Consider the following 56430-nt stretch of genomic DNA (forward strand, 5'->3'; position numbering starts at 1 on the left):
CGGCCCAGCACGGTGCTCGAGGCGGCGACGGCGACGACGGCGAGGCCCGGGAACACCGTCATCCACCAGGCGATCCCGAGGTACGTCCGGCCGGCCGAGAGCATGGAGCCCCACTCCGGCGCGGGTGGCGGCGCGCCGAGGCCCAGGAAGCTCAGGGCCGAGGCCCACACGACGGCCTGTCCGAGGCCGAGCGTGGCGAGGACCAGGACGGGCGCGAGCGCGTTCGGCAGCAGGTGGCGCCACAGGATGGTCCCGCGGGGCCGGCCGAGGACGACCGCCGCCTCGATCATGGGGGAGGAGCGCAGGACGGCGACCTGCGTGCGGATGAGCCGCGCGTAGCCGGGTGCGGTGCCGAGTCCGACGGCGACGACGGACGTCGCGACCCCGGGGCCCGCGAGGGCGATGAACACGAGCGCGAGGAGGAGCCCGGGGAGGGCGAAGAGCACTTCCAGGACGCGGCCGATCCCGAAGTCCAGCCAGCGGCCGGCCCGGCCCCCGCCGGCGCCGAGCCCGGCCGGGACGCCGAGGAGCAGGGCGAGCGCGAGGCCGACACCGGTCGCGGCCGCCCCGATGAGCAGGGAATCCCGGGCGCCGTGGATGACGCGGGAGAGGAGGTCCCGTCCGGACTCGTCGGTGCCGAGCCAGTGCGCCGGGGAGGGGGCCTGGAAGGCCGCGGACGGGTCGATCGCGAGCGGGTCGAACGGCGCGAGCCATCCCGGGGCGAGCGCGGCGGCGACGACGACGGCGGCGACGGCCCCCGCGATGAGCGCCGGGAGCCGCCCGGCGCCCCCGGCGACGAGCCCCGGCGGGCCGGCGGCCGCGGCGCCCAGGCGCGCGGAACGCCGGGGTCCTGTCGGGAGCCCCGCGCCGCGGGGCACGGATCCGGGGCCGCTCATGCCGCCCTCAGGCGCGGATCGGCGATCCGCTCGGCGAGGTCGGCGGCCGCCATGACGACGACGTAGGCGGCGGCGGAGGCGAGGGCCACGCCCGTGACCAGGGGGACGTCGCGCAGCGTCACGGCGCCGAGCAGCGTGCGGCCCAGGCCGGGGCGGGCGAAGATCGTCTCGACCACCACGGCTCCGCTGACGAGGGAGCCGAGCGCCCAGCCGGAGAGCCCGATCCCCGGCAGGGCGGCGTGGCGCAGGCCGTGCCGGAGCAGGACGCCGGCCTCGCGCTCGCCACGCGCCCGCGCGGAGAGGGCGAACGGGGAGGATATCGCCGTGAGCATCGACTCGCGCATGACCTGGCCCAGGAATCCCGCGAGCGGCAGGGCCAGCGTCGTCACGGGCAGGACGAGGCCGGCCGGCGTGTTGGTGCTCACGGGAGGAAGCCAGGCCAGCGCGTTGGAGAACAACAACACGAGCAGGCTCGCGAGCCAGAAGTGGGGGACGGCCGCCGCCGCGATCTCCAGCCCCGAGGCGACGAGGGCGGCGCCGCGGCCGCCGAGCGTGGACCACAGGGCCAGGCCGAGCGCGAGGAGCCAGGCGAGGGCCCACGCGAGCGCGGCGAGCAGCAGCGTGCCGGGAAGCTGCTCCGCGAGCAGCTCGGCGACGGGCACGCGCAGCGAGTAGGACTGGCCGAGGTCGCCCTGGGCGAGCCGTTCCAGCTGCATCGCGTACTGCGCCGTCAGGGGGAGGTCCAGCCCGTGCTCGGCGCGCGCCGCCGCAAGCGCCTCGGCGGAGGCCTGCGAGCCCGGGCCGCCGAGGATCGCCTCGGCCGGGTCGCCCGGGATCAGCCGGATGCCGACGAAGATCAGCGTCGCCACGGCCCAGAGCACGAACGCCGCTCCGGCGAGCTTGAGCGCGAGCCAGCGCAGCGCCGCGGAGACGACGCGGCGCCGGGACCCGGGCCCGGCGCCCGGCCGGCCGCGCACCGGCGTCGTCCGCTTGCTCGTCATCGCGGAAGGGCGCCTACTCGGCGATCCAGACGTCGTGGAACACGGGGCTCGCCACGGCGGTCGTCGCCCCGACGCCCTGCAGCGACGTCGAGTGGAGGAAGTGGTTCTGCTGGTCGTACAGCGGCAGGATGTAGTGCCCGGCGAGGATGAACGCCTGCGCCTGGTCGTAGAGCGCGGCCCGCGCGGTCGGGTCCGCTTCCTCGCCGGCCTCGGTCAGCAGGCGGTCGAGCTCGGCGTCCTTGACCTGGCTCAGGTTCGCGAAGTAGCCGGACGGCGCGGGGATGGTGCTGTCCGAGTGGAAGAGGATCCGCAGCACGTCCGGGCCGACCTTGGTGTACGGGGCGCTGACCAGGTCGTAGTCGTTGGCGAAGAGGGCGCCGTACCAGCTGGAGAGGTCCAGCAGGTTCAGCTTGACCTCGAAGCCGGCCTCCTTCGCCGCGGCCTGGAGCTGCTGGAAGAGCGACTGCTCGGCGGGCACGGACTGGTTGGTGCTGACCGGGAACTCGAGGCTCAACCGCTGCCCGTCCTTGCTCCGGTAGCCCTCGGCATCGCGCTCGTCCCAGCCGGCGGCGTCGAGGAGCTCGGCCGCGCGCGCCGTGTCCACGCCGAACGGCGCCGGGTCGCCGTGGCCCATCGGCTCGACGCTGGAGAGCGGCGAGTAGGAGCGCCGGGCCGTGCCGAAGAAGAGCGACTCGACGCCCGCGTCGACGTCGACGGACTTCACGAACGCCTCGCGGACCGCGGGATCGTCGAACGGCGCCTTGGACGTGTTCAGCTCGATCCGGTTCGAGGCGCCGGGGCGGGGCGCGTCGAGGTGGCCGAGCGCGCCGGAGGCCTCCGCGGCTGCGATCGCGTCCGGCTGCGGGTTGTCAATCACGTGCACGGTCCCGGACTGCAGGGCCGATTGCCGCGTGGCCGCCTCGGGGATGAAGCGCCAGGAGATGCCGTCCAGGTAGGCGGGTCCCTCGTGGCCGGCGCCCTCCGCGGGCGGGGTGTAGTCCTCGTTGCGGATCAGCTCCACGCGGTCCTGCCGGGTCCACGAGGCGACCTGGAACGGGCCGGTGCCGATCGGGGCGGCGCAGTTCTCCTCCTGGCCGCGCCCGATGCCCGCGGGGGACTGGATGGCGACCCACGGCTGGGAGAAGGACTCGAGCAGCGCGGCGTCCGGGGCGCTCAGGCGCAGCCGGAGCGTCCGGGCGTCCTCGACCGTGCCCTCGGCGATCTTCCCGACCGCGAGGTAGCCCGTCGAGGAGCCCGTGTCCGGGTCCTTCAGGTGATCGATGTTGGCCCAGACCGCTGCGGCGTCCAGCGGCGTGCCGTCGGTGAACTCGATGCCCTCGCGGAGCGTGAGCACCACCTCCAGGCCGTCGTCGGAGACATCGGCGCCCTCGGCGAGCCACGGGACGATCTCCCCGTCGGCGTCCTTCGTGAACAGGGTCTCCAGGAACTGGCCGGCGAGCAGGGCCTGCGGGTAGTTGCCGCGGACGTGCGGGTCCAGGCAGTCCGGCTCGGCGTCGCCGCTCGCGTAGACCAGGGTCCCGCCGGAGACCGGATCGCCGGCGTCGGGGGCGGCGGAGCCACCGCCCGTGGAGCCCGTCGTGCCACCGGAGGCGCATCCGGCGAGCAGGAGGGCGGCGGCGGCCGCGGAGGCAAGGGTCGCGCTCGCGCGCGAGGGGCGGGAGGAGAACAACATCGGTGGTGCGTCCTGACGTAGCGGTGCGGTCCCGGCGCCGACGGGGCTCGGCCGTGCGCGGCGGGGAAAAGTGATGGACCAAGACTAGTCCAGCCGTGCCCGGCGGCGCCGTTGCGCAGCTCACCCTCCCGCCGGCCCTCGCGGCGGGCGTCATCCTCGTGGGCTGCGCGCCGGGCGGGACGGCGTCCAACGTCGTGACCTACCTCGCCAAGGGCGACGTCGCGCTGTCCGTCACGATGACAAGCGTCTCCACGCTGCTGGCACCGATCTTCACCCCGCTCCTGACGCTGTGGCTCGCGGGCCAGTACCTCCCGGTCGACGCCGGATCGATGGCCCTGAGCATCGTGCAGATCGTGCTGATCCCCGTGGTCCTGGGGCTCGTGGCCCGCCTCGCGATCCCGCGCCTCGTGGACCGCGCCCTCCCGGTGCTGCCTTGGGTCTCCGTCCTCGCGATCACCTTCGTGGTCATCGCGGTGGTCTCCGGAAGCGCGGAGGCGATCTTCAGCGCCGGCGCCCTGATCCTCCTCGCCGTGATCCTGCACAACGGGCTCGGCTACGCGCTCGGCTACGGCGCGGCGAGGGCCTTCCGACTGCCAGTCCCGTCCCGGCGCACGGTCGCGATCGAGGTCGGTATGCAGAACTCCGGCCTCGCCGCGGGCCTGGCGAAGACCTACTTCTCCCCGGAGGCCGCCCTTCCCGGCGCAGTGTTCTCCGTCTGGCACAACGTCTCCGGCGCCCTCGTCGCGGCCTACTGGCGCCGCAGCTCGGCCAGGCACGCCGGGGCGGAGCAGCCGACGCCGGACGCCGCCTGACGCCTCCGTCCCGCCCCGCGCACGGGGAGGGGGTACGACGCCGGTGCGCACCGGCGTCGTACCCCCTCCCTTTCATTGCGTGGCCGCCGAGCGGCGTCGCCTACTTGGTGATGTCGCCCAGCACCGGATCGTCGACGTACGCCTCCTTGACGTTGGCCAGGGTGACGATCTGCGGCGGCAGCAGGTAGGCCGGGACGACCTTGACGCCGTTGTCGTAGGACTCGGTGTCGTTGGCCTCCGGCGCGTTGCCGGCCTGCAGGTCCTTGACCATGGTGATCGCGTGCTCGACGAGCTTGCGGGTGTCCTTGTTGATCGTGGAGTACTGCTCGCCCGCCATGATCGACTTCACGGACTCGACCTCGGAGTCCTGGCCCGTGACGACCGGGACGTCCTTGCCGGCGGCCTTCGCCGAGGTCAGGATGGCGCGGGCCAGGGTGTCGTTCGGGGAGAGCACGCCGTGGACGTCCTCGGAGGTGTAGTTGCCCGCGAGCAGCGTGTCCATGCGCTTCTGGGCGTTCTCCGCCTTCCAGCCCTGCGTCACGGCCTGCTCGAAGCTCGCCTGCCCCGAGACGACCTTCAGCGTCCCGTCGTCGATCTTCGGCTGCAGCACGCTCATGGCGCCGTCGAAGAAGACCTTCGCGTTGGCGTCGTCCGGGGAGCCCGCGAAGAGCTCGACGTTGTACGGGCCGGAGCCCTTCTGCTCGGCCAGGCCGTCCAGGAGCGCCTGGCCCTGGAGCTCGCCGACCTCGAAGTTGTCGTAGGCGACGTAGTAGTCGACGGCGTCGCTGTTGAGCAGCAGGCGGTCGTAGGCGATGACCGTGGCGCCGGCGTCCCGGGCCGCGGCCAGCTGGTTGCCGAGCTGCGAGCCGTCGATGGCGCCCACGATGATGACCTTGGCGCCGTTGGTGATCATGGCGTTGATCTGGTTCTGCTGCTCGGCGACGCCGCCGTTGGCGAACTGCACGTCGGCGTCGAAGCCCGCCTCGTCGAGGCCCTCGTTGAAGAGGTTCTCGGCGAGGACCCAGTTCTCGCTGGTCTTCTGCGGCAGCGCGACGCCGATGACGGAGCCGGCCTCGAAGCCGGCGGCCTCACCCTCGCCGGACCCCGTGCCTGCGTCCTGGCGGCCGCAGCCCGTGAGGGCCAGTGCCCCCACGGCGGCGACGGCCGCGAGCTTGATGGCGGTTCCCTTGATGTTCATGTCTGCTCTTTCTGGTGGAAGGGGTGTTGCGTGGGTTGATGGATGGTCGGAGGGCCCGCTCCGGCCGGCTCCGCGGGGCGGAGCCGGCGGATCAGGCGTTGGTGGAGATGACGTCCTTGGTGGAGGTGGTCTCGTCCGGCTTGGCGGAGTTCCTGCCGAAACCGCGCGTCAACAGGCCCGTGATCGACGGCTTGCCCTGCGACTTGTTGTAGACGTCGAAGGCGACGGCGACGAGGAGGACGAGGCCCTTGATGATGGAGGTCAGGTCTGCGCCGATGCTCAGCAGCTGCAGGCCGTTGTTCAGGACGGCCATGACGAGGCCGCCGATGATGGAGCCGACGACCGTCCCGACGCCGCCGCTGACCGCCGCGCCGCCGATGAAGACGGCCGCGATGGCGTCCAGCTCCCACATGTTGCCGTCGGACGGGCCGGAGGCGGTGGAGCGGGCCACGAAGATCATTCCGGCGAGGCCGGCGAGGATCGACATGTTCATCATGACCAGGAAGTTGACCTTCTTGGAGCGGACGCCCGAGAGCTCGGCGGCGTGGCGGTTGCCGCCGACGGCGTAGACGTGCCGGCCGATCACGGTGCGGGAGGAGACGAAGCCGTAGACGATCACGAGGGCGACGAGGATGATGCCGGAGACCGGGAAGGACGTGCCGGGGCGGCCCGTGGCGAAGAGGTACGTCGCGTAGAGGATCGCGGCGCTGATGAGTCCGAGCTTGGTCGCCGTGACCCACATCGCGGGGACCTCGGCGCCGAGCTTGAGGGACTTGGCCCGGGCGCGCAGGCCGCCGAGGACGACGAACGCGACGGCGCCGAGGCCGAGCAGCACGGTGAGGTTGTTGTAGCCGGTGTCCGGCCCGATCTCCGGCAGGTAGCCGGCGCCGATGAACTGGAACTCCTGCGGGACCGGGATCGAGTTGGACTTGCCGACGAACTGGTTCAGTCCGCGGAAGAGCAGCATGCCGGCGAGGGTGACGATGAATGCCGGGATGCCGACGTAGGCGACCCAGAACCCCTGCCACATGCCGATCAGGGCCCCGAGGACCAAGCCGAGCACGATCCCCATCCACCAGGGCAGGCCCCAGTCGCGCATCGCGATCGCCACCGCGACGCCGACGAAGGCCGCGACCGAGCCCACCGAGAGGTCGATGTGCCCGGCGATGATGACGAGCACCATGCCGATCGCGAGGATCAGGATGTAGGAGTTGCCGTTGAGCAGGTTCATGACGTTGCCGGAGGTCAGGGTCCGCCCGCCGGTGCGCCATTGGAAGAAGAGGATCAGCGCCACCAGGGCGAAGATCATGCCGAATTGGCGGGTGTTGCCGCCAAAGAGCTGTTTGATCGCGTTCATGCGTGGTTCCTTGTTGTCGGGTGCGTCGATGCGGATGTCAGGCGGTCTTGCGGGGTGCGGTCATGAGGCGCATCAGGTTCTCCTGCGTGGCCTCGTGCTTGTCGAGGACGCCCGTGACGGCGCCTTCGAAGATCGTGTAGATGCGGTCGGAGAGGCCCAGGAGCTCGGGGAGTTCGGAGGAGATGACGATCACGCCCTTGCCCTGGCGGGCGAGCTCCTGGATGATCCCGTAGATCTCGAACTTGGCGCCGACGTCGATGCCGCGCGTGGGCTCGTCGAGGATCAGCAGCTCGGGGCCGGTGAACATCCACTTCGCGAGGACCACCTTCTGCTGGTTGCCGCCGGAGAGCTTGGCGACGCCCTCCTCGACCGTGGGGGTCTTGGTGCGCAGCTGGCGGCGGTAGCGCTCGGCGACCTCGAACTCCTGGTGCCGGTCGACGACGTCGTAGCGGCTGATGGCGCGCAGGTTGGCGGCGACGGTGGTCGTCTTGATGTCGTCGAGCAGGTTCAGGCCGAGGGTCTTGCGGTCCTCGGTGACGTAGCCCAGCCCGGCGTCGATGGCCTGCCGGACGTTCTTCAGGACGAGCGGGCGCCCGTTCATCGTGAGGGTCCCGGAGAGGTGGCGGCCGTAGGAGCGGCCGAAGACCGAGCGGGCGAGCTCGGTGCGCCCGGCCCCCATGAGCCCGGCGAAGCCGACGATCTCGCCGCGGCGGACGAAGAACTCCGAGTCCTTGCAGACGAGCCGGTCCTGGATCACGGGGTGGCCGACGTTCCAGCCGGAGACGCGGAAGAACTCCTCGCCGATCTGCGGCTCGTGGTCCGGGAAGCGGGACTCGAGGGCGCGTCCGACCATGGCCTTGATGATGCGGTCCTCGTCCACACCGTCGGCCTTGATGTCGAGGGTCTCGATCGAGCGGCCGTCGCGGATGATGGTGATCGAGTCGGCGACCTGCTCGATCTCGTTGAGCTTGTGGGAGATGATGATCGAGGTGATCCCGCGCCCCTTGAGCCCCCGGATGAGGTCGAGCAGGTGTTGCGAGTCGGACTCGTTCAGGGCGGCCGTGGGCTCGTCGAGGATGAGCAGCTTGACGGACTTGTTCAGCGCCTTGGCGATCTCCACGAGCTGCTGCTTGCCGACGCCGATCTCCTTGACCGGGGTATCCGGATCGTCCCGCAGGCCGACGCGGGCCAGGAGCTCGGTGGCCCGGATCCGTGCGGTGTCCCAGTCGATGAAGCCGAACTTGCGGGGCTCGTTGCCGAGGAAGATGTTCTCCATGATGGACAGCTCGGGGATGAGCGCGAGCTCCTGGTGGATGATCACGATCCCGGCGGCCTCGCTGGCCCGGATGTCGCGGAACTGCTGGACGGCGCCCTGGAAGTGGATGTCGCCGGTGTAGGAGCCGTGGGGGTAGACCCCGGAGAGCACCTTCATGAGGGTGGACTTGCCGGCGCCGTTCTCGCCGCAGATCGCGTGGATCTCTCCGGCGCGGACCCGCAGGTTGACGTCGGCCAGCGCCTTGACGCCGGGGAACTCCTTGGTGATGTCCCGCATCTCGAGGATGACGGGGCCCTGCTGGCGTGGGGTGGGTTCCATGTCGCCGTGTGCCTCCCTTGGCGGTTCTGCCTCCGCGGGTTCTCCCGGCGGAGCGGTGGGTGGATGGTGGTTCGGGGGACGACGCCGGGGCGGCCGGCGGTGCCCGGGCCCGCCCGCGGTGCGGGTCGGGGGCCGGGCCGGATCAGTGTGGGGGGCGGTCGATCCGGGGCGCGGATAGCCCGAGGCCGGCGTGCTGGAAGGCGAGAGCCGCCGCGCCGAGCGCCTCGGCCCGGTCGCCGAGGGCGGACATCGCGAGCTCGGTGCTTTCCCCGACGACGGGAACGGCATGGCGGAGCAGGCCGCGCCGGATCGGGCCGAGCAGTTCCTCGCCGAGGCCCGCGAGCGGGCCGCCGACGACGATGACGGAGGGGTTGATCAGGTTCGCGACGTTGCCCAGGGTGCGTCCGACGGCGACGCCCGCGTCGTCGACGACGCGCAGGGTCGCGGAGTCCCCGGCAGCCCCGAGCACGACGATGTCCCCGGCGGTGGACGGGGGATCGGCGGACTGGGCGAGGAGCGCGATCATGACGGTCGTGGACGCGACGGTCTCGAGGCATCCGCGGTTGCCGCAACGGCAGACCGGCCCGTGCTCGAGGGCCGGCGCGTGGCCGATCTCCCCGGTGATGCCGATGTTGCCGTAGTAGGTGCTGCCGTTGATGACGAGCCCCGCGCCGATGCCCGTGCCGATCTTGACGAACATCAGGTGCTCGGCGCCGGTGTGGGGGCCCCACGTGACCTCGGCGAGGGCGCCGAGGTTGGCGTCGTTGTCGACGTAGACGGGCAGTTGGAAGGCCTCTTCGAGGCGCGCGAGGATGTCGATGCCGACCCACTCGGGCAGGATGGCGCCCTGGGCGACCGTCCCGTTGCGGCGGTCGATGGGTCCGGGGATGCCGACGCCCGCCCCGACGACGGCGCTGCGGCGGATGCTCGATCCCGCGAGCAGTCGGTCGACGACCTCGACCGCTGCGGCGATGCCGTCCTCGGCCTGGTGGCCGGCCGGCAGGATGACGGCCTCCTCGGCGAGGACCTGGAAGTCGAGGGAGGCCAGGACGACGCGCAGGTGGCGGCGGCCGAAGTCGACGCCGATCGCGACGGCGCCCCGGGAGTCGAGGTGGACGTTGAGGGCGCGGCGGCCGGAGCTCGTCGTGGGCTCGGTCGTGACGAGGCCCGCGTCCTGCATGCTCTTGACGATGTTGGAGACGGTCGCGGTGGACAGCCCGGTCTGGCGGGCGAGCTCGGCCTGCGTGGAGGGTCCCGCGAGGAGCGCCTCCACAAGGCGCTGCTGGTTCTGCCGCCTCAAGGCGGACTGCGAGCCGGGGTTGGACCGGGGGCTCGTTGCGGCGGGCGTCGTTGCGACCATGGAATGTAGCCTGCATCACAACTGGTACTGAAGTCAAGAAGTAAACGCAAGAACCCCGAATCCGGTGGTTAGTGTTCGGAAGGTTTATCCAAGGACCGGGTCCGGGTCTAGTGGTCGTCCGGTAGCGGCCACTCGTGGACGGGGCCCGAGTGGTGCATGTGCTCCCAGTAGAGCCGCGTCAGCTCCTGCAGGGCGCGCCGGCGGTCCAGCCCGTGGCCCTCGAGCTGGGCGAGCGCCTTGATCTGCCAGGCCGCGCCGTTCTGCTCGCTGCGGGCCCGCTCGCGCAGCACGTCGAGGTAGCGCTGCGCCACGGGGCGGTCCACGCCGAGGTCGTCGAGCCCCTCGGCGGCCATCGGGAGCAGGTGCCGCACGATCAGTTCGGACACCGGGATGTCGCCGATGCCGGGCCAGTAGACGTGGGCGTCGAGGCCGCGGCGCGCGCATTCGTGGAAGTTGTCCGAGGCCGTCGTGAACGCCATGCGGGACCACAGGGGCCGGTCGGCGGTCCGGAGCTTGCGGACGAGGCCGAAGAAGAAGGCCGCGTTGGCGACGGTGTCCACGACGGTCGGCCCGCCCGGCAGGAGCCGGTTCTCCAGGCGCAGGTTGGGCAGGTCCTCGCCCGGGTCGTAGATGGGGCGGTTCCAGCGGTAGACCGTGCCGTTGTGCAGGCGCAGTTCGTGCAGTTGCGGCGCGCCGCCTGTCGTCTCCTGGGAGACGCGGCGGGAGAGCTGGGGCAGCAGGGCGGGGAAGTAGCGGACGTTCTCCTCGAAGAGGTCGAAGATCGAGGTGATCCAGCGCTCGCCGAACCACACGCGGGGCCGCACCCCCTGGTTCTTCATCTCCGGCGGCCGCGTGTCGATCGACTGCTTGAACACCTCGATCCGGGACTCGTGCCACAGCACCTTCTCCATGAACACGGGCGAGTTCGCGGCGAGGGCCACTTGCGGAGCGGCGATCACCTGGGCCGCGTTCCAGACGGGGGCGAATTCGGAGGGGGAGACCTGCAGGTGCAGCTGCACGGAGGTGCACGCGGCCTCCGGGGCGATGTTCGCGGCGTAGAAGCGCAGGCGCTCCTGTCCGGCGATGTCGATCAGCACGTCCTCGCCGCGCGCCTGCAGCACCGAGGTGTTCAGCGCGGCGTAGCGCTTGCCGGCGCTGATCCACTGCGTGTCCTTGACGAGTTCCTGGCGCAGCGTCGGCAGGATGCCCACCATGAGCAGGTCGGCCCCGACGTTCTCGGCGCGCTCGTCGGCACGGTTCAGCTGCTGGCGCAGGCTCTCCTCGAGGTCGCGCAGCCCCCGCCCCGCGATGGCGAGCGCGGGGTGGTTGAGCTCGATGTTGAACGCGCCGATCTCGGTCTGGAACGCCTCGTCGGCGATCTGCTCGAGGACCTCGGCGTTGCGCATCGCCGGCGTGAAGTCGTCGTTGGCGAGGTTGAGTTCGAGCTCCAGACCGATCGTGCCGGTCCCGGCGAACGTCCCCGTCGCGAGGAACGCCTCGAAGGTCTCGAGGTTGTCCATGAGGCGTTCCCGGTAGCGCGTGCGCTGCTCGCGGGTATAGGTCTTGGCGTTGACTTCTGCTCCCATGGCATGAGCGTACTGGCGCCGCGCGGGGCTGTATACGCCCGGTTGCGGGGCGCCGGGACGCGGCCCCGCGCGGGGGAAGGAGACGACGCCGGTGCGCGCCGGCGTCGTCCGTTGTCACTTGCGGCGGCGCAGGGCGAAGGGGAGGAGCGCGCTCAGGGCGAGGGTGGCGCCCGCGAGCACGAGGAGGCGGTAGTCGATGACGCCGAGGAGGGCCGCCGCGGCGCCCGCCGTCATCGCCTGCGGGGCGTTGTTCAGCAGCTGCATGGCGGCCGCGCCGCGTCCCTGGACCGCCGACGGGAGCTCGTGTTGGCGCAGCGTCACCGCGGCGACGATCATGAGGGTCACGCCGGCTGCGAACGGGACGATCCCGGCCAGCACGACCCAGAGCACGCCGGCCGCCTGGCTGGCCATGCCCACGGTGAAGAGGACGCTGCCGGCCATGATCGTGGCCTCGAAGCCGAAGCGGCGGATCACCGAGGACGCGGCGAGGCCCACCGAGACCGAGACGATCCCCTGCAGGGCGACGACGACGCTGAGGAACTCTGGCGGCATCCCCAGGCCCGTGTCGACCGTGGCGAAGATGGTCGAATTGGTGATGCCGGAGGCCGCGACCACGAGCATGAACGCGATGACGGCCGTGCGCAGCCGCGGCCGCCCGAGGAGCTCGGTGAAGCCCGCGGCCGCCTGGCGCCACCACGAGCCGGGATCGGCCTCGGGGTGCACGACGTCCCGCAGGGGCACGAAGCGCAGGAGCACTGCGCCCAGCAGGAAGCACGCGGCGGTGGCGACGATGATCGGCGCCATGCCCCAGACGCCGAAGACCGCGGCGGCGGCCAGCGGCGAGACGATCCTCAGGGCCTGGTCGATGCTCGAGAACATCCCATTGGCCGGGGCCAGCAGGCGCCCCGGCAGCAGGTCTTTGAGCAGGCCTGACTGGGCCGCGGCGTTGACGTAGGAGGAGCACGCGTAGAGGAACGTGGCGGCGTAGACGAGCCACAGGCCCGCCGGGGTCGAGACCGCCAGGAGCGTCAGCACGACGGCGGCCGTGGCGATATTGGTGCCGATCAGCAGGCGGCGGCGCGGCAGCCGGTCGGCCAGGAGGCCGAACGCGGGGGAGAGGAAGGCGGGCAGTCCGAGGACGAGGAACACGAGCGCGGCCAGCTGGTCGCTGCCCGTCATGGCCTTCACCCAGATGGCCGTGGTGATGTAGAGCGCCGAATCGCCGAGGTTGGAGACGGTCCACGCGGTCAGCAGGCGGCGGAAGCCGGGGTGGGCGAGGACCTCCCGGTTCGTGCCCGGAGGCGGGGGATCCTGCGCCCCCGCGGTGCGCTCCGGGTCCGCCGTGGCGGCGCCGACGCCGCCCGCCGGCCCGAGGCCCGCGGTGTCCTGTCCGTCCGCCGCGCCCGGCGGGACGCTGCTCACAACAGCCCCGTTTCGAAGCCGGCCGGCTCGGCCTGCGGCGCGAGGTTGAGCGCCGCGAAGAGGTGGGCCTTCCGCGCCCCGGCCGGGCGCGCCTCGGGATTCCGGACCCGGCCCTGGAAGCGGTCGATGGCCTGCTGGATCTCGTCGCGCAGCTGCCGCATCTCCTCCGGCGTCGCATAGAAGGTGCTGCTGAGGAAGCCGGCGAGGTCGACGTCGGAGGTCGGCAGGGAGGGGGCCTGTCGGAGGTAGTCCCGCAGTCGCTCCGCTTGGCGCTGGACGGAGAGGGCCGCCAGCGCCGAGACCGCGTGGACCGAACCCGGGGCGTCCGGGTCGATCGACTGCGTCCGGCTCGTCGTCGGCGTCTTCCAGGGCTTCTCGCGGCCGCGGCGCTCGCCCGGCACGATGTAGCCGTGCTGGGCGAGGGAGCGGAGGTGGAAGGAGCAGCTCGCCACGGACTCGCCGATGGCCTCGGCGCATTCGGTGGCGGTGGCCTGCTCCACCGAGTCGAGGTGGTCCAGGAGCGCCAGGCGCGTGGGGTGTGCCAGGGCGCGGATGCTCTGCGGGTCGGTCGTGACGAGCTCGCTCGCCTGCGTCGTGGGGGTGCTCACGCATCGAAGCTACCCTTCTAAAGGGTTCTTTAGCAAGAGTTCTTTAGAATGAGGACCCGGCGGGGTCGGCAAGGATGGGGGCGGGGTCTCGGGGCTGCCGGGCCCTACCGACGCTGGTCGTTGGCGTAGCGCAGGCCGAGCTGGTTGCGCAGCCCGTCGAAGAGGCGCATGGTCTGGACCGTGTGCTCCCAGGACACCGTGGGGCTCTGCGTCAGGCCCTCCTGGATGCAGCGCGTCGTCTCCCGCAGCTCGTAGGGGTAGTCGCGGCCGATGGACTCGAAGTGCTCGGTCCGCGACTCGCCGCCGACCGGGTGGATCTGCAGGGTCGTGGGGTTGTGCAGGGGCTGGCCCGTGCGCAGCCAGCCGGCCGTGCAGGAGACGGTCGCCTCGCGGGGACCGGCGCCGAGGAGGCTGCACATCAGCTGGGCCTGCCGCCCGCCGGCGTACGTGAGGGTGATGGCCTCCTGCGGGTCGACGCCGTCGTCGTTGAGGAACCCCGCGGCCTGGGCGCTCTGGGGGAAGCCGAGTGTTCCGAGGGCCCACGTGAACGGGTAGACGCCGAGGTCCAGAAGGGCCCCGCCGCCCGCGGCCGGGTCCCACAAGCGCCAGGTCGGATCGTAGTCGGCGGGGAAGCCGAGATCCGCGTGGACCCAGGCGACCTCGCCGAGCTCGCCGGAGCGGATGATGGACAGCGCCCGGTGCACGGAGGGCAGGAAGCGGGACCAGATGGCCTCCATGAGGAACAGCGAGCGCTCGCCGGCGAGCCTCACGAGCTCCTCCGCCTCGGCGGCATTGATGGTCAGGGACTTCTCGCACAGGACGTGCTTGCCCGCCTCCAATGCCGCCTTGGCCACCTCGAAGTGCTGCCCGTGCGGCGTGGCGATGTAGACGACCTCCACGTCCGGGTCGGCGAACATCGCCTCGTAGGCGGGGGCGCCGGCGTCGTCCGCGTAGTTGCGGTCGATCCCGTGCCGGGCGGCGAACTCCGCGCCGCGGGCGTGGTCCCGGGAGCTCACCGCCGTGATCCGCGCGTCCTCGAGCAGGGCGAGGTCGCGGACCACCGTGTCGGCGATCCGGCCCGTGGAGACGATGCCCCAGTTCAGGGTCCGCCCCGTGGCCTTGACGGGGGAGGGGGCGCCGGGCGCGGCGCACGGGGGCATCGGGATGTAGGAAGTCATGCCGTCAGCTTTCCACGCCGGGCCGGCCCCGGCAACGGTGCCGTGCGCGGCCCCCGCGCGGCGCGTCCTCGCCCGGGTGGCGTCTTCCGGAGCAACATTCGCGGCAGGGTGGTTGACGAACCCCGTAAAAAGGGGTCTATGATGGTCATGTGGGTTGATCGCACGTAGCCGCCACTCCGGTAGAACGGGCCGGGGCGCGCGGCACGACGGCGGCCCCCGCCGATGGACTTCCCCCAAGGGTCCATCGTCGGGGGCCGCCGTTGCGTGTTCCGGACCCGCCGCGGGCGCCGGCCGAGTGGGCCGGGAGTGGTCAAGCTGATTCAGCCGCGCGGCGCGGAGTACCAGCGCCAGCGCGCTCCGCGCGTCTCAGGAGTCCGTCCCGTGGCCACCAGAAGGTCCCGCCACGGCTCGCCGGTGCGCTGCGCGTGCGGGAAGACGCGGTCCAGCGTCCACGCGCACGCCCCGTCGGAGGGGACGAACTCCAGGCCCTGCGCGGTGAGGACCTCATGGGAGTGCAGCATCGTCTCCGTCAGCGCCATCGCCTCGAAGCCCGAGGCGTCCGCGTTGCCGAAGGGGTGGTAACCGATCCGCGCTCCGGCCGTCGCGAGCACCGCGCGCAGGAGTCCCGCCGTCGCGTCGAGGCACTCGACGATGCCGGCCGTGCCGCGGTCGGGCCGCGGCCAGAAGAGGATCTCGTGCCCGCCGGGCGTCCACGGGGCCGGATCCTGGAGCGCGACGTAGCCCGCCTGCGGCGGCCGTTCGCCGGCCAGCTGCAGCGCGTAGAAGCCGAGGGTGTCGGCGAGGTGGGCCATGGTTTCCCGGCAGCTCCAGTCAAGCCCGTCGGCCGGGACGTCCCAGGCGTCGTCCGGCACCCCGGCGAGGATCCCGAGCACGTCGTCGACGACGCCGCGGACGCGGACTCCGGGCTCAGCCATGGGCCGCGTGGTGCCGGGCCGCGAGCTCGAGGTAGGTCTCGGCGTTGCGGCGCAGCGAGGCGACCTCCTCCTCCGTCAGCTCCCGGCGGACCTTGGCGGGCACTCCGGCCACGAGGGAGCGCGGCGGGATCTGCGAGCCCTCGAGCACGAGGGCGCCGGCGGCGACGAGCGACTGCTCGCCGACGACGGCGCCGTTCATGACGGTGGCGCTCATGCCGATGAGGCAGCCGTCGCCGATCGTGCAGCCGTGGACGACGGCGCCGTGGCCCACCGAGACCCCCTCCCCGATCGTGCAGGGCACGCCGCGGTCGGCGTGGACCACGACGTTGTCCTGGAGGTTGGTCCCGGCCCCGATGCGGATGGCGTCCGAGTCCCCGCGCACGGAGACGCCGTAGAAGGCGCTCGCGCGGGGACCGAGGACGACGTCTCCGGACAGTGTGGCGGTCGGGGCCACGAACGCGGCCTGGTCGAACTGCGGAGTGGTGCCGTCGAGCGTGATGATGTGGGCCATGGCACCGAGTCTAGCCGCGGCCTAGGTGTACCAGCTGGGCTCCGGCAGGCGTCCCAGCAGGGCGAACTCGCCGACCTCGCGTTCCTTGTGGGCCACGGGATCGTGGAGCGAGTGCGTGCGGATGTTGCGCCAGAACAGGTCCAGGCCCACGCGGTTCGAGGTCGCCCGGGCACCCGTGAGTTCGAAGATGCGCTGCGAGGTCTCCAGCGCCGCGGCGGAGGCCTGCGTCTTGGCCGCGGCGATGCGCACGGCGACCTCGCCGCGGGCCTGCTCCGTGAGCTGGGTGCGGTCGGCGTGCAGGAGCGCCGCGAGCTCGGCGTCGACCGCGTCGGCGAGCGCCTCGGCCGCCCAGAGCGCGGCGCGCAGGCGGCCGTATCCGGCGAGGATGTATGGATCCTCGACGGCCGTTTCCCGGGGGTCGGATCCGTACGGCCAGGCGCGCGTCGTCGAGCGGGTGTAGGACGCCGCGGTCGCGAGCGCCCCGGAGGCGATCCCCAGGTAGAGGGACGTGAAGACCTGTTGGATCAACGGCACGTTCAGGGTGTTGTAGACGAGCGGGCGGAACCGCTTGTCGACGAAGCCCGCCGCGGCGGACCACGGAGCCTCGACGCCTTCCACCACGACGCCGCCGGAGGCGCTGAGCCGCTGGCCGAGGTTGTCCCAGTCGCCGAGGTGGCGGATGGCGTCCTGCTGCGCCGGGACGATCGCGAAGACGTGTTCCCCGCTCGTCGCGAAGACGCCCTCGAGGACCAGCAGATCGGCCACCTCGGCACCCGTTGAGAAGGACTTGCGCCCCGTGAACACGAGCGACCCGCCGCGGTCCTCGACCGTCAGCTCCGCGTCGCGCGGGTTCACGGCCCCGCCGAAGAAGAGGCGCTGGCTCGTGTAGAGCTCCTCGAGGGCGTCGATCTGCTCGTCGGTGCCGACGAGGCGCACGGCCCAGGCCCACAACACGTGGTAGCCGAGCAGCTGGCCGATCGACGCGTCCCCGGCGGCGACGGCCCGGATGGCCTTGAACGCCGTGGTCCAGTCCTGTCCTCCGCCGCCGTGGGCCCGAGGGCCGAGGATCGTGGCCAGGCCCGAGTCCTACAGGAGCCGCACTTCGGCCGTCGGCGCGGCGCCGGCCCGGTCCCGCTCGACCGCGTCGGTGGAGAGGATCGTGGCGACCTCGCGGGCCCGGTCGAGCCATTGCCCGGGCGTCGCCGGGGCGAGGCGGCCGGCCCAGGGGGAGGCGGTGAGGGCGTCGTGGACGGTGGTGGTCATGGCGGGCTCCTTCGCTCGGCCCGGGGGTTCCCGGGCGGATACGGCGAGCGTGGGGACGGTGGGGGCCCGCCGCGAGGGCCGTGGCGCGGGGAGTCGCCGCGTTCCAGTTCGTGACGGAAGACGACGCCGGGGCCCGGCTTCCGCCGTCGTCCCGCCCGGGCGGCACGCAACACGGCGTCGCACGGGGCAACGTGGCGCCACATCGCCGCCCGCGGCGCACGGGGTCCGGCCCGGCGCCGCTAGCGTCGGGGCCAGGCCGACGATTTCCGACGCAGGAGGACCCCATGACCCAGCAGACCCGGCTGCCCGCCCAGGACGGCGCCGTCGCCGCCGCCGGGGGCTACGAGGCCCTCGCGGCCCGCTTCCGCCCGCACTTCGCCTCCATCGCCGCGGGCGCCGTCGAGCGCGAGCGGGACCACCGGCTGCCCCGCGAGGAGATCCGCGCCCTGGCCCGGGCGGGCTTCGGCGCCGTCCGCGTCCCGGTCGAGTCGGGCGGCGACGGCGCGAGCCTGCCGCAGCTCTTCGCCCTCCTCACGGAGCTCGCCGCGGCGGACTCCAACCTGAGCCAGGCGCTGCGCGCCCACTTCGCCTTCGTCGAGGACCGGCTCGTCGCCGCCCCCGGGGCCGGGCGGGACGAGTGGCTGCGCCGCTTCGTCGACGGCGAGCTCGTCGGCAACTCCTGGACCGAGGTCGGCGCGGTCAAGGTCGGCGACGTCCTCACCCGGGTCTCCCCGGCGCCCGATCTCGGCCCCGGCAGGTTCCGGATCAACGGCACCAAGTACTACTCGACCGGAAGCATCTTCGCCGACTGGATCGACACCTACGCCGAGCGCACGGACACGGGCCGGCGCGTGATCGCCGCCGTCCGCTCGGCCCAGGACGGGGTCTCCCACCGCGACGACTGGGACGGCTTCGGCCAGCAGACCACGGGCACCGGCACGAGCACCTTCGAGGACGCCGTGCTCGGGGAGGCGGAGCTGATCGACTTCGAGGACCGCTTCAAGTACCAGACCGCGTTCTACCAGGCCGTCCTGCTCACGGTCCTCGCCGGCAGCGTCCGCGGCGCGCAGCGGGACTTCGCCCGCGAGGTCCGCGAACGCCGACGGACGTTCAGCCACGCGGCGGCCCCCGTCTGGCGCGAGGACCCGCAGATCCTCCAGGTCATCGGGGAGGTCGACGCCGCCGCCTTCGCCGGGGAGGCCGTCGTCGAACGCGTCGCCCGGGCCCTCGAGGACGCCTACCAGGCCGCCCTCGATGCCCGCGCCGGACGGATCACGGTCGCGGAGGAGGAGCAGGTCAACGACCTCGCCGAGCTCGCCTCGGCGCAGGGCCAGATCGCGCTGACGCCGCTCGCCGTCAACGCCCTGTCCCACGCCTTCGACTCGCTCGCGGCCTCCGCCACGAGCACGGCCAAGGGCCTGGACCGGCATTGGCGCAACGCCCGGACCGCCGGCAACCACAACCCCTGGGTCTACAAGGCCCGGCTCGCGGGCGACCGGGCCGTGAACGGCGTCGAGCTGCCCCGCGTGTGGGCCATCGGCGCCTCGTCCTGAGCAGCGGGGGAACCGGCCGCGGGCGCCGCTCCCGAGCCGCTGGCCGGCGTCTCCCCGGCCGGGATCCGGGCCGCGCTCCGGACCGGTGCGAGGGGCAGGCGGGCGCGGCCCCGGCGTCGTACCCCGGATAGACTGGGGGCACCATGCAGTGCCACTATTTCGACGCCGGACGCTGCCGCTCCTGCACGCACATGGGCGTCCCGTACGCCACCCAGCTCGACGCCAAGGACGCGCACTGCCGCGCCCTGCTCGCGGGCCATCCCGGGATCGACTGGCTCCCGCCGCTGGCCGGGGGCGAATCCGGCTTCCGCAACAAGGCCAAGATGGTCGTCGCGGGGACCTCCCGCCGCCCCACGATCGGCATCCTGGACGCAGACGGCCGGGGCATCGACCTGCGCCGCTGCGGCATTTGCTCTCCCGGGCTGCGCGAGGCCTTCCGCGTGCTCTCGAACCTCGTCCGCGCGGCGCGGCTCGAGCCCTATGACGTCCCCTCCCGCACGGGCGAGCTCAAGGCCGTGCTCGTGACCGAGGCGCCGGACGGCGGGCTCATGGTGCGGTTCGTGCTCCGCAGCGACGCGCTCGTGCCCGCCCTGCGGGAGCACCTGCCCGGCCTGCGCGAGCGTCTCCCTCGGCTCGAGGTGGCGTCCGTCAACCTGCAGCCGGAGCACAAGGCCGTCCTCGAGGGCCCCGTCGAGATCCCGCTCACGGAGAGGGAATCGCTGCTCATGCGGATCAACGGGATCGGCCTGCACTTGCGGCCGCAGAGCTTCTTCCAGACCAATACCGAGGTCGCGGCCGCGCTCTACCGGCAGGGGCGCGAGTGGGTGGACGAGGTCGCCCCGCGCACCGTCTGGGACCTCTACTGCGGCGTCGGCGGCTTCGCGCTGCACCTGGCCGCGCCCGGCCGGGACGTGCTCGGCATCGAGCTCAGCGGCGAGGCCATCGCGAGCGCCGAGGCCACCGCGGCGGAGCTCGGGTTCGACGCCGGGGCGCGGGGTTCCCGGCCGGGCGACGCCGGGGCGCGGGGCGGGCTGAGTTTCGCCGCGGGCGACGCGACGGAGTTCGCCCTGGCCGCGGACCGCGCCCCCGAGCTCGTGGTGGTCAATCCGCCGCGGCGGGGGATCGGCGCCGCGCTGGCCGGCTGGCTCGAGCACTCGGAGGCCGCCCATGTCCTGTACTCGAGCTGCAACGCGCGCACGCTCGCGCGCGATCTCGAGGTCATGCCCTCGCTGCGGCCCGTCCGGGCGCGCGTGATGGACATGTTCCCGCAATCGGACCACTACGAGGCGATGGTGCTGCTGGAGCGCGTGCCGGCGGCGTAGGGGACGCGCTTGACCGCGATCGAGAGGACCGCCGCGACGAGGCACATCGCGGCCCCGCCCCACCACGCGTAGGTGTAGCTGCCGAACACGTCGCGGATGACGCCCGCGCCGAGCGCCGCCGCGGCCGCGCCGAGCTGGTGGGCCGCGAAGACCCAGCCGAACACGATCGTCCCGTGCTCGCCGAAGTGCTCGCGGCACAGGGCCGCGGTCGGCGGCACCGTGGCCACCCAGTCGAGCCCGTAGACCACGATGAACACGACCATGCTCGGGTGCACGGAGTCCGCGAGGAGCCACGGGAGGACCAGCAGGCCGACTCCGCGGAAGGCGTAGTAGGCGACGAGGAGCTTGCGCGGGTCGAACTTGTCGGTGAGCCAGCCGGAGGCGATCGTTCCCGCGATGTCGAAGACGCCGACCGCCGCCAGGAGGCCGGCCGCGGTCGTCGCCGGCATCCCGTGGTCGTGGGCCGAGGGGATGAAGTGGATGCCGACGAGGCCGTTCGTGGTGGCGCCGCAGATCGCGAACGCGGCCGCGAGCGCCCAGAAGGAGCGGCGGCGCGCCGCGAAGGCGAGTCCGTCGAAGGTCCGTCGCACCGCTCCGCCGGCGGTCCGCGGAGGCGGCACGTAGCCGGCGTCCGCGCCGTAGGGGGCGACGCCGCGGTCCTCGGGGTGGTCCCGCAGCACGAGCCACACGGCCGGTACGGCGAGCAGGGCGGCGCCGGCGACGAGCAGGGACGCGGGGCGCCATCCGACGCCCTCGGCGAGCGCGGCGACCGGCGGCAGGAGCACGAGCTGGCCGGCCGCCGAGCCGGCCGTCAGGACGCCCATGACCAGGCCCCGACGCTTGACGAACCAGCGATTGGCGATCGTGGCGGCGAAGACGAGGGCCATGGAACCCGTCCCGAGACCGATCAGCACGCCCCAGAAGAGTACGAGCTGCCAGGACTGCGTCATCCCCACGCTCGCGCCGGCGCCGAGCGCGACGAGCCCGAGGGCGGAGGCGGTCACTCGGCGGATCCCGAAGCGGTCCATCAGCGCGGCCGCGAAGGGCGCGGTGAGCCCGTAGAGCACCAGGTTGACGCTGATCGCGAGCGACATGACGGACGTCGACCAGCCGAACTCGTGGTGCAGGGGCACCATGAGCGCCCCGGGTGCCGCGCGGAAGCCCGCCGCGCCGACGAGCGCGAGGAACGCCACGGCGGCCACCCACCAAGCGGGGTGGACGGACCGGAGGCCGTCCAGGGGACGGCGCGGCAGGGAGGCGGGGGCGGTCGTCCCGGGCGGGGGCTGCGTCATTGGCTGGCTTTCGTGAGCGAAGTTAGAATGCCAGTAGTGTAGCCGTCACGAGGAAGAAAGGGCCAGCCATGCCGTTGCGCTCAGATTGGTCGCAGGAGAAGTGCCCCATCCGGCGCTCCCTTGACGTGCTCGGCGACCCCTGGGTCCTGCTCATCGTCCGGGACGTCCTGCACGGGCGCGGGCGCTTCGACGAGCTGCGGGAGAACCTGCGCATCTCCGAGGCCGTGCTCAGCCGCCGGCTGCGCGCCATGCTCGAAGCGGGGCTGCTCGAGCGCGTGGACTACCAGGACGGAGGGCGGACCCGCCAGGGCTACGCGGCGACCGCGGCCGCGGCCGATCTGCTGCCCGTGCTGCAGGAGCTCGCGCTCTGGTCCGAGAAGCACCTCGACATCCCCCCGGGCGGCGCGCACATGGCCATGATCCACTCGGGCTGCGGGCAGGAGACGAACCAAGGCGGTGTCTGCAGCGCCTGCTCAGAGGTCCTGGTCCCCGAGGAGATGACGTGGGTCAAGCCGTGGAAGGGAAGCCGGGACAGGCTCCAGGCGCCCGGGACGCTGCTCGTGCCGGGCGCGTCCGGGGCTAGTTGAAGACGACCGTCTTGCGGCCGTCGAGCAGGACGCGCCGCTGCGCGTGCCACTGCACGGCCTGGGCCAGGGTCCGGCCCTCGACGTCCCGGCCCATCGCCACGAACTGCTCCGGCGTCCGGGCGTGGTTTACCCGGATCACCTCCTGCTCGATGATCGGGCCCTCGTCGAGGTCGGCGGTGACGTAGTGCGCCGTGGCGCCGATGAGCTTCACGCCCCGCGCGTGCGCCTGGTGGTACGGCCGGGCGCCCTTGAAGGAGGGAAGGAACGAATGGTGGATGTTGATGGCCCGCCCGCCGAGCTCGGCGCACAGGCCGTCGCTGAGGATCTGCATGTAGCGGGCCAGCACCACGAGCTCGACGTCGTGCTCAGCGACGAGTTCCAGGAGCCGGGCCTCGGCCTCGGCCTTGGTGTCCGGAGTGACCGGGAGGTGGACGAACGGGACGCCGTAGAAGTCGGCGAGCGGGCGCAGGGACTCGTGGTTGGAGACGACGAGGGGCACGTCGATCGGCAGCGAGCCGGCCCGCTGCTGGAACAACAGGTCGCTCAGGGCGTGGCCCTCCGTGGAGCACATGACGAGCGTGCGCAGCGGCTGGGCGGCGTCGAAGACGCCGAGCTCCATTCCGAAGGCCTCCGCGACGGGGTCCAGTTCGGCGCGCAACGCCGCCGCGCCGGCCTCGGTGGCGACGGCGACGCGCATGAAGAACGTCCCGGTCTCGGGGCTCTCGAACTGCTGCGACTCGGTGATGTTGCCGCCGGCCGCGAGGAGGGCGCCGGAGACGGCGTGCACGATCCCGGGCCGGTCGGCGCAGGAGAGGGTCACGATGAAATGCTGGCTGCTCACCGCCACAGCCTACCGTCCACCGGGATCCCGCCGGGGAGCGCACCGGCCACGTTGCGGATCGATGACCGCCCGTTTCATCACGGGTGCGCCGCCTCCGCTAGCATGGATCCCGTCGCGACTGGCGTTGGGTGGATGACCACCGGGGAGCGGCGAATGAGACGACCACGGACCGCGCGCCTGGGCCCAAGGTCATGTCCGTGCGGCGTGCGCCGCCGGCTGACCTCGACCCACCGGACCCACCCCGTCCCACCGCAGGAGACCCCGTGAGCAACGACCAGACCGTGACCAACCAGCCCCTCGCCGAGCTCGATCCGGAGATCGCCGCCGTCCTCGAGGCCGAACTCGGCCGCCAGCGCAACACGCTCGAGATGATCGCCTCCGAGAACTTCGCCCCGCGCGCCGTCCTCCAGGCGCAGGGATCCGTCCTGACCAACAAGTACGCCGAGGGCTACCCCGGCCGCCGCTACTACGGCGGCTGCGAGCACGTCGACGTCGCGGAGAACCTCGCGATCGAGCGCGTCAAGTCGCTCTTCGGCGCGCAGTTCGCCAACGTCCAGCCGCACTCCGGGGCCAGCGCGAACGCCGCCGCCCTCTCCGCGCTGATCAAGCCCGGCGACAAGATCCTCGGCCTGTCCCTGGCCCACGGCGGCCACCTGACCCACGGCATGAAGCTGAACTTCTCCGGCAAGCTCTACGAGGTCGCCGCCTACGAGGTCGAGCCGGACACCTTCACGGTGGACATGGACAAGCTGCGCGCCCAGGCCGTCGCCGAGCGCCCGCAGGTCATCATCGCCGGCTGGTCCGCCTACCCGCGCCAGCTGGACTTCGCCGCGTTCCGCTCCATCGCCGACGAGGTCGGGGCCAAGCTGTGGGTGGACATGGCCCACTTCGCCGGCCTCGTCGCCGCCGGCCTGCACCCGAACCCGGTGCCGTTCGCCGACGTCGTCACCTCCACGGTCCACAAGACGCTCGCCGGCCCGCGCTCGGGCCTGATCCTGACCAACGACGCGGACCTGGCCAAGAAGATCAACTCCAACGTCTTCCCCGGCCACCAGGGCGGCCCGCTGATGCATGCCATCGCGGGCAAGGCCGTGGCGTTCAAGATCGCCGCGTCGGAGGAGTTCCGCGAGCGGCAGGAGCGCACGGTCGAGGGCGCGCGCCTCCTCGCCGAGCGCCTCACGGCGGACGACGTCGCGGCCTCCGGCGTCTCGGTCCTCACCGGCGGAACGGACGTCCACCTGGTCCTCGTCGACCTGCGGGACTCGCAGCTGGACGGCCAGCAGGCCGAGGACCTCCTGCACTCCGTCGGCATCACCGTGAACCGCAACGCCGTTCCCTTCGATCCCCGCCCGCCGATGGTCACCTCCGGCCTCCGGATCGGAACCCCGGCCCTCGCGACGCGCGGCTTCGGCGCCGCCGAGTTCACCGAGGTCGCGGACGTCATCGCCACGGCGCTCAAGGACGGCGCGGCCGCGGACCTTGACGCCCTGCGCGGCCGTGTCGAGGCCCTCGCCGCCGGCTTCCCGCTCTACCCGGGGCTCGAGCAGTGGTGAGCGCGGCGGAAGGCACCGCGCGCATCCTCGACGGCAAGGCCACGGCCGCGGAGATCAAGGCGGAGCTCGCCGAGCGCGTCGCCGTGCTGAAGGAGCAGGGCATCGTGCCGGGCCTGGGCACGATCCTCGTCGGCGACGACCCGGGCTCGCGGTGGTACGTGGGCGGCAAGCACAAGGACTGCGCCGAGGTCGGCATCGAGTCCCTCCGCGTGGACCTCCCCGAGGAGACCACCCAGGAGGAGCTGCTGGCCAAGGTCCGCGAGCTCAACGAGGACCCGGCCTGCACGGGCTACATCGTCCAGCTCCCGCTGCCCGCGCACATCGACCAGGACGCCGTGCTGGAGGCGATGGACCCGGAGAAGGACGCCGACGGCCTGCACCCGATGAACCTGGGCCGGCTCGTCGCCAACGTCAACAAGCCCATGTCCTCGCCGCTGCCCTGCACGCCCAAGGGCTGCGTCGAGCTGCTGCTGCGCCACGACATCGACCTCAACGGCAAGGACGTCCTGGTCGTCGGCCGCGGCGTGACGATCGGCCGCCCCGTGGGACTGCTGCTGACGCGGCGCTCCATCAACGCGACGGTGACGCTCGCCCACACGGGGACCGCGGACCTCGCGGCGCACCTGGGCCGGGCCGACGTCGTCATCGCCGCCGCCGGCCAGGCCCACATGATCAAGGCCGCGGACCTCAAACCGGGGGCGATCGTCCTCGACGTCGGCGTCAGCCGCGTCGACGACGGCAATGGCAAGGCCGTCGTCACGGGCGACGTGGATCCGGAGGCCGCGACCGTCGCCTCCTGGATCTCGCCGAACCCGGGCGGCGTCGGGCCCATGACGCGGGCCATGCTGCTCGCGAACGTCGTCGAGACCGCCGAACGCCAGGCGTCCTCCCGCTGAGGACGACGCCGGGGCCGCACCGCGCGCTCCATCCGACAGGGCCGCCTTCCCGCACCGGGGAGGCGGCCCTGCCCGTTCTCCGGGCCGCGCCGTGACGGGCCGGTGACGGCCCGCGTCCTACGGTGGCCGCAGCGGGGACGGTTGTTCCCCGCCGGTGCGGGGACGGCTCCGCCGGGTTGGAGCGAGGGGGAGGGCCATGGGCGGGGGACTGCTGATCTGCTACTCGGTGACCTTCCCGCGCGCCGCCGATCCCGCCCCGCTCCTGCGCCAGCTCACGACGAGCCTGTCCAGCCTGCGCCGCCACAACGCGCGCGCCGAGGTGGTCGTGTTCGTCCATTCCGGAGCCCCCGAGGCGCTCGGGGCGCTGTGCCGCGGCCACGATGCCGCCCTCGTCGCCCGCGGCGACTACCGCGAGCGGTTGGCCGCCGACTGCCCCGAGGGCGCCGCGGTCCTGGCCCGCTACCCGGCCCTGCACAAGTTCCTCAACTACGACTGGATCACCGCCCGCGGGCCGGAACAGGTCCTGTGCTGCGATTGCGACACGGTCTTCCTGGCCGACCCCGCCCCGTGGTGCGCGGCCTACCAGGGGGCCCACCTCGTGGCCCGCGAGGAGGTCTGCACGCGCCGCAGCCACCACCCGGCGGACCCGGCCTTCCTCGACGAGCCCGCGTACGACGCGCTCGCCGCGGCGCTTGGCTTCGCCCCCGTCGCGCCGTTCAACACCGGCGTCGTCCTGCTGAACCACGGGGCCTGGGCCGCGCTCGCCGCCGCCCGGGGATGGTTCCTCGACTGCGCGTGGCGGCTGCTCCTGGGCATGTCCGAGGACCCCGGCCGTTTCGCCGGGACCGGCTTCGGCACGCTCGAGGGCTTCCGCGCGGCCCGCCACCTGGCCGGCCCGCGGACCGCCGCGCTGCCCTTTCCCTCCGCCAACCAGTGGATCCTCGAAGAGGTCGCCACCTGGCTCGCGGTGGGCGCGCTCGCCTCCGTGGCGTGCGCGCACTTCGCGCCGGAGCACGTGGCCCAGAACGGCGAGTTCGCCGCGACGGACCCGGACACGGCCGGATGGTTCCTGTGCCACTACTACTCGGGCAACCAGGACGCCGTCCACGCATGGCTGGCCGGCCAGCCGGCCGGCGTCGGATAACCCCCACTGCATCCAAGGAGCACCATCATGGCAACGAAGCCAAGCGGCGGCCGGGGCACCGGCTCGTCGGGGCGGGGCCGCAAGCCCGCCGAGCAGCCGGACGGCGACTTTCCCGCCCGCATCTTCGCGATCGCCTCGCCCGAGTCCCTCGGCGGGCTGTCGATGTTCACGCCGGGACTCGTCCCCGGAGCCGAGACCGTCGGCCTGCACGTCTCCGACGACGAGGCCGTGCACCGCGCCGTCCAGGCGCTGTCGGACGCGGGATTCGAGGTCCTCCAGGCCAATCAGCTCATGGTCAACTTCGCGGGCACGCGCGAGCAGTTCGAGGCCTCCTTCGGCGCGCACCTCTTCACCGAGGAGCGCAGCGTGTTCAAGCCCGGCGGCCTCGTGGAGGAGGCGACGTTCATCGACAACGCCGACACCGAGGTCCCGGGCCTGATCGAGACCGCCGGCACCGGGTTCGAGGGCATCCTCGACGGCGTGGCCCTCGAGGAGCCGTACTACCTGCACGCCGTCGACGTGCTGCCGCCGACCGTGGACTACTACCACCTCAACGTCCCCGACGACGTCTCCGTGCTGCTCAACGCCCAACGGCCGCACCGCTCCGGCGTGACCGGCAAGGACGTCAAGGTCGCCATGGTGGACACGGGCTTCCAGACCCACCCGTTCTTCACCGAGCACGGCTACCGCGTCGAGCCCACGACCCTCGGCCCGGGCACCGCGAATCCCGGCGTGGACGAGAACGGGCACGGCACGGGGGAGTCCGCGAACATCTTCGCGACCGCGCCGGACGTGACGCTCTACCCGGTCAAGTGCGCGACCGCGACCGGGGCGCTCGTGAACGTGACGGCGGCGTTCAACGCGGCCGTGGCGCTCGGCCCCGACATCATCACCAACTCGTGGGGCTCGAGCCAGCCCAACGGGCCGCTCAGCGCCGCCAACCAGGCCCTCGCGGCCGCCGTGGCCGCCGCCGTCGCGGGTGGCATCACGGTGGTCTTCTCGGCGGGCAACGGCGGTTGGGGCTTCCCGGGCCAGCATCCCGACGTGATCTCCGTCGGCGGCGTGGACCGGCAGCGCAACGGCCAGCTGCGGGCCTCCGACTACACGAGCGGCTTCGCCTCGAACGTCTACCCGGGGCGGCGCGTTCCCGATGTCTCCGGTCTCGTCGGCATGAGGCCGAGGGCCATGAACATCATGCTGCCGCTGCCGGCCGGCTGCGCGATCGACGTCGGCAACGGGGGAGGGAGCTTCCCCAACGGCGACGAGACGGCCACCAACGACGGGTGGGCGGCCTTCAGCGGCACCTCGGCCGCCGCGCCGCAGATCGCCGGGGTCTGCGCCCTGATCCGGCAGGCCTGCAAGCGGCTCTCGCCCGCGGCGATCCGCGACGTCCTGCAGACGACCGCCGTGGACGTCACGACGGGGACGAACCACCCGAACTTCGGCCACGCCGCCGTCGTCGGGCCGGACCTGGCCACCGGCCACGGGCTCGTAGACGCCCACCGCGCCGTGCTCATCGCCAAGCTGCGGTGCCGGCTCGTGGGACCGGTGCTCCCGGCCCTGCCGATCCAGCCGCTCATCCCCTTCACGCCCGTGCAGCCGATCCAGCCGCTGTTGCCGTTCAAGCCGCCGGTGCTGCCGATCCAGCCCCTGCTGCCCTTCCGGCCGCCCGTGCTGCCGGTCCAGCCGCTCATCCCGTTCCGCCCGCCGATCATCAACCCGTTCCTGAACCCCATCGGCCCGATCCCGCCCGTCGTGATCCGGGAGGGCGGCCAGGACGCGGACGGCGTGCCGCTGACCGCGGAGGACGTGGCGGAGATCGAGCGCTTCGTCATCGAATCGCCCGAACCCCCGGAGCTGTAGTGGAGGGGCGCCCAGGGGACCCGGTGGCCCTCGTGCTGCTCCGTTCGCCCGGCGGCCTCCCCGGCGCGGCCGCGGCGGTGGCCGGGCGGCTCGAGCGGCACCTGCCGGAGCCGGGAGCGGCCGAGCGGGCCGCCTCGGCCCTCGCCGAGGCGGGGTTCGAGGTCGGCCCCGTCGTGGGGATCTCGTTCTCCATCGCCGGACCGCCGGAGCTGTTCCGCGCCCGGCTCGGGATCGATCCCGTGCCGTCCGCCGGCGGCGCCTGGACGGCGGCCGGCGGGGCCGAGGTGCCCGGGGGGGAACTGCCCGCCGCGCTGGCGGGCGACGTCGAGGCGGTCGTCTTCGAGGAGCCCGTCGAGCTCCTGGACGGGGAATGACCGGCGCGGGAGGCGAAAGGAGGAACGCCGATGGGCGTGCTGCAGGGCGCGGAGGCGCGGCTCGCCGCGGGCCCGCTCGCGGCCGCCGGCGGCGTCACCGTCCTGGACGCGGTCCCGGACCCCGGCACGGTGGCCGCCCTGCTCGGCGAGGCGCTCGGGAACTACGCCTCGAGCTCGCTGCAGGACGTCCCCACCGGCGACGGGGCCACGGGGCGCGGTGGTACGCCGGCGCGCCGGCTCAGGACCGCGGGCGGCGGCGCGGTGCAGGACGCGTTCTACGCGCGCCCCGCGCTCGCCGCGCGGCTGGCCGCCGTCTGCGGGACGGCGGTCGAACCCACGGGTGGGCGCGGCAGCTACAGCTACTACGTCTCCCCGGGCGACTACCTGGGGCTGCACCTGGACATCGACACGTGCGACGTCACCCTCATCACGCTCCTGCGCGACGACGCCCCGGACGACGATCCCGCCGGCGCCCTGCTCGTGCACCTCGCCCACTTCGGCGCCCGGCTCGAGGACGTCCGGGCCGATCCGCGGACGGGCGCCGGCGCCGTGAAGGCCCGGCCGGGCCAGAGCATCGTGCTCCTGGGAGGCCTGCTCCCGCACGAGACCGTCCCGGTGGGCCCGGCGGGACCACGGATCATCTCCGCGCTCTGTTTCCGGGCCGTGTAGCGGGGCATCCGGGTCCGTGGCGGAGCACCCCAGCAGCCGCCGGGAAAGCCAGGGCAGGACCACCCGGCCGCAGGCCGCGGGGCCGTACTCCCCGGGGAGTAGGCCGGCTACGACCGGGGGCCGACGCGGTGCGTCCCGCCGCGGCGTAGGCTCCTTCCACGACCGAGCGCCGCCGGCCCCCCGCCGCCTTCCTCGCCCTCGCGGTGGCCGTGGTCCAGATCGCCGGAACGCGCTTCGCCGCGGTGCGGCACGGGATCGAGCTCGACGCCGGGGCACTGGCCCTGCTGCTCGTCGGCCCCGCCCTGTTGCTGTTGCGCCGCCGGTTTCCCGGCCCCGTCGCGGCCGGCACCGCCGTCGCCACCCTCGGCTACCTGGCCCTCGGGCACCCCTGGGGTCCCGTCTTCCTCTCCTTCGCCGTCGGCGTCGTCTCGGCCGCGCTCCACGGGGCCCGCTGGTGGTCCCGCGCCTCCGGGGCCGCCGTCGCCGCGGCGCTCGCCGGCGCGGCCGCCGCCCAGTGGGACCCCGCGGGCCGGGTGCCTCCGGCGGGCGTCGCCCTCGCCGCCGCCTGGGCGCTGGTCCTCGTCCTCGCCGCCGAGCTCGCCGCGAACCTCGCCGGGCGGCTCACGGAGGCCCTGCGGGACCATCAAGGCCGGATCCGCCGAGGCCCTGTCCGAGGTCCGCGACGTGCTCGACGTGCTGCGCAGCGACGCGCCGAGGGCGCCGGGACAGCGGCTCGAGCAACTGCCCGATCTCATCGCGCACCTGTCCGCAGCGACGCCGCTGGCCGTGGACTACGCGCCCGCACCGCCCGGCGTCGTCGACCGCCTCGACGACGCGGCGCAGCACGCGGCCTACCGGTCCGTCCAAGAGGCCCTGACGAACGTGGTCCGCCACGCCGGCGCGCGCCGGGCATGGGTGCGGACCCGGCCCGTCGCGGGCGGGCTCGAGGTCTCGGTGGAGGACGACGGCGCCGGCCTCGCGGGCGAGCCCGAGGGCAATGGCCTGCGCGGGATGCGCGAGCGCGTCGAGGCCCCGGGGAGGGGCGGCCATGACGACCAGCATCCTGATCGCCGACGACCAGGCGCTCATCCGCGCGGGGTTCCGCGCGCTGCTCGAGGCCGAGGACGGCCTCGAGGTCGTCGGCGAGGCCCGGACCGGGGACGGGGCCGTCGCCGAGGCACGCAGGCTGCGCCGCGACGTCGTCCTCATGGACATCCGCATGCCCGGCGGCGACGGGATCGAGGCGGCCGCGCGGATCAAGGCCGATCCCGGCCTCGCCGCCACCCGCGTCGTCATGCTGACGACCTTCGTGATCGACGAGTACATCCTCGACTCCATCCGGGCCGGAGCGGCCGGATTCCTGGTCAAGGACACCGAGCCCGAGGACCTCGTGCGCGCCGTCCGGGCCGTCGCCGACGGCGAGGCGCTCCTCTCGCCGTCCGTCACCCGGAGGCTCCTGGCCTCGATCGCCTCACAGCCGCGCCGCGCGGGAACGGAACCGGTGTCCCTGGACCTGCTGACGGCCCGGGAGCGCGAGGTGCTCGAGCTCGTCGGCGGGGGACTGGACAACGCGGGGATCGCGACCCGGTTGTTCATCACGCCGCTCACCGCCAAGACGCACGTCTCCCGCATCATCGCCAAGACGGCCGTGCGGGACCGCGCCCAGCTCGTGGTGCTGGCCTACGAGTCCGGGCTCGTGCGCCCCGGCTGGGCCGGCTGACGGGGCGGACTGCTCCACCGGGAGCATGCCGCCGGGGCGAAGCGACTCCCCGCGGCGGACGCGCGCGTACGGGCCGGCGGGGGACCGTGGAACCGTGGCCGCACGGGCCGCACCGACCCAGGAGGTTCCCATGTCCATCGCCCTGTCCCTTCCCCTGTCCGCGACGACCGCCACGGGCGCCGCCACCCTGGCGGCCACTGCGGCCGACGGCCGCTTCGGCCACGGCCCCGGCAGGTGGTTCTTCCTGATGCCGCTGCTGTGGATCCTGCTGATCGGCCTGTTCATTACGGCGGCGCGCCGGATGGGCTGGCGCCGGCAGCTCCGCGAGGGCCGCCTCGACGCCGAGTCCGTGCTGCGCGAACGGTATGCGCGCGGCGAGGTCGACGAGACGGAGTACCGGCAGCGGCTCGAGGTCCTGCGCGGGGACCAGCGCCGCTGAACCCAGCCGGTGCCGCGCCACCGGGGCGTGCCCGCGGAGGTGCGCCGGTACCGCGTCGCCGCCGCGCCCCGGCGGGGCCGCGCGCTACGGTGGAGGCAGGACATCCAGCACCAGGAGGACCCATGGCCGGCCCCCACGCGGCGCAGACCCCCGCCGAGATCGCGGCGCTCGCCGCCCGCCACGGGCTCGAGGTCGACGCCCGGGGCCTGACGGTCGAGGAGGCCGGCCTGGACTTCCGGGTCGCCTTCGCCGAGGACGCCTCCGGCCGGTCCTGGGTCCTGCGGGTCCCGCGCCGTCCCGACGCGGCCCGGCGGGCGGCCGGCGAGGCGCGGATCCTGCGCCTCGTGTCCGGGCGCATCCCCGCGGCGGTGCCCGACTGGCGGATCCACACGGCCGAGCTCATCGCCTACCCGCTCCTGCCCGGCAGGCCGGGGCTCACCGTCCGCGACGGCGGACCCGTCTGGCACTTCGACCGCTCGTCCTCGGAGTACTGTGCCTCCCTCGGCCGGCTGCTGGCCCAGCTGCACGCGATCGATCCGGACGAGGCGCGGCGCTCGGGCGTCCCGTTCGCGACCCCCGAGCGCGTACGGCAGTCCTTCGCCGAGGACGTCGAACGCGTCCTGTCGGAGTTCGTGGTGCCCCGCGCGGCCGAGGCGGCCTGGCGGGCCCGGCTCGACGACGATGCGCTCTGGCCGGAGCGGACCGTGATGACCCACGGCGAGCCCTACCCCGCCCACCTGCTCCTGGACGACGGCGACCGGATCGCCTCGGTCCTGGACTGGACGACGGCGCGGGTCTGGGACCCCGCCGTCGACTTCACGGCCCACTGGCAGACCTCCACGCCCGAGGCCTTCGCCGCCACCCTCCGCGCCTACGCGGACGCCGGGGGAGCGGAGACCGAGGACCTCGCGGCCCGGTGCGCGGCCGTCGCCGCCTCGTCAGGCCTGGCCTACGCCCTCTTCGCGCTCGAGACCGGCGAGCCGGACCACGTCGCGGCGGCCGGGGCGCTGCTCGCCGACGCGTGAGGACCGCGCCGGACGTCGCGGCCACCGGCCCGGAGGCGACGACCGGCGGCCCGGTCGAGCACCCCGGAGGTGATTGAGTTGTGCCAATCAGTAATCGGGCCTAGAGTTTCCCTGTGCCCCACACCACTACGCGCCCGATCGTCATCTCGGCGAAGAACCTGACCAAGAAGTACGGCGACTTCACCGCCGTCGACTCGATCTCCTTCGAGGTCCCCGCCGGCGAGTCGTTCGGCCTGCTCGGACCCAACGGCGCGGGCAAGTCGACCACCATGCGCATGATTGGCGGCGTCTCCCAGCGCTCCGCGGGCGAGCTGGAGATCATGGGCCTGGACCCCGAGGAGCAGGGCCCCGAGGTCCGCGCGCACCTCGGCGTCGTGCCGCAGCAGGACAACCTCGACGAGGAGCTGCGGGTCCGCGACAACCTCATCATCTACGGCCGCTACTTCGGCCTGCCGCTGTCCTACCTCAAGCCCAAGGCGGACGAGCTGCTCGAGTTCGCCCAGCTCACGGAGAAGGCCGGCTCCCGCGTCGACGACCTCTCCGGCGGCATGAAGCGCCGGCTGACGATCGCCCGCTCGCTCGTGAACGACCCCAAGCTCCTGCTCCTCGACGAGCCCACGACGGGGCTCGACCCGCAGGCCCGCCACATCCTCTGGGACCGGCTCTTCCGGCTCAAGGAACGCGGCGTGACCCTGATCCTCACGACCCACTACATGGACGAGGCCGAGCAGCTCTGCGACCGGCTGATCGTCGTGGACAAGGGACGCATCATGGCCGAGGGATCGCCGGCCTCCCTCATCCGCGAGTACTCGACGCGGGAGGTCCTCGAACTGCGGTTCGGCACGGAGCGGAACGCGACCGTCGGCCGGGAGCTGGAAGGCATCGGGGAACGGACGGAGACCCTTCCGGACCGGGTCCTGATCTATGCCGACGACGGCGAGGCCGCCCTCGAGCAGGTCACGGCCCGCGGGCTGAGCCCGCTCACGTCGCTCGTGCGCCGTTCCTCGCTCGAGGACGTCTTCCTGCGGCTGACCGGAAGGAGCCTCGTTGACTAGCGGTTCCGGCCCCTTGAAGACGCCGACCGCCGAGGAGCGGCTCTTCGACTCGCCCCTGCGCGCCCACACGCCCGCCGTCAGCGCCGCCCGCGCCCGCCGCTTCGGGACGTGGTACATCGCCGAGCAGGTGCTGCGGGGCATGAAGGGCTACCTCGACGTCATCATCGCCTATTCCGTCGGCAACCCGCTGATGTACCTCGTGGCGATGGGCATCGGGCTGGCCAGCCTCGTCGACTCGAATACGGGCGGGGCCGCGTTCGGCGGCGTCGGCTACCTCCAGTTCATCGTGCCCGCGCTGCTGGCCTCCGGCGCGGTCATGACGGCCGCCGAGGAGTTCTCCTACCCGGTCATGAGCGGCTTCAAATGGCACCGCACCTACTACGGGCCGCTCGCCTCGCCGATCTCGGCGCAGCAGATCTGCCAGGGCCGGGTCCTCGCCGTCGCGATCCGCCTCGTCGCCCAGAGCGCGGTCTACCTCGCGATCGTCGCGGCGTTCGGTGCCGCGCCCTCGGGCTGGGCCTGGGTGAGCGTGTTCACCGCGGCCCTCGCGGGCCTGGCGTTCGGCGTCCCGATGATGGCCTACGCGGCCTCGATCAAGGACGACCGCGGCCAGTTCGCCATGGTCCAGCGCTTCATCGTCATGCCGCTCTTCCTCTTCTCCGGCACGTTCTTCCCCCTGTCCGTCATGCCGTGGTTCCTGCAGTGGATCGGCTGGATCTCCCCGGTCTGGCACGGCGCCGAGCTGGGCCGCGTGCTCAGCTACGGCCACGCCGAGCCGCTCTGGCTGAGCATCGTGCACGTGCTCTACCTCGCGGCGGTCGCGGCCGCCGCGCTCGTGGCGGCCCGGCGGATCTACGCGCGCAGGCTGGAGGGCTGAGATGGACCGCACCACACCCACACGCGGCCGGCAGGACCCGTCCGCCGCCCGCGCCGGGCTCGGATCCGTCGTGGACGACGCCGAGCTGGTCCTCACCGCCGACCGGCGCCCCCTCGCGGGGCTCTACGCCCGCAACGCCCGCGCGGTGATCGCCCGCGGGCTCCTCGCGACGAGGACCAGCAACTGGGCCATCACGGTCTCCGGGTTCTTCGAGCCCGTGCTGTACCTGCTCGCGATGGGCATCGGCCTCGGCGCCCTCGTGGGGACGGTCACGGGGCCCACGGGGGAGCCGATCAGCTACGCGGCCTACATCGCCCCGGCGCTCCTGGCGGTCTCGGCGATGAACGGGGCGATCTACGACTCGACGTGGAACGTCTTCTTCAAGATGAACTTCGCCAAGCTGTACCAGAACATGCTCTACACCTCGCTCGGGCCGCTCGACGTCGCGATCGGCGAGATCTTCCTGGCCCTGCTGCGCGGGGCGCTCTACGCCACGGGCTTCACGGCGGTCATGGGGTTCATGGGTCTCATCACGACCCCGTGGGCGCTGCTGATGATCCCCGCGTCCGTCGTGGTGGCGTTCGGCTTCGCGTCGATCGGCATGGGCATCACCTCGTTCATGAAGACCTTCCAGCAGATGGACTGGATCAACTTCATCATGCTGCCGATGTTCCTCTTCTCCGCGACGCTGTACCCGCTCGACGTCTACCCGCAGGCCGTCCAGTGGCTCATCCAGGCGCTGCCGTTGTGGCACGGAGTGGAGCTGCTGCGCCAGCTCTCCGTCGGCGCCTTCGGCTGGGCGATGCTCGGGCACCTGCTCTACTTCGCGGTCATGATCGTCGCGGGGATGGTGCTCACCACCACGCGCCTGCGGGCCCTGTTCCTGAAGTAGGGAACGACGCCGGGGCCGCGCCCGGGGTGCCCCGCGCGCCCTCGGCGCGGCCCCGCCGTCGTGCGCTCCGGGCCCTGCCGTGGCGCCGCCGCCACCGGTAGGGTGTGGGACACACGGCATCGAACCAGGAGGAACCATGATCGGCACGTGGCACGCGGTGGTCTTCGACTGCGAGGACACCGACACGTTGGCGGGCTTCTACGAGCAGGTCCTGGGCATGGTCCGGGTCCAGCACGACGACGACGGCTGGATCACGATCGGCGATGCCCCGGACCGGCCGGCGATCGCCTTCCAGAAGGTCGATCCCTACGTGCCTCCCGAGTGGCCGGGGCACCTGCACCCGCAGCAGGCGCACCTCGACATCCGCGTCAAGGACCTGGACCTCGCCGAGGAGCAGGTGCTCAAGCTCGGCGCCACGTCGATGAACACGGGCGGGCAGAACTACCGCGTGTTCCTGGACCCGCAGCGCCACCCGTTCTGCCTCGTCAGCTGGTAGCCCCGCCGCGCTCCCGCGGCGCCGCTGTTCGCCGACGGTAGAACGGCGGGGGAGGGGCCCGCGCGTTTGAGAGAATGGGGGCATGCAGACTCTCCCCAACGCCGCGGGCCAGGACAAGAAGGTCACGCTCAAGGCCAGCACGCTCTCGATGGCCGTCATGGTGACCGTGTTCCTCGTCGCCGTGGTCTTCGCGGCCAACCAGAACGACGTCATCGGCTGGCTCGTCGTCATCATCTCCCTCGGCTGGCTCCTGCTCTCCGCGTTCCTCGTCTTCGGCCTGCGCCGCGGGGCGCGGAAGGTCAGCGAGCAGCTCAAGAGCGCCACCGCCGGCATGGCCCCGCGCGCCGCCACGCAGGCCTCCGAGACCGTGGTCGTCGACGACGCGACGCGCGCCCGGGACCTCAAGCTCGACCACTCCTTCAAGATCGTCGAGGTCCAGCTGGGCCAGGTCCGCAAGCACCTCGAGGGCGCCTCTGACGAGGACCGCGAGCAGGTCCGCCGCGCCCTCGAGACGATCGAGATCACCGCCCACAACGCCCGCGGGATGCTCAAGCCCGGCGGAGGCGGCGAACCGCTCTCCGGCGAGGTCGTCGACGGCCGCTGATTCGGTAAGGTGGTGCGGGTGAGCACTGCAGACGGAAACCACCTGGGCAAGGACGACGGGGCGCTGCGCATCGCCTCGGTCAACGTCAACGGGCTGCGCGCCGCCTACCGCAAGGGCATGGCGGACTGGCTCGACGGCCGCGGAGTGGACATCCTGACCCTGCAGGAGGTGCGGGCCCCCGATGCGATCGTCAGGGAGCTCGTCGGCGAGGGGTGGCACATCCTGCACGCCGAGGCCGCCGCGAAGGGCCGCGCCGGCGTCGCGATCGCCTCGCGCGCCGAGCCCACCGCGACGCGCGCCGACATCGGCGACGAGCAGTTCCTGACCTCCGGGCGCTGGGTCGAGGCCGACTTCACCGTCGGCGAGGGCCAGAAACTGACCGTGGTCAGCGCCTACGTCCCCTCGGGCGAGGTGAACACGCCCAAGCAGGTCGAGAAGTACGCCTTCCTCGAGGTCATGGTCCGCCGCCTGCCCGAGCTGGCCGCGGCCAGCGACCACGCCGTGGTCACGGGCGACCTCAACGTCGGGCACACCACGCGGGACATCAAGAACTGGAAGGGCAACGTCAAGCGGGCCGGCTTCCTGCCCGAGGAGCGCGCCTACTTCGACCGCTTCTTCGGCGAGGAGTTCGGCTACCGGGACGTGCACCGCGGCCTGGCCGGCGACGTCGACGGCCCCTACACCTGGTGGTCGCAGCGCGGCAAGGCCTTCGACACCGACACCGGCTGGCGGATCGACTACCACATGGCCACCCCCGCCCTCGCCGACCGCGCCTCCAACGCCGTCGTCGACCGGGCCGCCAGCTGGGACACGCGCTTCTCCGACCACGCGCCGCTGGTCATCGACTACCGCTTCTAGCCCTTCCCCCAAGGACCATCCATGAACACCACCGCGCACCACCGTCCGCGCGTCCTGTCCGGCATGCAGCCCTCGGCGGACTCCCTCCACCTGGGCAACTACCTCGGCGCGCTCGTGAACTGGGTCGCGGCCCAGGACGACTTCGACTGCTTCTTCTTCATCCCGGACATGCACGCCATCACGGTCCAGCACGATCCGGCGGTGCTGCGCGAGCGCACCCGGCGCACCGCGGCGCAGTACATCGCCGGCGGGATCGACATCGACAAGTCCACGCTGTTCGTCCAGTCCCAGGTGCCGGAGCACGCGCAGCTCGCCTGGGTCATGATGTGCCTGACGGGCTTCGGCGAGGCCTCGCGGATGACGCAGTTCAAGGACAAGTCGGCCAAGGGCGGCCAGGACGCGGCCGGCGTCGGGCTCTTCACGTACCCGATGCTGATGGCGGCGGACATCCTGCTCTACCAGCCGCAGGCCGTCCCGGTCGGGGACGACCAGCGCCAGCACGTCGAGCTGGCCCGCGACCTCGCCCAGCGCTTCAACCACCGCTTCGGCGAAGGCACGTTCACGGTGCCCGAGGCGATGATCCAGAAGGAGGGCGCGCGGATCTACGACCTGCAGGACCCCACCTCGAAGATGTCCAAGTCGGCCTCGAGCCCCAACGGACTGATCAACATCCTCGACGACCCCAAGACGGTAGCCAAGCGCATCAAGTCCGCCGTCACGGACACCGACACGGTCATCGCCTACGACCGCTCCGCCAAGCCCGGCGTGTCCAACCTGCTCGAGATCCTCTCGACCGTGACCGGGACCCCGGTGGCACGGCTCGTGGAGGACTACGAGGGCCGGATGTACGGCCACCTCAAGGTCGACGTCGCCGAGGCCGTCGTGGCACGCCTCGAGCCCGTGCGCTCCCGCACGCTCGAGCTGCTCGACGACCCGGCCGAGCTCGACCGCCTCCTGGCCGTCGGGGCGTCGAAGGCCCGCGAAGTCGCTTCTGCTACCTTGGCAACTGTGTATTCGAACCTGGGATTCCTGCAGCAGGCCGTGCCGGCCGCCGTCGGTGCCGCCGCGGAGCAGGCAGGACCGGCCCTGTAGCCGATGGTCCACCTGGACCGGGGCCGCCGGGCCCCCGCGCCTGCCGGCCGCCCGTGGGCGGCCGGGTCCTCCGTGCGCGGCGGCCGGGCGCCGGCCGCGCCCGCGGCGGCCGGCAACGTCGGGATCGTCATCCCGCTGCCCGCACCCCTGAGTCGCGAGCTCGAATCATGGCGCGCCTCCTTCGGGGATCCGCTGGCCGCCGTCGTCCCCCCGCACATCACCCTCATCAGCGGCACCGCAAGCAGGGACTGGGCCGTGACCCGCGAGCACGTGCGTGCCGTCGCCGCGGCCACGAGCGCCTTCACCGTGCGGTTGCGCGGCACCGGCACGTTCCGCCCCGTCACCCCCGTGGTGTACCTCAAGGTCGCCGACGGCTGGGAGGAATGCGCCGGGCTGCACCGTGCCCTGCGCTCGGGTCCGCTCGCGCACGATCCCGAGTACGACTACCATCCACACCTGACCATGGCCCACGACGTCACCGAGACGGGCATGGACCACGCCATGAGCGTGCTCGCCGACTACGAGGCCGAGTTCGCGGTGGACAAGATCGGACTGTTCGAACACGATTCGACGGGCTTCTGGGCCCTGCGGGAGGAGCTGCACCTTGGCGGTACGGGAGACGACGGGAACGGGCGACGCGGCCGAGACGGATGAGATCCATCCGCTGGACCGCGCCGGGCTGCGCGCCGAGGCCCTGCGCAAGCGCGCCGAATGGGGCAAGGCCAAGCGGGAGAAGCGCGGCGCGGTCGCCGAGCTCGCCGCCGCGGCACAGTGGCTCCTGGCCCGCCTCAATGCGTTCCGGCCGCTGCGCGTGTGGACGCTCTACGGACGCCGCCACGGACCGCTCATGGCCGCCGGCAGCGCCTACAACATGTTCTTCTCCGTCGCCGCCATGCTCGTGGCCGGCTTCTCCATCTTCGGGCTCGTGGCCAGCGGGAACCGGGAACTCCAGGACGCCGTCGTCGAGACCGTCGCGGAGACCACTCCCGGCCTGATCGACACGGGCGACGGCGGTCTCGCCACCCCGGACGTCCTCTTCAACTCGGGGGGCTTCGGATGGGCGCTCGTCATCTCGACGGCGGCCATGCTCCTGACCTCGCTCGGCTGGATCGCCGGCCTCCGCGAAGGCATGCGGGGCGTCTACGGGCTGCCGCCCGTGAAGATGAACCCGGTGCTGGCGAAGCTGCGAGACCTCGGCATCCTGGCCCTGCTCGGCGTCTCGCTCGTCGTGACCTCCGGCGTCGGCCTCGTCGTCGGCGCCGCGCTGCAGACCGTCCTCGACATCTTGAACCTCGAGTCCGGCTTCGCCGCCGTCATGACGCGCCTGGCCGGCATCGCCGTCATGCTCCTCCTCGACGCCGCCGTCGCCGTCGTGCTGTTCCGGCTCGCGTCCTCCATCACCATGCCGCGGGCCGTGATGCTCCAGGCCGCCCTCATCGCCGCCATCGGCTCCACCCTGTTGCGCTCGTTCTCCTCGCTCCTGCTCGGCAGCGTCGGCAACAACCCCCTGCTCGCCCCGTTCGCGGTGATCCTGGGCCTGTTCGTCTGGTTCTTCCTGCTCAGCCAGGTCTACCTCGTCGCGACCGCGTGGGGGGCCGTCGGAAGCGCCGACGCGGAGACCGACGCCGATGCCGGCAGCGCGGCGGGGCCCTTGAGCCTGCGGCGTCGGGCCGCGATCCTGCGCGCCGACGCCCACACGCGCTCCCCGGCCCCGTGGCCGCCCGCGAAGGGCCGCTGAGCGCCGGCCCTGGAACGCCGAAGGCGCCGCCGCCCAGAGGGCGGCGGCGCCTTCGCGCGGTGGTGGTCCTAGAGCGCGCGGGCCAGGATGGCCTGCTTGACCTCGGAGATGGCCTGGGTGACCTGGATACCGCGGGGGCAGGCCTCCGAGCAGTTGAAGGTGGTACGGCAGCGCCACACGCCTTCCTTGTCATTGAGGATCTCCAGCCGCATGTCCCCGGCCTCGTCCCGCGAGTCGAAGATGAAGCGGTGCGCGTTCACGATCGCCGCCGGGCCGAAGTACTGTCCGTCGGTCCAGAAGACCGGGCAGGAGGACGTGCACGCGGCGCAGAGAATGCACTTCGTGGTGTCGTCGTAGCGCTCGCGGTCCTCGGGGGACTGGTAGCGCTCCGAGGCCGGCTCGTGGCCCTTGGCCACGAGGAACGGCATGATCTCCCGGTACGACTGGAAGAAGGGCTCCATGTCGACGATGAGGTCCTTCTCGACCGGCAGGCCCTTGATCGCCTCGACGGTGATCGGCTTGGACGTGTCCAGGTCCTTCAGGAGCGTCTTGCACGCCAGGCGGTTGCGGCCGTTGATGCGCATCGCGTCGGAACCGCAGACGCCGTGGGCGCACGAGCGGCGGAAGGAGAGCGAGCCGTCGATCTCCCACTTGACCTTGTGCAGGGCGTCCAGCACGCGGTCCGTGCCGTACATCGTGAGCTGGTAGTCCTCCCAGGCGGCCTCCTCGGAGACCTCCGGGTTGTACCGGCGGACGCGCAGGGTGATGTCGAAGCTCGGGATCTCCCCGCCGCCACCGACGCCGGCGGCCAGCTCGACCTTGGATGCTGGTTCGGTCACTTCGCTGCTCATTAGTACTTACGCTCCATCGGCTGGTAACGGGTGAAGATCACGGGCTTGGTGTCGAACCGGATGCCCTTGATGCCTTCCATTTCCGCAGACTCGTCCTTGTAGACCATCGAGTGCTTCATGAAGTTCGCGTCGTCGCGGTCCGGGAAGTCCTCGCGGAAGTGGCCGCCGCGGGACTCGTGGCGGTGCAGGGCGGAAACGGACATGACCTCGGCGAGGTCCAGGAGGAAGCCGAGCTCGACGGCCTCCAGCAGGTCCAGGTTGAAGCGCTTGCCCTTGTCCTGGATGCTGATGTCCTTGTAGCGCTCGCGCAGGGACTTGATGTCCGCCAGCGCCTGCATGATGGTCTCGCCCGTGCGGAACACCTGCATGTTCATGTCCATCGTGTCCTGCAGTTCCTTGCGGAGCTGGGCCACGCGCTCGGTTCCCCTGCCGTCGCGGACGACGTTCAGCAGGGACTCCGTCTCGGCGGTCGGATCCTCGGGGATCTCCACGAACTCCGCGGTCTTCGCGTATTCCGCGGCGTAGATGCCGGAGCGCTTGCCGAAGACGTTGATGTCCAGGAGGGAGTTGGTGCCCAGGCGGTTGGAGCCGTGGACGGAGACGCAGGCGACCTCGCCGGCGGCGTAGAGGCCCGGGATCACGGTGTCGTTGTCCTGGAGGACCTCGCCCTTGATGTTGGTCGGAACGCCGCCCATGACGTAGTGGGCCGTCGGGAAGACCGGGACCGGCTCCGTGTACGGCTCCACGCCGAGGTAGGTGCGGGCGAACTCGGTGATGTCGGGCAGCTTCGCGTCGATGTGGGCCGGCTCGAGGTGGGTCAGGTCCAGGAGCACGTAGTCCTTGTTCGGGCCGCAGCCGCGTCCCTCGCGGACCTCGTTGGCCATGGAGCGGGCGACGATGTCGCGCGGCGCCAGGTCCTTGATGGTCGGGGCGTAGCGCTCCATGAAGCGCTCGCCCTCGGAGTTGCGCAGGATCGCGCCCTCGCCGCGTGCGGCCTCGGAGAGCAGGATGCCCAGGCCGGCGAGGCCGGTCGGGTGGAACTGCACGAACTCCATGTCCTCCAGCGGGATGCCGCGGCGGAAGGCGATGCCCATGCCGTCGCCCGTGAGGGTGTGGGCGTTGGAGGTGGTCTTGAAGACCTTGCCGGCGCCGCCGGAGGCGAACACGACCGACTTGGCCTGGAAGACGTGGAGCTCGCCGCTCGCGAGGTCGTAGGAGACGACGCCGGCGACGCGCTTCTGCTTGTAGGCGGTGCCGTCCTCGCGGACGGCGTCCTCCTCGACGGTGAGCAGGTCGAGCACGTAGTACTCGTTGTAGAACTCGACGTTGTGCTTGACGCAGTTCTGGTACAGCGTCTGCAGGATCATGTGCCCGGTGCGGTCTGCGGCGTAGCACGCGCGGCGGACCGGGGCCTTGCCGTGGTCGCGGGTGTGTCCGCCGAAGCGGCGCTGGTCGATCTTGCCCTCGGGCGTGCGGTTGAACGGCAGGCCCATCTTCTCGAGGTCGAGGACGGCGTCGATCGCCTCCTTGGCCATGACCTCCGCGGCGTCCTGGTCGACGAGGTAGTCGCCGCCCTTGATCGTGTCGAAGGTGTGCCACTCCCAGTTGTCTTCCTCGACATTGGCCAGGGCGGCGCACATGCCGCCCTGGGCGGCACCGGTGTGGGACCGGGTGGGGTAAAGCTTGGTGAGGACCGCCGTGCGCGCGCGCTGGCCGGACTCGATGGCCGCGCGCATGCCGGCGCCGCCTGCGCCGACGATGACGACGTCGTACTTATGTACCTGCATACCGGATGCTCTCTCTTTTCTCAGTCAGGATCGGCGGTTGCCGGCGGGATCTACTTGCAGACCTCGAGGGTCGACCCCGGGATGCACGGATCGAAGGTGAAGATGACCAGCGTGCCGAGGACGACGATGACGATGGTCGCGAAGTAGAGCACCAGCTTCAGCCAGAAGCGCGTGCGGTCCTTGTCGGCGTAGTCGTTGATGATCGTGCGGACGCCGTTGGTGCCGTGGAGCATGGCGAGCCACAGCATCGCCAGGTCCCAGAACTGCCACACCGGGTCGGCCCACTTGCCGGCGACGAATCCGAAGTCGATGCCGTGGACGCCCTCGTCGACGAGGAGGTTGGTGAAGAGGTGGCCGAAGATCAGCACGACGAGGAAGACCCCGGAGATGCGCATGAAGAGCCACGCCAGCATCTCGAAGTTGCCGCCCTTGGAGGGCATGCGGTTGTACTTGGCGTCGATGCGGCCCGTGCGGGGCGCCGCGAATTCAGTGGTCGTCATGGCTTAGTGGCCTCCAGCCGGGAAGAGCGCCAGGGACAGGTGGCGGATCGCGAAGCCGATCGTGGCGACGGCCCAGACGGCCAGGACGCCCCAGAGCAGCTGGCGGTGGTACTTGGGGCCCTGCTTCCAGAAATCGACCAGGATCAGGCGAAGGCCGTTGAAGGCGTGGAAGAGGATCGCCGCGACGAGGCCCAGTTCGCCGACGGCCATGAGCGGGTTCTGGTAGGTCGAGATCACGGCGTCGTACGCGCCGGGGGAGACTCGGACGAGCGACGTGTCCAAGACGTGGACCAACAGGAAAAAGAAGATGACTACACCGGTGACCCGATGCCCTACCCAGGACCACATGCCTTCGCGGCCGCGGTAGAGGGTGCCTGACGAAGTCTTCGACACTGAATTACCTCCATGCATCGCAAGGGCGCTTGTGCGGTTCCACACAAAGAGTTGACGCCGGTGCGTGAGCGTTACTGCCCCCGATCCTAGACCACTCGGGAGGCCATTGCCCGTCATGACGGCCCCTCCTGTGACGATCGTCACCGGCCCCGGTGGATCCGTGTGAAATCCGCGGAAATCCGCGGCAATTCCGCAACGTCGACGTGACCTAAATGCTCCTTTTGGATCACCCGTCATGTGGGTGGGCGTCGGCTAACCTAGGGCCATGACCACTGACCCCCTGCAGCGCTTCCATGGTGTGATTCCCGCCGGAGGCGTGGGCACCCGGCTCTGGCCGCTCTCGAGGGCCGCGGCCCCGAAGTTCCTCCACGACCTCACCGGCTCCGGCAGCACGCTGATCCGCGCGACGTTCGAGCGGCTGACCCCCCTGGCCGGCGGGCGGATGCTCGTGGTCACCGGCCGTGCGCACCGCCAGGCGGTCCTCGCGCAGCTTCCCGAGCTCGGCGAGGACCAGCTCGTCCTCGAGTCCGAGCCGAAGGACTCGGCCGCCGCGATCGGCCTCGCCGCCGCGATCCTGCACCGCCGCGACCCGGAGACCATCATGGGTTCCTTCGCCGCGGACCAGGTCATCGGTCCCGTCGACGTCTTCCAGGACGCCGTGCGGGAGGCCATCCACACCGCGGCCACCGGCAAGATCGTCACGATCGGCATCCGGCCAACCCTTCCGTCGACGGGCTTCGGCTACATCCGCCAGGGCGAGCCGCTCGCGGTCCCCGGGGCGCCGAGCGCCACCGACGTCGCGGAGTTCGTCGAGAAGCCCAGCGAGGAGGTCGCCCGGTCCTACGTCGCGAGCGGGGACTACCTCTGGAACGCCGGCATGTTCGTCGCCCCGGTCGCGCTCATGCTCGAGCACCTGGGGCGGACGGAGCCCCAGCTGCACGCGGGCCTGCTCGAGATCGCCGCGGCCTGGGACTCGCCGGACCGTGACGACGTCGTGGACCGCATCTGGCCGACCCTGCCGAAGACGGCCATCGACTACGCCGTGGCGGAGCCGGCGGCTGCGGCGGGCGACGTCGCCATGATCCCCGGGACGTTCACGTGGGACGACGTCGGCGACTTCGCCGCGATCGGACGACTGAACCCGGCGACCGAGAGCAGCCACATCACGGTCCTCGGCGAGGGCGCCCGCGTCTACGCCGACCAGGCCTCCGGCGTCGTCGTCTCGGACACCAAGCGCGTCATCGCCCTCATCGGCATCGACAACGTCGTTATCGTCGACACCCCGGACGCCCTGCTCGTGACCACCCAGGAGCACGCGCAGTCCGTGAAGAAGGCCGTCGAATCCCTCAAGGCCTCGGGGGATGTCGACGTCCTCTAGACCGGCCTGTGGATAACTACAGGAGTTCATCCAGCAGTTCGCCTAGGCTCCCTCGAGGGGGCGCACCACGCGGTTCCCCGTTCATCGAGTGAAGGGGAGACGGTCATGGGGATGCGCGCCGCACGGGATCGGACGCCAGCGGATGTAGAGGCGACGGGGCGGACGCGGCCCAGGAGCCGGCGTGGACGGCCCGTACGCCCGGCGGGCCGACGGATCGCGGCGCTGGCGGCCCTCCTGCCGCTTGTGCTCGGGACGGCCTGCAATTCCCCGGCGAACCCCCTGACCACGGTGAGGGGGCTGAGTGATCCGGTTCAGGCCGTGCCGGCGGCGGCGCAGCGCACGCAGGGCGTCGTCGACCTGGCCGCGGCGGGGACCGATGCCCTCCTGCTCGTTTCGGGCGAGGGGGCCACTCCGGGGGCCATGGCCTACCGCAGCGGCGACGCCGGCCGGAACTGGGCGGCCGCCCCGATCGGCGACGGCCCCTACGCCCTGCAGCCCTGGACCTCGGCGCATCTGCGCCCCGGACAGGAGCTCCTCGTCGCCAGCTCCCGGAACCGGCTCGCGCTCGCCCTGTCCACGGGGTCCGGCGGATTCGAGGTCATCGAGGGGCCCGCGCTCACGGAGGGCGAGACGGTCCGGTCCGTCGCCGGAACCGAGGCCGGTTGGGTGGTCCTCGTCGGTTCCGGCAACGCGGCCGCCCGTCAAAGGCTCCTGACGTCCCCCGATGGGCGGACCTGGACGGCAGCCGCCCTCGACGACGCCGGCATCACGGGCGGCGACCTCAACGTCAACGCGCTGGCCGCCGCGGGCGAGGTGATCGTGGCCGCCGGGATCCGGTACGAGGACCGGGACGGGGAGAGCGCGCCGATCGAGGCCGTGCTCTTCTCCTCGACCGACGCCGGGCTGAGCTGGTCGACCCTGGAGCACGACCCCGCCCAGGCGGCACCGCGGAACAGCGGATGGTGGACGGCCACCGCCACCCCGGACGGCGTCGTCCACCTCGCGGGGTGGGGATGGGACGACGGCTTCGCCGAGCGCGGCTACGCCGGTGACCTGACCGGGGTCCTCACCCCGGGACGGGACGGGCAGGGCACGGTCGAGGTCTCGCTCGTGGAACGGATCAGCGGCAGCAGCAGCGAGTTCGAGTGGTCGGACCTGGCGGCGGCGGGCGGCACGACGTTGTTCCTGGGGAACCTGCCGTTGGACCGGACCACCGGATCGTTGAAAAGCCGTGCGCAGGACGGGGAGCCGGGGCCCGTCGCGCTCCCCGGCGGCCCGGACGGCTCGTCGGCGGTACTCGAGGCCATCGAAGCGGTCGCAGGAGGCTACCTCGTCGCCTCCACCCGGCACCTCGGCAGGTACGCGCAACCGGTCCTCCACCTCGTCGACCTGAAGGGCCGGGCCGAGGAGGTGGAGCTCCCGGCGGCGGAGCCGGTTGCCGGTGTCCAGTTGTTCGAGCTGGAGCGGAAAGACGACGGCGGCCTGCGGGCGCTGGGCGCCGAGGGGTCGCGCTTTGGGATCTGGGAGCAGTCGGGGGAGGAATCGTCCTGGGTGCCGTCCCTTGCGCTCGATGCCCCCGCGTCCGTCGGCTTCCGCGGATACTCGGCCAGCAGCCACGGCGAGATGCTGCATGGGAGGGATACCACGACGCACGCCGCCTTCGCGCCGCCGGTCCTCTGGGAGCGCTCCGACGCCGGCGATTCGTTCCAGGCGCACGGCGGCGGTTTCTTCGCGCGGCGCGACCCGAACGACCTCGAACGGGTCAGCGACGCGGCCGCCACGAGCAGGGGCGCCCTGATCGGCGGCTGGTTCGCCGAGAGCCAGGAGTCCTCGCGGAGCGCCCTCGCACTGACGGGCGACTTCGCCTCGTTCGAGCGCGCGGCCGGGAAGCAATTGAGTGATTCGAAGGAGGAGACATCGCGCGTCGCCGGCGTCGGCGAGACGGCGGACGGCACGCTGCTGGCCGTCGGCAGCACGGGCACCGACGACGGCGAACGCGCCGCGGCCTGGTTCCTCGCGAAGGATTCGACGGCGTGGGAACGCTCGGCCGTCGAGGGAGGCCTGCCCGAGGGCGAGGGAGAGTTCGTCGGCCTCGTCCGGGACGGCGACGACGTCCATGCCGCCGCGGTGTTCGGGGACGCTGCGGCCTCCGCGGAGCAGGAGGAGGGCGCGTGGAGCCTCGTCCACCTGCGCAGCGGGGACGGGGGCCGGACGTGGACGGCGGGTTCCACGATCCACGGGATCGCCGGCGAGGCCTTCGGTCCCACGGCGGGCCGGATGGCCCTGGATGCCGCCGGCGGTGTCGTGGCGGCCGCGGTCGTGGAGGAGGAGGGCACCTCCCTGCGCACGAGGATCTTCCGCCTGGAGCCCGGCGGGACGGAGTTCACCGAGCTCGAGGCGCCCGAGGGGGTGTTCGCGGACGGCCATCCCGTGGCGCACGACCTCCTCGTCGTGCCCGGGGGGATCCTCGTCAGCGGCGTGGCCGGGGCGCCGGGGGAGCGGGCGGCGTTCCTCGAGGTCGTGGGGACCGGGGACTGACGGCCCACGGCGTCACGCAGGGGCCTGCGGCGCCGTCGATTCGGGTCGGCGGCCGGAGTGCGGCATATGATCGGTGGAACGTCGCCGCTCCAGGGGACGTCCGCCGTCGTACAGGAAGATTCAGATCCGTGCCCCATGTTCGCCCCGAGACCCCGGCCGCCACGTCCATCCCGCTCCTGCGCGGCTGGGTGGAGCCCCTCGAGGAACAGCTGATCGCCTTCCGCCGGGACCTGCATGCGCATCCCGAGCTGTCCTTCCACGAGGTGCGCACCACCGAGCGGATCGTCGACACGCTCGAGGCGGCCGGACTGCGGCCGGTCAGGCTCGAGGGGACGGGCCTGTGGGTCGACATCGGCGAGGGCCCCGTCGCCCTCGGCCTGCGCGCCGACATCGACGCCCTGCCGATCCTCGAGGAGACCGGGCTCGACTACGCCTCGACCCGCACGGGGGTCTGCCACGCCTGCGGGCACGACATCCACACCACCGTGATGCTCGGCGTCGCCCTCACGCTCAAGTCCCTGCTCGACGCCGGCGAGCTCGCGGGGCGCGTCCGGGTCGTCTTCCAGCCCGCGGAGGAGACCATGCCGGGCGGGGCGCTCGCCGTCATCGAGCAGGGCGTCCTCGACGAGGTCCCGCGGATCCTGGCCCTGCACTGCGAGCCGCGCATCGACGTCGGAAGCATCGGCACGCGCATCGGCGCCATCACGAGCGCGAGCGACACGATCAAGATCGAGCTCACGGGACGCGGTGGCCACACCTCGCGCCCCCACCTGACGGAGGACCTCGTGTTCGCGCTCGCGGAGATCGCCGTGAACGTCCCCGCCGTGCTCAACCGGCGCATCGACGTCCGCTCCGCCGTGTCCGTGGTGTGGGGCCAGATCCACGCCGGCTCCGCGCCGAACGCGATCCCCGCGACGGGCTACATGGCCGGGACCATGCGCTGCCTCGACGGCGAGGCCTGGCAGGACGCCGGCGTGCTGCTCGACGAGGTCGTGCGTCAAGTCGCCGTTCCCTACGGGGTCGACGTCAAGCTCGAGCACATCCGTGGCGTGCCCCCTGTGGTGAACTCCGAACCCGAGACGGACCTGATCGAGGACGCCGCCCGGGCCGAGATCGGCTCCGCGGCGATCGTGCTCACACCGCAGTCCATGGGCGGCGAGGACTTCGCCTGGATGACCAACAAGATCCCCGGCTCGATGCTGCGGCTCGGCACGCGGACCCCCGGCGGTGAGACCTACGACCTGCACCGCGGAGACTACGTCCCCGACGAGCGGGCGATCTCCACGGGAGTGCGCGTCATGGCCGCCGCGGCCCTGCGGGCGGTGGCCCAGCTCAACGCCGTGGACGACGCGGACTGAATCGATACCTGCTGGTAACAAATCGTCAACGATCCTGAAGCGTCCCGAGGCCTAAGGTGGTGGCATCGGCTCCGCTGACGTTACTGTATGTTTCGTCACGCTTCCCTGCCCCGCGCAGGGAGGAACCAGCACACCGGACGACAACAGAACACTTGTGCGGACACTCGCCCGGATTCCCGTGCCGCGGACATTCATCGTTACTGGAGGAATTTTGAAGAACTCACTGCGCAACCTCAAGCGCTCCACGGGCGTCGCCGCTGCCTTCCTCGGCGCGTCCGCCCTCGTCCTGACCGGCTGTGGTGCCGCACCCGAAGCCGGCGGCGGATCCGCCGCGCCCGAGGTCGACTACACGGCCTGCATGGTCTCGGATGAAGGCGGCTTCGACGACCGCTCCTTCAACCAGGCCTCCCACGAGGGCCTCACCCAGGCCCGGACGGACCTCGGCGTCAAGATCAACCAGGCGGAGTCCAACGCCGGCACGGACATGAAGCCGAACATCGAGTCCATGGTCTCCGCGGGCTGCGACATCATCGTCACCGCCGGCTTCCTCATCGGCGACGCGACCCTCGAGGCGGCCGAGAAGTACCCGGACACCAAGTTCGCGATCGTGGACTACGGCTACGAGGAGAACCCGGCCAACCTCCGCACCCTGAACTACAAGACCGACGAGGCCGCCTTCCTGGCCGGCTACGCGGCGGCCGCCTACTCCAAGAGCGGCAAGGTCGGCACCTTCGGCGGCGCCGAGATCCCGACCGTGACCATCTTCATGGACGGGTTCCTCAATGGCGTGAACCACTTCAACGAGGTCAAGGGCGCCGACGTCCAGGTCGTGGGCTGGGGCTCGTCCAAGTCCTTCGTCGGCAACTTCTCCGATGCAGGAAAGGCCCGCCAGCTCTCCGACAACATGCTCGCCGAGGGCGTCGACGTGATCATGCCGGTCGCCGGCCCGCTCGGCCAGGCCGCGGTCGACGCCGTGAACGAGTCCTCCAGCGCCGACGACACGGTCGTCTGGGTCGACACCGACGGCTTCGACTACGCGAACAACGGCCAGGACGTCGTCCTGACCTCCGTCATGAAGGAAATGGGCAAGACGGTCGAGGAGTCCATCAAGCTCGGCCTCGACGACACGTTCACCAACGACGCCTACATGGGCACGCTGGAGAACGGCGGCGTCTCGATCGCCCCGTTCCACAACTTCGCGGACAAGGTCCCGGCGGAGCTGCAGGGCGAGATCGACCAGCTGAAGCAGGACATCATCGACGGCACGGTCTCCGTCGGTTCCTAAGCGGAACCCGCACGCAACGACGGCCGGGACGGCGCACCGTCCCGGCCGTCGTTGACGTCGGTGAGATAGTGGTACCAGCTTCCGCCCGAACCATGCCCCAGGTGGTAATCCAGCATGAAACTTGAACTGCAGGGGATCACGAAGTCCTTCGGGGGCTTCGTGGCCAACGACTCCATCGACCTCGTCGTGGAACCCGGCACCGTGCACTGCCTCCTCGGGGAGAACGGTGCCGGCAAGTCGACCCTCATGAACGTCCTCTTCGGCCTCTACGAGCCGACCTCCGGCCGGATCCTGGTCGACGACAAGCCCGTGGCCTTCAAGGGCCCGGCCGACGCGATGAACGTCGGCATCGGCATGGTGCACCAGCACTTCATGCTCGTGCCCGTCTTCACGGTCGCCGAGAACGTCGCGCTCGGCAACGAGTCCGTCAAGGGCGGCGGCGTCCTGGACCTCGAGCAGACTCGGAAGGCGATCCGGGAGATCTCGGACCGCTACGGCTTCCACGTCGATCCGGACGCGGTCGTCGAGGACCTCCCCGTCGGCGTCCAGCAGCGCGTCGAGATCATCAAGGCCCTCGTCCGCAAGGCGGACCTTCTCATCCTCGACGAGCCCACGGCCGTGCTGACGCCGCAGGAGACCGACGAGCTGATCGACATCATCGGGCAGCTCAAGGCGAACGGCACCTCGATCATCTTCATTTCCCACAAGCTGCGCGAGGTCAAGGCCGTCTCGGACAAGATCACCGTGATCCGCCGCGGCAAGGTCGTCGGATCCGCCGACCCGTCGGCCGACGTCAAGGAGCTCGCCTCGCTCATGGTGGGGCGCGAGGTCGACCTCTCCCTCGGCCGTATCCACTCCGACGGCGACGACGTGCGGTTGTCCATCAAGGACCTCACCGTGCGCACGGAGACGGGGCACGCCGCCGTCAACGGCCTCTCGCTCGACGTGCGCGGCGGCGAGATCCTCGCGGTCGCGGGCGTCCAGGGCAACGGCCAGACGGAGCTCGTGGAGGCCATCATCGGCCTGCATCCCAAGGCGGAGGGATCCATCGCACTCGGCGGCGAGGAGCTGCTCGGCCGCAGCGTCAAGGAGATCATCCGCCGCGGCGTCGGGTTCGTCCCCGAGGACCGCAGCACCGACGGCCTGATCAGCCAGTTCAGCATCGCCGACAACCTCGTCCTCAACCGTTACGACCAGCCGCCGATCGCCCGGGGCCTCGCCCTGAAGCCCAAGGCGATCGCCGCGTCGGCGGTGGAGAAGGTCAAGGAGTACGACATCCGGACGCCGACGGCGGCCAACGCCGCCTCGACGCTCTCGGGCGGCAACCAGCAGAAGGTCGTCCTGGCCCGCGAGCTGGCCCGCGAGCTGCGCCTGTTCATCGCCTCGCAGCCGACGCGCGGCGTCGACGTCGGATCCATCGAGTTCCTGCACCGCCGGATCCTCGCCGAGCGCGACCACGGTACGCCCGTCATCATCGTCTCGACCGAGCTCGACGAGGTCATGGAGCTCGGCGACCGGATCGCCGTCCTCTTCCACGGACGCCTCATGGGCGTCGTCCCGGGGAACACGAGCCGCGACGTCCTCGGCCTGATGATGGCCGGTTCCACGGCCGAGGAGGCCTTCGCGGAGGCCTCCGCTGCCCCCGGCATGGAAACCACCCAAGACGGCCCGACCCTCCCGGGAGGCATCGCGTGAGCGCGCAGACCACCGAGTCAACCACGACCCTGGCCCAGCGGCTGAGGCAGTCCAGCGCGCTGGTCTCCGTCCTCGCCGTCGTCCTGTCCCTCATCGTCGGCGGGCTCTTGATCGCCCTGACCGACGAGCGGACCCGCGGGGCGGCCGGATACTTCTTCAGCCGGCCCGGAGACACGCTGTCCGCGGCATGGCAGGCCGCTTCCGGCGCCTATGCGGCGATGTTCCGCGGCGCCGTGTTCAACTACAACGCGTCCAACGGCGTGGACATGATCAAGCCGCTCACCGAGACGCTGACGATGGCCACCCCGCTCATCACCGCCTCGCTCGGCGTCGCGCTCGCGTTCCGCGCGGGTCTGTTCAACATCGGCGCCCAGGGCCAGATCATCATCGGCGCCGCGATGGCCGGCTACATCGGCTTCGCGTGGCAGCTGCCGTGGCCGATCCACATCCTCCTCGTCGTCCTGGTGGCGATGCTCGGCGGCGCCGTCTGGGGCGGCCTCGTTGGCTGGATCAAGGCACGGACGGGGGCGCACGAGGTCATCCTGACCATCATGTTCAACTACGTCGCGGTGCACCTGCTGGCCTACATCCTGACCCTGCCGGCCATGCTGCGCCCGGGCTCGAACAACCCCGTCAGCCCGATCATGCAGCCCTCGGCGCAGTACCCGCTCATCCTCGGCCCGGACTTCCGCGTGCACCTCGGCTTCCTCCTGGGCCTGCTGGCCACGTGGGGGGTCTGGTGGCTCCTGGAGCGCTCGACGATCGGCTTCGAGCTCAAGGCCGTCGGCGCGAACCCCTCCGCCGCGCGGACCGCCGGCATCAACACGACGCGGGCCACGGTCATCGCCATGGTCGGCGCGGGCGCGCTGGCCGGCCTGGCCGGTGCGGCCCAGGTCAACGGCACGGAGTTCTCCCTCGCCAACGGCATCGCGGCCAGCATCGGCTTCGACGCGATCACCGTCGCGCTGCTGGGCCGCTCCAAGCCGCTCGGCGTCCTCTTCGCGGCCCTGCTCTTCGGTGCGTTCCGCGCCGGCGGCGTGGCCATGCAGTCGCAGACCGGAACCCCGATCGACATCGTGCTCGTCGTCCAGTCCCTCATCGTCCTCTTCATCGCCGCGCCGCCGCTGGTGCGCACCGTCTTCGGGCTCAACGCCCGCCGCAAGCGCCGCCAGGCGGAGCCGGACGAGGCCCCGCCGGGCAACCAGCCGCCCAGCAGCTCACTGACCGCCGGGAGCTCCCTGTGACCACCAAGAACAACACCGTCGAGACCCGCGAGCCGGACGCCACCGACCGCGCCTCCGAGGCGGCCCCCGGCAGCCTGAAGTCCGTGATCGGCTACGCGGCGGCCGCCGTCGTCGGGATCGTCCTGTTCGGCTTCCTCGCCCCGGGCGGGGCGGCGACGTTCCGGCTCTCCGGCACGGGCGAGGCCGTCCAGCTGCCCCCGCTGACCGTCCCCGCGGCGGCCGCCGGGTGGATCGTCGCGATCCTGCTGATCGCCGGCGCCGTCTACGCGTGGACCAACCTGCGCGGCAGCCGCACCAATCCGGGGTGGCTCCCGCTCGGCGTCGGGACCCTGTTCCTGGCCGGCTTCCTGGTCTGGGTCACGGCGAGCGCCAACAACCCGAACATCTCCCTCATCACGCTCCTGAGCGGCTCGCTCGCCCTCGCCCTACCCATGGTCTTCGGCTCCATGTCGGGCGTGCTGTGCGAGCGCTCCGGCGTCGTGAACATCGCGATCGAGGGCCAGCTCCTGCTCGGCGCCTTCTCCGCGGCGGTCGGCGGCTCGCTGACCGGCAGCGTGTGGGGGGCCATGATCAGCGCGGCGGTCGGCGGCGTCGTCGTCTCGGCCCTGCTCGCGCTCTTCGCGGTGAAGTACCTCGTGAACCAGATCATCGTCGGCGTCGTGCTCAACGTCCTCGTCGCGGGCCTGACGGGCTTCCTGTTCGGGACGCTCCTGGCCCCGAACTCCCAGCTGCTGAACTCGCCGCCGCGCCTGACCCCGCTGGCCATCCCGCTGCTGTCCGACATCCCGCTGCTCGGCCCGCTGCTCTTCCGCCAGACGCCGCTCGGCTACATCATGTTCGCCACGGTGGCCCTGCTGTGGTTCGCGCTCTACAAGACCCGCTGGGGCCTGCGCATCCGTGCGGTGGGCGAGCACCCGAAGGCCGCGGACACGGTGGGCATCAAGGTCAACCGCACGCGTGTGCTCAACGTCCTGCTCGGCGGCGCGATCGCCGGGCTGGGCGGCAGCTACTACACGCTCGTCTCGGTGAGCCAGTTCGCCCGCGAGATGACCGCCGGCGCGGGATTCATCGCGCTCGCCGCGCTGATCTTCGGCCGCTGGAACCCCATCGGCGCGTTCTTCGCGTCGCTGCTGTTCGGCTTCGCGACCAACCTGCAGTACGTCCTCGCGCAGGCCGGAACGGACGTGCCGAGCCAATTCATGGCCATGCTGCCGTACCTCGTGACCATCCTCGCCGTCGCCGGCCTCGTCGGGCGTTCCCGGCCGCCGGCCGCGAGCGGCATCCCGTACGTCAAGGAGTAGCGCCATGCCCCAGGAGAGGACGACGCCGGAGCCCGGACCCGGCGCGCCGGCGGAAGCCGGGAACGGGGCCGGGTCCGGGGACCACGCGTCGGCGGATCCGGCCGCCGGGGTCCCCGTGGACTGGGAGCGGCTCGCCGAGGCCGCGCGGGAGGCGATGACACACGCCTACGCCCCGTACTCGCGGTACCCGGTCGGCGCCGCGGCACTGACCGACGACGGCCGGCTGATCAGCGGCTGCAACGTGGAGAACGCCGCCTACGGCGTGGTCCTGTGCGCCGAGTGCACGCTCGTCGGCGAACTGCACATGACGGGCGGCGGGACGCTGCGCGCGTTCTACTGCGTGGACGGCAGCGGGCAGGTCCTGATGCCGTGCGGCCGCTGCCGCCAACTGCTCTACGAACACCGGGGCCCCGGCCTCGAGCTGATGACCGTGCGCGGCATCCGCACCATGGACGAGGTCCTCCCGGACGCGTTCGGCCCCGACAACCTGAAAGGCACCACCGCATGAGCACGGAGTCCTTCGACGCCGTCGACGTCATCCGCACCAAGCGGGACCGCGGCACGCTGAGCCCGGAGCAGATCGACTGGGTCATCGACGCCTACACGCGCGGGGCCGTGGCCGACGAGCAGATGGCGTCGCTGAACATGGCGATCCTGCTCAACGGCATGGACCGCACCGAGATCTCCCGCTGGACCTCTGCCATGATCGCCTCGGGCGAGCGGATGGACTTCTCCGGCCTGCGTGGGGCCGACGGCGCCGTGAAGGCCACGGCGGACAAGCACTCCACGGGCGGCGTGGGGGACAAGATCACCCTGCCGCTCGCCCCGCTCGTCGCGGTCTTCGGGGTCGCGGTCCCGCAGCTGTCCGGACGCGGCCTCGGCCACACCGGCGGCACGCTGGACAAGCTCGAGTCCATTCCCGGGTGGCAGGCGGCGCTGTCCAACGAGGCCATGATGGAGCAGCTCTCCGGCGTCGGCGCGGTCATCTGCGCCGCCGGGTCGGGGCTGGCTCCCGCGGACAAGAAGCTCTACGCGCTGCGCGACGTCACGGGAACCGTCGAGGCGATCCCGCTCATCGCCTCCTCGATCATGTCCAAGAAGATCGCCGAGGGCACGGGTGCGCTGGTCCTGGACGTCAAGGTCGGCACCGGTGCGTTCATGAAGGACGAGGCCTCCGCCCGCGAGCTCGCCGAGACCATGGTCGCCCTCGGCACCGACGCCGGCGTCAAGACCGTGGCGTTGCTGACCGACATGTCCACGCCGCTGGGCCTCACGGCGGGCAACGCGATCGAGGTGGAGGAGTCGGTGGAGGTCCTGGCCGGCGGCGGCCCGGCCGACGTCGTCGAGCTCACCGTGCGCCTGGCCGAGGAGATGCTCGAGGCCGCCGGCGTGCACGGCGCCGACGTCGCCGCCGCCCTGAAGGACGGGCGCGCCATGGACGTCTGGAACCGGATGATCGAGGCCCAGGGCGGGGACCCGCGCGCCGCGCTGCCCGTGGCCCGGGAGTCGGAGACCGTCTACGCGCAGGCCGACGGCGTCCTCACCCGCCTCGACGCGCTCGGCGTCGGGGTGGCCGCGTGGCGCCTCGGCGCGGGACGTGCCCGCAAGGAGGACGCCGTGCAGGCGGGAGCGGGCGTGCGCTTGCACGCCAAGCCGGGGGACGTCGTGCGTCGCGGCCAGCCGCTGATGACCCTCCTGACAGACACCCCGGAGCGCTTCGGGCGGGCGCAGGACGCGCTCGAGGACGCCGTCGAGATCGCTCCCGAGGGCAGCCGGCCCGCGCAGCGGCTCATCCT

53 protein-coding genes, 2 pseudogenes and 1 riboswitch (2 of these 56 only partly in view) are annotated in these 56430 nt (G+C 72.0%); of the genes and pseudogenes, 31 read left to right on the forward strand and 24 right to left on the reverse strand.

From position 1 onward, the window contains the following. The 3 genes in view from AC0QR5_RS00860 to AC0QR5_RS00870 are tightly spaced (at most 13 nt apart) and all read right to left on the reverse strand, a layout consistent with a single transcriptional unit that may run on beyond the window. Positions 1-896, reverse strand: the 5' portion of a protein-coding gene (locus tag AC0QR5_RS00860; protein WP_329859633.1) for an ABC transporter permease. 31 nt of this gene lie to the left of the window's left edge; only the first 896 of its 927 coding nucleotides appear in the window; its start codon is at positions 894-896; the stop codon falls past the left edge of the window. Beyond that, complete coding sequence (locus tag AC0QR5_RS00865) at positions 893-1897, reverse strand: ABC transporter permease (RefSeq protein ID WP_329859634.1); 1005 nt, start codon at positions 1895-1897, stop codon at positions 893-895. Before AC0QR5_RS00865 ends, AC0QR5_RS00860 begins: the two co-directional genes overlap by 4 nt. A gap of 13 nt (positions 1898-1910) precedes the next feature. Continuing rightward, complete coding sequence (locus AC0QR5_RS00870) at positions 1911-3590, reverse strand: ABC transporter substrate-binding protein (protein ID WP_329859635.1); 1680 nt, start codon at positions 3588-3590, stop codon at positions 1911-1913. A gap of 119 nt (positions 3591-3709) precedes the next feature. Here AC0QR5_RS00870 and AC0QR5_RS00875 point away from each other — a divergent pair. After that, positions 3710-4402: pseudogene (locus AC0QR5_RS00875) on the forward strand (bile acid:sodium symporter family protein); the annotation flags it as partial. 100 nt (positions 4403-4502) lie between these two features. Here AC0QR5_RS00875 and AC0QR5_RS00880 read toward each other — a convergent pair. The 13 genes and pseudogenes from AC0QR5_RS00880 to AC0QR5_RS00940 all read right to left on the reverse strand — a co-directional run bounded on the left by AC0QR5_RS00880 (position 4503) and on the right by AC0QR5_RS00940 (position 17414). Continuing rightward, the gene (locus AC0QR5_RS00880) at positions 4503-5600 is read right to left on the reverse strand and encodes a sugar-binding protein (protein ID WP_329859636.1); all 1098 of its coding nucleotides are present in this window, start codon (positions 5598-5600) and stop codon (positions 4503-4505) included. Between the two features lie 91 nt (positions 5601-5691). Beyond that, a complete protein-coding gene (gene mmsB, locus AC0QR5_RS00885; RefSeq protein ID WP_329859637.1) occupies positions 5692-6957 on the reverse strand; it encodes a multiple monosaccharide ABC transporter permease in 1266 nt (421 codons plus the stop codon). Positions 6958-6994: 37 nt separating this feature from the next. Beyond that, positions 6995-8551, reverse strand: a complete 1557-nt coding sequence (gene mmsA / locus AC0QR5_RS00890) for a multiple monosaccharide ABC transporter ATP-binding protein (protein WP_329859639.1) — start codon at positions 8549-8551, stop codon at positions 6995-6997. 142 nt (positions 8552-8693) lie between these two features. After that, a complete protein-coding gene (locus tag AC0QR5_RS00895; protein WP_329859640.1) occupies positions 8694-9911 on the reverse strand; it encodes an ROK family transcriptional regulator in 1218 nt (405 codons plus the stop codon). Positions 9912-10018: 107 nt separating this feature from the next. Next, positions 10019-11497, reverse strand: coding sequence for a glutamate-cysteine ligase family protein (locus AC0QR5_RS00900; protein WP_329859641.1), 1479 nt, complete (start codon positions 11495-11497; stop codon positions 10019-10021). A gap of 114 nt (positions 11498-11611) precedes the next feature. Beyond that, on the reverse strand, positions 11612-12919 hold the full coding sequence (locus AC0QR5_RS00905; RefSeq protein ID WP_329859642.1) for an MFS transporter: 1308 nt from the start codon (positions 12917-12919) through the stop codon (positions 11612-11614). After that, complete coding sequence (locus AC0QR5_RS00910; RefSeq protein WP_329859643.1) at positions 12916-13527, reverse strand: helix-turn-helix domain-containing protein; 612 nt, start codon at positions 13525-13527, stop codon at positions 12916-12918. Before AC0QR5_RS00910 ends, AC0QR5_RS00905 begins: the two co-directional genes overlap by 4 nt. Before the next feature lie 104 nt (positions 13528-13631). Then, a complete protein-coding gene (locus tag AC0QR5_RS00915; RefSeq protein ID WP_329859644.1) occupies positions 13632-14705 on the reverse strand; it encodes a Gfo/Idh/MocA family protein in 1074 nt (357 codons plus the stop codon). A gap of 320 nt (positions 14706-15025) precedes the next feature. Next, positions 15026-15640 (reverse strand): DinB family protein, encoded by a 615-nt coding sequence (locus AC0QR5_RS00920; RefSeq protein ID WP_329859645.1) that lies wholly within the window; start codon positions 15638-15640, stop codon positions 15026-15028. Further along, on the reverse strand, positions 15633-16151 hold the full coding sequence (locus AC0QR5_RS00925) for a gamma carbonic anhydrase family protein (protein WP_329859646.1): 519 nt from the start codon (positions 16149-16151) through the stop codon (positions 15633-15635). Before AC0QR5_RS00925 ends, AC0QR5_RS00920 begins: the two co-directional genes overlap by 8 nt. A gap of 21 nt (positions 16152-16172) precedes the next feature. Continuing rightward, a complete protein-coding gene (locus AC0QR5_RS00930) occupies positions 16173-17105 on the reverse strand; it encodes an acyl-CoA dehydrogenase family protein (protein ID WP_475372490.1) in 933 nt (310 codons plus the stop codon). A gap of 12 nt (positions 17106-17117) precedes the next feature. Then, positions 17118-17228, reverse strand: a pseudogene (locus tag AC0QR5_RS00935) (hypothetical protein); the annotation flags it as partial. A gap of 9 nt (positions 17229-17237) precedes the next feature. Next, complete coding sequence (locus AC0QR5_RS00940; RefSeq protein ID WP_329859647.1) at positions 17238-17414, reverse strand: hypothetical protein; 177 nt, start codon at positions 17412-17414, stop codon at positions 17238-17240. Positions 17415-17698: 284 nt separating this feature from the next. Here AC0QR5_RS00940 and AC0QR5_RS00945 point away from each other — a divergent pair, with 284 nt between their 5' ends. Together AC0QR5_RS00945 and rlmC are read left to right on the forward strand one after the other, a co-directional pair. Then, positions 17699-18967 carry an acyl-CoA dehydrogenase family protein gene (locus AC0QR5_RS00945; RefSeq protein ID WP_329859648.1) on the forward strand — a complete coding sequence of 423 codons (1269 nt, stop codon included), beginning with the start codon at positions 17699-17701 and terminating at the stop codon, positions 18965-18967. 143 nt (positions 18968-19110) lie between these two features. Further along, on the forward strand, positions 19111-20289 hold the full coding sequence (gene rlmC, locus AC0QR5_RS00950; protein ID WP_329859649.1) for a 23S rRNA (uracil(747)-C(5))-methyltransferase RlmC: 1179 nt from the start codon (positions 19111-19113) through the stop codon (positions 20287-20289). On the opposite strand, the gene AC0QR5_RS00955 is transcribed toward rlmC, so the two are convergent. Further along, on the reverse strand, positions 20247-21581 hold the full coding sequence (locus AC0QR5_RS00955) for an MFS transporter (protein ID WP_329859650.1): 1335 nt from the start codon (positions 21579-21581) through the stop codon (positions 20247-20249). The genes rlmC and AC0QR5_RS00955 overlap by 43 nt on opposite strands. Positions 21582-21649: 68 nt before the next feature. Here AC0QR5_RS00955 and AC0QR5_RS00960 point away from each other — a divergent pair, with 68 nt between their 5' ends. After that, a complete protein-coding gene (locus tag AC0QR5_RS00960; protein ID WP_329859651.1) occupies positions 21650-22168 on the forward strand; it encodes a winged helix-turn-helix transcriptional regulator in 519 nt (172 codons plus the stop codon). On the opposite strand, the gene purU is transcribed toward AC0QR5_RS00960, so the two are convergent. Then, positions 22161-23009, reverse strand: a complete 849-nt coding sequence (gene purU / locus AC0QR5_RS00965; RefSeq protein ID WP_329859652.1) for a formyltetrahydrofolate deformylase — start codon at positions 23007-23009, stop codon at positions 22161-22163. The genes AC0QR5_RS00960 and purU overlap by 8 nt on opposite strands. A 104-nt stretch (positions 23010-23113) precedes the next feature. Beyond that, positions 23114-23199: riboswitch (ZMP/ZTP riboswitch) on the forward strand. 73 nt (positions 23200-23272) lie between these two features. Between purU and glyA the strand changes: the two genes are divergently transcribed. The 6 genes from glyA to AC0QR5_RS00995 all read left to right on the forward strand — a co-directional run bounded on the left by glyA (position 23273) and on the right by AC0QR5_RS00995 (position 29508). After that, positions 23273-24562, forward strand: a complete 1290-nt coding sequence (gene glyA, locus AC0QR5_RS00970) for a serine hydroxymethyltransferase (RefSeq protein WP_329859653.1) — start codon at positions 23273-23275, stop codon at positions 24560-24562. Beyond that, positions 24559-25458: a bifunctional methylenetetrahydrofolate dehydrogenase/methenyltetrahydrofolate cyclohydrolase gene (locus tag AC0QR5_RS00975; RefSeq protein ID WP_329859654.1), complete on the forward strand. Its 900-nt coding sequence runs from the start codon at positions 24559-24561 to the stop codon at positions 25456-25458. Before glyA ends, AC0QR5_RS00975 begins: the two co-directional genes overlap by 4 nt. Positions 25459-25654: 196 nt before the next feature. Then, complete coding sequence (locus AC0QR5_RS00980) at positions 25655-26602, forward strand: hypothetical protein (protein WP_329859655.1); 948 nt, start codon at positions 25655-25657, stop codon at positions 26600-26602. A 27-nt stretch (positions 26603-26629) separates the two neighbouring features. Next, the gene (locus AC0QR5_RS00985) at positions 26630-28465 is read left to right on the forward strand and encodes a S8 family serine peptidase (RefSeq protein WP_329859656.1); all 1836 of its coding nucleotides are present in this window, start codon (positions 26630-26632) and stop codon (positions 28463-28465) included. After that, the gene (locus AC0QR5_RS00990; protein ID WP_329859657.1) at positions 28465-28839 is read left to right on the forward strand and encodes a hypothetical protein; all 375 of its coding nucleotides are present in this window, start codon (positions 28465-28467) and stop codon (positions 28837-28839) included. Before AC0QR5_RS00985 ends, AC0QR5_RS00990 begins: the two co-directional genes overlap by 1 nt. Positions 28840-28869: 30 nt before the next feature. Next, a complete protein-coding gene (locus AC0QR5_RS00995) occupies positions 28870-29508 on the forward strand; it encodes a hypothetical protein (protein WP_329859658.1) in 639 nt (212 codons plus the stop codon). Between the two features lie 107 nt (positions 29509-29615). On the opposite strand, the gene AC0QR5_RS01000 is transcribed toward AC0QR5_RS00995, so the two are convergent. Continuing rightward, positions 29616-30155 carry a hypothetical protein gene (locus AC0QR5_RS01000; protein WP_329859659.1) on the reverse strand — a complete coding sequence of 180 codons (540 nt, stop codon included), beginning with the start codon at positions 30153-30155 and terminating at the stop codon, positions 29616-29618. Continuing rightward, on the reverse strand, positions 30130-30558 hold the full coding sequence (locus tag AC0QR5_RS01005) for a hypothetical protein (RefSeq protein ID WP_329859660.1): 429 nt from the start codon (positions 30556-30558) through the stop codon (positions 30130-30132). The genes AC0QR5_RS01000 and AC0QR5_RS01005 overlap by 26 nt, the downstream gene beginning before the upstream one ends. Here AC0QR5_RS01005 and AC0QR5_RS01010 point away from each other — a divergent pair. From AC0QR5_RS01010 to AC0QR5_RS01065, 12 genes are all read left to right on the forward strand, one after another. After that, complete coding sequence (locus AC0QR5_RS01010; protein ID WP_329859661.1) at positions 30557-31228, forward strand: response regulator transcription factor; 672 nt, start codon at positions 30557-30559, stop codon at positions 31226-31228. The two genes, AC0QR5_RS01005 and AC0QR5_RS01010, sit on opposite strands and share 2 nt — an antisense overlap. Positions 31229-31358: 130 nt before the next feature. Beyond that, positions 31359-31667, forward strand: a complete 309-nt coding sequence (locus AC0QR5_RS01015; protein WP_329859663.1) for an SHOCT domain-containing protein — start codon at positions 31359-31361, stop codon at positions 31665-31667. Positions 31668-31789: 122 nt separating this feature from the next. After that, positions 31790-32692 (forward strand): macrolide 2'-phosphotransferase, encoded by a 903-nt coding sequence (locus AC0QR5_RS01020; protein ID WP_329859664.1) that lies wholly within the window; start codon positions 31790-31792, stop codon positions 32690-32692. A gap of 113 nt (positions 32693-32805) precedes the next feature. Then, entirely contained in the window at positions 32806-33747 is a 942-nt protein-coding gene (locus AC0QR5_RS01025) for an ABC transporter ATP-binding protein (protein WP_329859665.1), read from the forward strand. Between the two features lie 13 nt (positions 33748-33760). Beyond that, entirely contained in the window at positions 33761-34624 is an 864-nt protein-coding gene (locus AC0QR5_RS01030; RefSeq protein ID WP_430632788.1) for an ABC transporter permease, read from the forward strand. Position 34625: 1 nt separating this feature from the next. Beyond that, positions 34626-35516: an ABC transporter permease gene (locus tag AC0QR5_RS01035; protein ID WP_329859668.1), complete on the forward strand. Its 891-nt coding sequence runs from the start codon at positions 34626-34628 to the stop codon at positions 35514-35516. A gap of 136 nt (positions 35517-35652) precedes the next feature. After that, positions 35653-36012: a VOC family protein gene (locus AC0QR5_RS01040; RefSeq protein WP_329859669.1), complete on the forward strand. Its 360-nt coding sequence runs from the start codon at positions 35653-35655 to the stop codon at positions 36010-36012. Between the two features lie 82 nt (positions 36013-36094). Then, the gene (locus tag AC0QR5_RS01045; RefSeq protein WP_329859671.1) at positions 36095-36616 is read left to right on the forward strand and encodes a hypothetical protein; all 522 of its coding nucleotides are present in this window, start codon (positions 36095-36097) and stop codon (positions 36614-36616) included. 9 nt (positions 36617-36625) lie between these two features. After that, entirely contained in the window at positions 36626-37474 is an 849-nt protein-coding gene (locus AC0QR5_RS01050; RefSeq protein ID WP_329859672.1) for an exodeoxyribonuclease III, read from the forward strand. 21 nt (positions 37475-37495) lie between these two features. Then, positions 37496-38566, forward strand: coding sequence for a tryptophan--tRNA ligase (gene trpS, locus AC0QR5_RS01055; protein ID WP_329859673.1), 1071 nt, complete (start codon positions 37496-37498; stop codon positions 38564-38566). A 3-nt stretch (positions 38567-38569) separates the two neighbouring features. After that, positions 38570-39220, forward strand: a complete 651-nt coding sequence (locus tag AC0QR5_RS01060) for a 2'-5' RNA ligase family protein (RefSeq protein ID WP_329859674.1) — start codon at positions 38570-38572, stop codon at positions 39218-39220. Next, a complete protein-coding gene (locus AC0QR5_RS01065) occupies positions 39171-40304 on the forward strand; it encodes a YihY/virulence factor BrkB family protein (protein WP_329859676.1) in 1134 nt (377 codons plus the stop codon). The genes AC0QR5_RS01060 and AC0QR5_RS01065 overlap by 50 nt, the downstream gene beginning before the upstream one ends. A 68-nt stretch (positions 40305-40372) precedes the next feature. Here AC0QR5_RS01065 and AC0QR5_RS01070 read toward each other — a convergent pair whose 3' ends face one another. The 4 genes from AC0QR5_RS01070 to sdhC are packed head-to-tail and all read right to left on the reverse strand — an operon-like array spanning position 40373 to position 43853. Beyond that, positions 40373-41155 carry a succinate dehydrogenase iron-sulfur subunit gene (locus tag AC0QR5_RS01070; protein WP_329859677.1) on the reverse strand — a complete coding sequence of 261 codons (783 nt, stop codon included), beginning with the start codon at positions 41153-41155 and terminating at the stop codon, positions 40373-40375. Continuing rightward, complete coding sequence (sdhA, locus tag AC0QR5_RS01075; RefSeq protein ID WP_329859678.1) at positions 41155-42942, reverse strand: succinate dehydrogenase flavoprotein subunit; 1788 nt, start codon at positions 42940-42942, stop codon at positions 41155-41157. Before sdhA ends, AC0QR5_RS01070 begins: the two co-directional genes overlap by 1 nt. Positions 42943-42992: 50 nt before the next feature. Then, positions 42993-43442, reverse strand: a complete 450-nt coding sequence (locus AC0QR5_RS01080) for a succinate dehydrogenase hydrophobic membrane anchor subunit (RefSeq protein ID WP_329859679.1) — start codon at positions 43440-43442, stop codon at positions 42993-42995. A 3-nt stretch (positions 43443-43445) separates the two neighbouring features. Beyond that, positions 43446-43853 (reverse strand): succinate dehydrogenase, cytochrome b556 subunit, encoded by a 408-nt coding sequence (gene sdhC, locus AC0QR5_RS01085; protein WP_329859681.1) that lies wholly within the window; start codon positions 43851-43853, stop codon positions 43446-43448. A gap of 247 nt (positions 43854-44100) precedes the next feature. On the opposite strand from sdhC, the gene AC0QR5_RS01090 reads away from it, so the two are divergent. From AC0QR5_RS01090 to AC0QR5_RS01130, 9 genes are all read left to right on the forward strand, one after another. After that, positions 44101-45213 (forward strand): mannose-1-phosphate guanylyltransferase, encoded by a 1113-nt coding sequence (locus tag AC0QR5_RS01090; RefSeq protein ID WP_329859683.1) that lies wholly within the window; start codon positions 44101-44103, stop codon positions 45211-45213. 288 nt (positions 45214-45501) lie between these two features. After that, positions 45502-47751: a hypothetical protein gene (locus tag AC0QR5_RS01095; protein WP_329859685.1), complete on the forward strand. Its 2250-nt coding sequence runs from the start codon at positions 45502-45504 to the stop codon at positions 47749-47751. Positions 47752-47927: 176 nt separating this feature from the next. Beyond that, positions 47928-49109: an amidohydrolase gene (locus tag AC0QR5_RS01100; protein ID WP_430632789.1), complete on the forward strand. Its 1182-nt coding sequence runs from the start codon at positions 47928-47930 to the stop codon at positions 49107-49109. 211 nt (positions 49110-49320) lie between these two features. After that, complete coding sequence (locus AC0QR5_RS01105) at positions 49321-50394, forward strand: BMP family lipoprotein (RefSeq protein ID WP_329859689.1); 1074 nt, start codon at positions 49321-49323, stop codon at positions 50392-50394. 114 nt (positions 50395-50508) lie between these two features. Then, on the forward strand, positions 50509-52089 hold the full coding sequence (locus tag AC0QR5_RS01110; RefSeq protein WP_329859691.1) for an ABC transporter ATP-binding protein: 1581 nt from the start codon (positions 50509-50511) through the stop codon (positions 52087-52089). Then, positions 52086-53333, forward strand: coding sequence for an ABC transporter permease (locus AC0QR5_RS01115; RefSeq protein ID WP_329859692.1), 1248 nt, complete (start codon positions 52086-52088; stop codon positions 53331-53333). The genes AC0QR5_RS01110 and AC0QR5_RS01115 overlap by 4 nt, the downstream gene beginning before the upstream one ends. Continuing rightward, complete coding sequence (locus AC0QR5_RS01120; RefSeq protein ID WP_430632637.1) at positions 53330-54634, forward strand: ABC transporter permease; 1305 nt, start codon at positions 53330-53332, stop codon at positions 54632-54634. The genes AC0QR5_RS01115 and AC0QR5_RS01120 overlap by 4 nt, the downstream gene beginning before the upstream one ends. A gap of 154 nt (positions 54635-54788) precedes the next feature. Further along, entirely contained in the window at positions 54789-55142 is a 354-nt protein-coding gene (locus AC0QR5_RS01125; protein ID WP_475372543.1) for a cytidine deaminase, read from the forward strand. Continuing rightward, positions 55139-56430, forward strand: the 5' portion of a protein-coding gene (locus AC0QR5_RS01130; RefSeq protein ID WP_329859696.1) for a thymidine phosphorylase. 19 nt of this gene lie beyond the right edge of the window; 1292 of the gene's 1311 nt are visible here — the first part of the coding sequence; its start codon is at positions 55139-55141; its stop codon lies beyond the right edge, outside the window. Before AC0QR5_RS01125 ends, AC0QR5_RS01130 begins: the two co-directional genes overlap by 4 nt.

Source organism: Arthrobacter sp. J156, assembly GCF_056172865.1.

Excerpts from the sequence above, each read along its gene's own strand:
- AC0QR5_RS00955 (WP_329859650.1), bottom strand. The coding sequence starts at position 21,581 with ATGACGCAGCCCCCGCCCGGGACGACCGCCCCCGCCTCCCTGCCGCGC.
- mmsA (WP_329859639.1), bottom strand. The coding sequence starts at position 8,551 with ATGGAACCCACCCCACGCCAGCAGGGCCCCGTCATCCTCGAGATGCGG.
- AC0QR5_RS00880 (WP_329859636.1), bottom strand. The coding sequence starts at position 5,600 with ATGAACATCAAGGGAACCGCCATCAAGCTCGCGGCCGTCGCCGCCGTG.
- AC0QR5_RS01020 (WP_329859664.1), top strand. The coding sequence starts at position 31,790 with ATGGCCGGCCCCCACGCGGCGCAGACCCCCGCCGAGATCGCGGCGCTC.
- AC0QR5_RS00865 (WP_329859634.1), bottom strand. The coding sequence starts at position 1,897 with ATGACGAGCAAGCGGACGACGCCGGTGCGCGGCCGGCCGGGCGCCGGG.
- AC0QR5_RS00920 (WP_329859645.1), bottom strand. The coding sequence starts at position 15,640 with ATGGCTGAGCCCGGAGTCCGCGTCCGCGGCGTCGTCGACGACGTGCTC.
- AC0QR5_RS00985 (WP_329859656.1), top strand. The coding sequence starts at position 26,630 with ATGGCAACGAAGCCAAGCGGCGGCCGGGGCACCGGCTCGTCGGGGCGG.
- AC0QR5_RS00980 (WP_329859655.1), top strand. The coding sequence starts at position 25,655 with ATGGGCGGGGGACTGCTGATCTGCTACTCGGTGACCTTCCCGCGCGCC.
- AC0QR5_RS00960 (WP_329859651.1), top strand. The coding sequence starts at position 21,650 with ATGCCGTTGCGCTCAGATTGGTCGCAGGAGAAGTGCCCCATCCGGCGC.
- AC0QR5_RS01035 (WP_329859668.1), top strand. The coding sequence starts at position 34,626 with ATGGACCGCACCACACCCACACGCGGCCGGCAGGACCCGTCCGCCGCC.
- AC0QR5_RS01005 (WP_329859660.1), bottom strand. The coding sequence starts at position 30,558 with ATGGCCGCCCCTCCCCGGGGCCTCGACGCGCTCGCGCATCCCGCGCAG.
- AC0QR5_RS01040 (WP_329859669.1), top strand. The coding sequence starts at position 35,653 with ATGATCGGCACGTGGCACGCGGTGGTCTTCGACTGCGAGGACACCGAC.
- AC0QR5_RS00945 (WP_329859648.1), top strand. The coding sequence starts at position 17,699 with ATGACCCAGCAGACCCGGCTGCCCGCCCAGGACGGCGCCGTCGCCGCC.
- AC0QR5_RS00870 (WP_329859635.1), bottom strand. The coding sequence starts at position 3,590 with ATGTTGTTCTCCTCCCGCCCCTCGCGCGCGAGCGCGACCCTTGCCTCC.
- AC0QR5_RS00940 (WP_329859647.1), bottom strand. The coding sequence starts at position 17,414 with ATGACCACCACCGTCCACGACGCCCTCACCGCCTCCCCCTGGGCCGGC.
- AC0QR5_RS01010 (WP_329859661.1), top strand. The coding sequence starts at position 30,557 with ATGACGACCAGCATCCTGATCGCCGACGACCAGGCGCTCATCCGCGCG.
- AC0QR5_RS00900 (WP_329859641.1), bottom strand. The coding sequence starts at position 11,497 with ATGGGAGCAGAAGTCAACGCCAAGACCTATACCCGCGAGCAGCGCACG.
- AC0QR5_RS01070 (WP_329859677.1), bottom strand. The coding sequence starts at position 41,155 with ATGAGCAGCGAAGTGACCGAACCAGCATCCAAGGTCGAGCTGGCCGCC.
- AC0QR5_RS01015 (WP_329859663.1), top strand. The coding sequence starts at position 31,359 with ATGTCCATCGCCCTGTCCCTTCCCCTGTCCGCGACGACCGCCACGGGC.
- AC0QR5_RS00895 (WP_329859640.1), bottom strand. The coding sequence starts at position 9,911 with ATGGTCGCAACGACGCCCGCCGCAACGAGCCCCCGGTCCAACCCCGGC.
- sdhA (WP_329859678.1), bottom strand. The coding sequence starts at position 42,942 with ATGCAGGTACATAAGTACGACGTCGTCATCGTCGGCGCAGGCGGCGCC.
- mmsB (WP_329859637.1), bottom strand. The coding sequence starts at position 6,957 with ATGAACGCGATCAAACAGCTCTTTGGCGGCAACACCCGCCAATTCGGC.
- AC0QR5_RS00915 (WP_329859644.1), bottom strand. The coding sequence starts at position 14,705 with ATGACTTCCTACATCCCGATGCCCCCGTGCGCCGCGCCCGGCGCCCCC.
- trpS (WP_329859673.1), top strand. The coding sequence starts at position 37,496 with ATGAACACCACCGCGCACCACCGTCCGCGCGTCCTGTCCGGCATGCAG.
- AC0QR5_RS01060 (WP_329859674.1), top strand. The coding sequence starts at position 38,570 with ATGGTCCACCTGGACCGGGGCCGCCGGGCCCCCGCGCCTGCCGGCCGC.
- AC0QR5_RS01110 (WP_329859691.1), top strand. The coding sequence starts at position 50,509 with ATGAAACTTGAACTGCAGGGGATCACGAAGTCCTTCGGGGGCTTCGTG.
- AC0QR5_RS01090 (WP_329859683.1), top strand. The coding sequence starts at position 44,101 with ATGACCACTGACCCCCTGCAGCGCTTCCATGGTGTGATTCCCGCCGGA.
- AC0QR5_RS01080 (WP_329859679.1), bottom strand. The coding sequence starts at position 43,442 with ATGACGACCACTGAATTCGCGGCGCCCCGCACGGGCCGCATCGACGCC.
- AC0QR5_RS01045 (WP_329859671.1), top strand. The coding sequence starts at position 36,095 with ATGCAGACTCTCCCCAACGCCGCGGGCCAGGACAAGAAGGTCACGCTC.
- AC0QR5_RS01125 (WP_475372543.1), top strand. The coding sequence starts at position 54,789 with ATGACACACGCCTACGCCCCGTACTCGCGGTACCCGGTCGGCGCCGCG.
- AC0QR5_RS00925 (WP_329859646.1), bottom strand. The coding sequence starts at position 16,151 with ATGGCCCACATCATCACGCTCGACGGCACCACTCCGCAGTTCGACCAG.
- sdhC (WP_329859681.1), bottom strand. The coding sequence starts at position 43,853 with ATGCATGGAGGTAATTCAGTGTCGAAGACTTCGTCAGGCACCCTCTAC.
- rlmC (WP_329859649.1), top strand. The coding sequence starts at position 19,111 with ATGCAGTGCCACTATTTCGACGCCGGACGCTGCCGCTCCTGCACGCAC.
- AC0QR5_RS00995 (WP_329859658.1), top strand. The coding sequence starts at position 28,870 with ATGGGCGTGCTGCAGGGCGCGGAGGCGCGGCTCGCCGCGGGCCCGCTC.